The 57,671-nt window shown below is 58.6% G+C and carries 49 protein-coding genes, 2 pseudogenes and 2 riboswitches (2 of these 53 running past the window's edge); of the genes and pseudogenes, 18 read left to right on the forward strand and 33 right to left on the reverse strand.

The window, feature by feature from the left end; genetic code table 11:
* Positions 1 to 1,901 carry the 5' portion of a molecular chaperone HtpG gene (gene htpG / locus AC1RT6_RS12990; protein ID WP_079448074.1) on the reverse strand. It extends 13 nt beyond the left edge of the window, so 1,901 of the gene's 1,914 nt are visible here — the first part of the coding sequence; it begins with the start codon at positions 1,899 to 1,901; its stop codon lies off the left edge, out of view.
* Between the two features lie 495 nt (positions 1,902 to 2,396).
* Here htpG and AC1RT6_RS12995 point away from each other — a divergent pair, with 495 nt between their 5' ends.
* The 4 genes from AC1RT6_RS12995 to AC1RT6_RS13010 all read left to right on the forward strand — a co-directional run bounded on the left by AC1RT6_RS12995 (position 2,397) and on the right by AC1RT6_RS13010 (position 5,580).
* Entirely contained in the window at positions 2,397 to 3,059 is a 663-nt protein-coding gene (locus tag AC1RT6_RS12995; RefSeq protein ID WP_079448075.1) for a PepSY-associated TM helix domain-containing protein, read from the forward strand.
* Positions 3,060 to 3,069: 10 nt separating this feature from the next.
* A complete protein-coding gene (locus AC1RT6_RS13000) occupies positions 3,070 to 3,582 on the forward strand; it encodes a DUF2271 domain-containing protein (protein WP_079448076.1) in 513 nt (170 codons plus the stop codon).
* Between the two features lie 163 nt (positions 3,583 to 3,745).
* Positions 3,746 to 4,555 (forward strand): DUF4198 domain-containing protein, encoded by an 810-nt coding sequence (locus AC1RT6_RS13005; protein WP_079448077.1) that lies wholly within the window; start codon positions 3,746 to 3,748, stop codon positions 4,553 to 4,555.
* Between the two features lie 8 nt (positions 4,556 to 4,563).
* Positions 4,564 to 5,580, forward strand: coding sequence for an FAD:protein FMN transferase (locus AC1RT6_RS13010; RefSeq protein ID WP_079448078.1), 1,017 nt, complete (start codon positions 4,564 to 4,566; stop codon positions 5,578 to 5,580).
* A gap of 168 nt (positions 5,581 to 5,748) precedes the next feature.
* On the opposite strand, the gene dusA is transcribed toward AC1RT6_RS13010, so the two are convergent.
* Positions 5,749 to 6,840 carry a tRNA dihydrouridine(20/20a) synthase DusA gene (dusA, locus tag AC1RT6_RS13015; RefSeq protein WP_079448079.1) on the reverse strand — a complete coding sequence of 364 codons (1,092 nt, stop codon included), beginning with the start codon at positions 6,838 to 6,840 and terminating at the stop codon, positions 5,749 to 5,751.
* 790 nt (positions 6,841 to 7,630) lie between these two features.
* On the opposite strand from dusA, the gene AC1RT6_RS13020 reads away from it, so the two are divergent.
* A complete protein-coding gene (locus AC1RT6_RS13020) occupies positions 7,631 to 7,870 on the forward strand; it encodes a hypothetical protein (RefSeq protein ID WP_079448080.1) in 240 nt (79 codons plus the stop codon).
* A gap of 443 nt (positions 7,871 to 8,313) precedes the next feature.
* Here the strand turns inward: AC1RT6_RS13020 and AC1RT6_RS13025 are convergent, their stop codons facing one another.
* Positions 8,314 to 8,583, reverse strand: coding sequence for a hypothetical protein (locus AC1RT6_RS13025; protein WP_079448081.1), 270 nt, complete (start codon positions 8,581 to 8,583; stop codon positions 8,314 to 8,316).
* Between the two features lie 345 nt (positions 8,584 to 8,928).
* On the opposite strand from AC1RT6_RS13025, the gene AC1RT6_RS13030 reads away from it, so the two are divergent.
* Positions 8,929 to 9,129: a hypothetical protein gene (locus AC1RT6_RS13030; RefSeq protein WP_472790671.1), complete on the forward strand. Its 201-nt coding sequence runs from the start codon at positions 8,929 to 8,931 to the stop codon at positions 9,127 to 9,129.
* Positions 9,130 to 9,324: 195 nt separating this feature from the next.
* Here the strand turns inward: AC1RT6_RS13030 and AC1RT6_RS13035 are convergent.
* The 4 genes and pseudogenes from AC1RT6_RS13035 to AC1RT6_RS13050 all read right to left on the reverse strand — a co-directional run.
* A pseudogene (locus tag AC1RT6_RS13035) lies at positions 9,325 to 10,068 on the reverse strand (autotransporter outer membrane beta-barrel domain-containing protein); the annotation flags it as partial.
* Positions 10,069 to 10,107: 39 nt separating this feature from the next.
* A complete protein-coding gene (locus tag AC1RT6_RS13040; protein ID WP_472790673.1) occupies positions 10,108 to 10,974 on the reverse strand; it encodes an autotransporter-associated beta strand repeat-containing protein in 867 nt (288 codons plus the stop codon).
* 238 nt (positions 10,975 to 11,212) lie between these two features.
* Positions 11,213 to 13,549 carry a 5-methyltetrahydropteroyltriglutamate--homocysteine S-methyltransferase gene (gene metE / locus AC1RT6_RS13045; protein ID WP_079448083.1) on the reverse strand — a complete coding sequence of 779 codons (2,337 nt, stop codon included), beginning with the start codon at positions 13,547 to 13,549 and terminating at the stop codon, positions 11,213 to 11,215.
* Between the two features lie 105 nt (positions 13,550 to 13,654).
* Positions 13,655 to 13,887, reverse strand: a riboswitch (cobalamin riboswitch).
* 37 nt (positions 13,888 to 13,924) lie between these two features.
* Positions 13,925 to 14,593: an epoxyqueuosine reductase QueH gene (locus tag AC1RT6_RS13050; RefSeq protein ID WP_079448140.1), complete on the reverse strand. Its 669-nt coding sequence runs from the start codon at positions 14,591 to 14,593 to the stop codon at positions 13,925 to 13,927.
* Between the two features lie 187 nt (positions 14,594 to 14,780).
* Positions 14,781 to 14,981, forward strand: a riboswitch (cobalamin riboswitch).
* A gap of 117 nt (positions 14,982 to 15,098) precedes the next feature.
* Here AC1RT6_RS13050 and AC1RT6_RS13055 point away from each other — a divergent pair.
* Both AC1RT6_RS13055 and AC1RT6_RS13060 read left to right on the forward strand, forming a co-directional pair.
* Positions 15,099 to 18,008, forward strand: coding sequence for a ribonucleoside-diphosphate reductase subunit alpha (locus AC1RT6_RS13055; RefSeq protein WP_079448084.1), 2,910 nt, complete (start codon positions 15,099 to 15,101; stop codon positions 18,006 to 18,008).
* A gap of 56 nt (positions 18,009 to 18,064) precedes the next feature.
* Positions 18,065 to 19,240, forward strand: coding sequence for a ribonucleotide-diphosphate reductase subunit beta (locus AC1RT6_RS13060; protein ID WP_079448085.1), 1,176 nt, complete (start codon positions 18,065 to 18,067; stop codon positions 19,238 to 19,240).
* A gap of 48 nt (positions 19,241 to 19,288) precedes the next feature.
* Here AC1RT6_RS13060 and AC1RT6_RS13065 read toward each other — a convergent pair whose 3' ends face one another.
* Positions 19,289 to 20,497 carry an MFS transporter gene (locus tag AC1RT6_RS13065; RefSeq protein WP_079448141.1) on the reverse strand — a complete coding sequence of 403 codons (1,209 nt, stop codon included), beginning with the start codon at positions 20,495 to 20,497 and terminating at the stop codon, positions 19,289 to 19,291.
* Positions 20,498 to 20,739: 242 nt separating this feature from the next.
* Positions 20,740 to 21,186 carry a VOC family protein gene (locus AC1RT6_RS13070; RefSeq protein WP_079448086.1) on the reverse strand — a complete coding sequence of 149 codons (447 nt, stop codon included), beginning with the start codon at positions 21,184 to 21,186 and terminating at the stop codon, positions 20,740 to 20,742.
* A 135-nt stretch (positions 21,187 to 21,321) separates the two neighbouring features.
* On the opposite strand from AC1RT6_RS13070, the gene AC1RT6_RS13075 reads away from it, so the two are divergent.
* Together AC1RT6_RS13075 and AC1RT6_RS13080 are read left to right on the forward strand one after the other, a co-directional pair.
* A complete protein-coding gene (locus tag AC1RT6_RS13075) occupies positions 21,322 to 21,792 on the forward strand; it encodes a MarR family winged helix-turn-helix transcriptional regulator (RefSeq protein ID WP_079448087.1) in 471 nt (156 codons plus the stop codon).
* Positions 21,793 to 22,006: 214 nt separating this feature from the next.
* Positions 22,007 to 22,603 carry a hypothetical protein gene (locus AC1RT6_RS13080; protein ID WP_210189130.1) on the forward strand — a complete coding sequence of 199 codons (597 nt, stop codon included), beginning with the start codon at positions 22,007 to 22,009 and terminating at the stop codon, positions 22,601 to 22,603.
* Positions 22,604 to 22,712: 109 nt separating this feature from the next.
* On the opposite strand, the gene AC1RT6_RS13085 is transcribed toward AC1RT6_RS13080, so the two are convergent.
* Together AC1RT6_RS13085 and AC1RT6_RS13090 are read right to left on the reverse strand one after the other, a co-directional pair.
* A complete protein-coding gene (locus tag AC1RT6_RS13085) occupies positions 22,713 to 23,753 on the reverse strand; it encodes an MBL fold metallo-hydrolase (RefSeq protein WP_079448089.1) in 1,041 nt (346 codons plus the stop codon).
* Positions 23,754 to 24,021: 268 nt separating this feature from the next.
* Entirely contained in the window at positions 24,022 to 24,480 is a 459-nt protein-coding gene (locus AC1RT6_RS13090; RefSeq protein ID WP_079448091.1) for a DsrE family protein, read from the reverse strand.
* A 547-nt stretch (positions 24,481 to 25,027) separates the two neighbouring features.
* Here AC1RT6_RS13090 and AC1RT6_RS13095 point away from each other — a divergent pair.
* Positions 25,028 to 25,699, forward strand: coding sequence for a DUF938 domain-containing protein (locus AC1RT6_RS13095; protein WP_079448092.1), 672 nt, complete (start codon positions 25,028 to 25,030; stop codon positions 25,697 to 25,699).
* 30 nt (positions 25,700 to 25,729) lie between these two features.
* On the opposite strand, the gene AC1RT6_RS13100 is transcribed toward AC1RT6_RS13095, so the two are convergent.
* The 5 genes from AC1RT6_RS13100 to AC1RT6_RS13120 all read right to left on the reverse strand — a co-directional run bounded on the left by AC1RT6_RS13100 (position 25,730) and on the right by AC1RT6_RS13120 (position 33,757).
* Positions 25,730 to 26,767, reverse strand: coding sequence for an amino acid ABC transporter substrate-binding protein (locus AC1RT6_RS13100; protein WP_079448093.1), 1,038 nt, complete (start codon positions 26,765 to 26,767; stop codon positions 25,730 to 25,732).
* A 54-nt stretch (positions 26,768 to 26,821) separates the two neighbouring features.
* A complete protein-coding gene (locus AC1RT6_RS13105) occupies positions 26,822 to 27,424 on the reverse strand; it encodes a L,D-transpeptidase (RefSeq protein ID WP_079448094.1) in 603 nt (200 codons plus the stop codon).
* 311 nt (positions 27,425 to 27,735) lie between these two features.
* Positions 27,736 to 29,316 (reverse strand): efflux transporter outer membrane subunit, encoded by a 1,581-nt coding sequence (locus tag AC1RT6_RS13110; RefSeq protein WP_338013180.1) that lies wholly within the window; start codon positions 29,314 to 29,316, stop codon positions 27,736 to 27,738.
* 13 nt (positions 29,317 to 29,329) lie between these two features.
* Complete coding sequence (locus AC1RT6_RS13115; RefSeq protein WP_079448096.1) at positions 29,330 to 32,482, reverse strand: efflux RND transporter permease subunit; 3,153 nt, start codon at positions 32,480 to 32,482, stop codon at positions 29,330 to 29,332.
* Positions 32,483 to 32,500: 18 nt separating this feature from the next.
* On the reverse strand, positions 32,501 to 33,757 hold the full coding sequence (locus AC1RT6_RS13120; protein ID WP_079448097.1) for an efflux RND transporter periplasmic adaptor subunit: 1,257 nt from the start codon (positions 33,755 to 33,757) through the stop codon (positions 32,501 to 32,503).
* 301 nt (positions 33,758 to 34,058) lie between these two features.
* Here AC1RT6_RS13120 and AC1RT6_RS13125 point away from each other — a divergent pair, with 301 nt between their 5' ends.
* Positions 34,059 to 34,733 (forward strand): response regulator, encoded by a 675-nt coding sequence (locus AC1RT6_RS13125; protein ID WP_079448098.1) that lies wholly within the window; start codon positions 34,059 to 34,061, stop codon positions 34,731 to 34,733.
* 162 nt (positions 34,734 to 34,895) lie between these two features.
* Entirely contained in the window at positions 34,896 to 36,266 is a 1,371-nt protein-coding gene (locus tag AC1RT6_RS13130; RefSeq protein WP_079448099.1) for a sensor histidine kinase, read from the forward strand.
* Between the two features lie 55 nt (positions 36,267 to 36,321).
* On the opposite strand, the gene AC1RT6_RS13135 is transcribed toward AC1RT6_RS13130, so the two are convergent.
* The 9 genes from AC1RT6_RS13135 to AC1RT6_RS13175 form a co-directional block, all read right to left on the reverse strand.
* Positions 36,322 to 36,582 (reverse strand): hypothetical protein, encoded by a 261-nt coding sequence (locus AC1RT6_RS13135; protein ID WP_493029497.1) that lies wholly within the window; start codon positions 36,580 to 36,582, stop codon positions 36,322 to 36,324.
* Positions 36,583 to 37,013: 431 nt separating this feature from the next.
* A complete protein-coding gene (locus AC1RT6_RS13140; RefSeq protein ID WP_079448101.1) occupies positions 37,014 to 38,636 on the reverse strand; it encodes an ABC-F family ATP-binding cassette domain-containing protein in 1,623 nt (540 codons plus the stop codon).
* Between the two features lie 342 nt (positions 38,637 to 38,978).
* A complete protein-coding gene (locus AC1RT6_RS13145) occupies positions 38,979 to 40,064 on the reverse strand; it encodes a PepSY-associated TM helix domain-containing protein (protein WP_472791537.1) in 1,086 nt (361 codons plus the stop codon).
* 81 nt (positions 40,065 to 40,145) lie between these two features.
* Positions 40,146 to 40,736 (reverse strand): TonB-dependent siderophore receptor, encoded by a 591-nt coding sequence (locus AC1RT6_RS13150; RefSeq protein WP_274533974.1) that lies wholly within the window; start codon positions 40,734 to 40,736, stop codon positions 40,146 to 40,148.
* Between the two features lie 10 nt (positions 40,737 to 40,746).
* Positions 40,747 to 41,331 (reverse strand): TonB-dependent receptor domain-containing protein, encoded by a 585-nt coding sequence (locus tag AC1RT6_RS13155; RefSeq protein WP_274533975.1) that lies wholly within the window; start codon positions 41,329 to 41,331, stop codon positions 40,747 to 40,749.
* 32 nt (positions 41,332 to 41,363) lie between these two features.
* Positions 41,364 to 41,627: a hypothetical protein gene (locus AC1RT6_RS13160; protein WP_079448103.1), complete on the reverse strand. Its 264-nt coding sequence runs from the start codon at positions 41,625 to 41,627 to the stop codon at positions 41,364 to 41,366.
* 76 nt (positions 41,628 to 41,703) lie between these two features.
* Complete coding sequence (locus tag AC1RT6_RS13165) at positions 41,704 to 42,630, reverse strand: DUF2950 domain-containing protein (protein WP_079448104.1); 927 nt, start codon at positions 42,628 to 42,630, stop codon at positions 41,704 to 41,706.
* Positions 42,627 to 44,186 (reverse strand): DUF3300 domain-containing protein, encoded by a 1,560-nt coding sequence (locus tag AC1RT6_RS13170; protein WP_079448105.1) that lies wholly within the window; start codon positions 44,184 to 44,186, stop codon positions 42,627 to 42,629. The genes AC1RT6_RS13165 and AC1RT6_RS13170 overlap by 4 nt, the downstream gene beginning before the upstream one ends.
* 119 nt (positions 44,187 to 44,305) lie before the next feature.
* Complete coding sequence (locus AC1RT6_RS13175) at positions 44,306 to 46,195, reverse strand: sensor histidine kinase (RefSeq protein WP_493029498.1); 1,890 nt, start codon at positions 46,193 to 46,195, stop codon at positions 44,306 to 44,308.
* Between the two features lie 513 nt (positions 46,196 to 46,708).
* On the opposite strand from AC1RT6_RS13175, the gene AC1RT6_RS13180 reads away from it, so the two are divergent.
* Together AC1RT6_RS13180 and ppk2 are read left to right on the forward strand one after the other, a co-directional pair.
* Positions 46,709 to 47,164: a hypothetical protein gene (locus AC1RT6_RS13180; RefSeq protein WP_079448107.1), complete on the forward strand. Its 456-nt coding sequence runs from the start codon at positions 46,709 to 46,711 to the stop codon at positions 47,162 to 47,164.
* 42 nt (positions 47,165 to 47,206) lie between these two features.
* On the forward strand, positions 47,207 to 48,007 hold the full coding sequence (gene ppk2, locus AC1RT6_RS13185) for a polyphosphate kinase 2 (RefSeq protein ID WP_079448108.1): 801 nt from the start codon (positions 47,207 to 47,209) through the stop codon (positions 48,005 to 48,007).
* 14 nt (positions 48,008 to 48,021) lie between these two features.
* On the opposite strand, the gene AC1RT6_RS13190 is transcribed toward ppk2, so the two are convergent.
* From AC1RT6_RS13190 to AC1RT6_RS13205, 4 genes are all read right to left on the reverse strand, one after another.
* On the reverse strand, positions 48,022 to 48,483 hold the full coding sequence (locus AC1RT6_RS13190) for a DUF1134 domain-containing protein (protein ID WP_079448143.1): 462 nt from the start codon (positions 48,481 to 48,483) through the stop codon (positions 48,022 to 48,024).
* A 309-nt stretch (positions 48,484 to 48,792) separates the two neighbouring features.
* Entirely contained in the window at positions 48,793 to 50,520 is a 1,728-nt protein-coding gene (locus tag AC1RT6_RS13195) for a SulP family inorganic anion transporter (protein WP_079448109.1), read from the reverse strand.
* Positions 50,521 to 50,868: 348 nt separating this feature from the next.
* Positions 50,869 to 51,246 (reverse strand): response regulator, encoded by a 378-nt coding sequence (locus AC1RT6_RS13200; RefSeq protein ID WP_309774258.1) that lies wholly within the window; start codon positions 51,244 to 51,246, stop codon positions 50,869 to 50,871.
* 119 nt (positions 51,247 to 51,365) lie between these two features.
* Positions 51,366 to 51,998, reverse strand: a complete 633-nt coding sequence (locus AC1RT6_RS13205; protein ID WP_079448111.1) for a response regulator transcription factor — start codon at positions 51,996 to 51,998, stop codon at positions 51,366 to 51,368.
* A gap of 256 nt (positions 51,999 to 52,254) precedes the next feature.
* On the opposite strand from AC1RT6_RS13205, the gene AC1RT6_RS13210 reads away from it, so the two are divergent.
* Entirely contained in the window at positions 52,255 to 52,938 is a 684-nt protein-coding gene (locus AC1RT6_RS13210) for a helix-turn-helix domain-containing protein (protein WP_079448112.1), read from the forward strand.
* A 53-nt stretch (positions 52,939 to 52,991) separates the two neighbouring features.
* Positions 52,992 to 53,096: pseudogene (locus AC1RT6_RS13215) on the forward strand (succinyl-CoA--3-ketoacid-CoA transferase); the annotation flags it as partial.
* A gap of 117 nt (positions 53,097 to 53,213) precedes the next feature.
* On the opposite strand, the gene AC1RT6_RS13220 reads toward AC1RT6_RS13215, so the two are convergent.
* From AC1RT6_RS13220 to AC1RT6_RS13235, 4 genes are all read right to left on the reverse strand, one after another.
* Positions 53,214 to 54,428 (reverse strand): acetate/propionate family kinase, encoded by a 1,215-nt coding sequence (locus AC1RT6_RS13220; protein ID WP_079448113.1) that lies wholly within the window; start codon positions 54,426 to 54,428, stop codon positions 53,214 to 53,216.
* Positions 54,429 to 54,464: 36 nt separating this feature from the next.
* Positions 54,465 to 54,686, reverse strand: coding sequence for a DUF3141 domain-containing protein (locus AC1RT6_RS13225; RefSeq protein WP_420799321.1), 222 nt, complete (start codon positions 54,684 to 54,686; stop codon positions 54,465 to 54,467).
* 77 nt (positions 54,687 to 54,763) lie between these two features.
* Positions 54,764 to 55,846 (reverse strand): AI-2E family transporter, encoded by a 1,083-nt coding sequence (locus AC1RT6_RS13230; protein ID WP_079448144.1) that lies wholly within the window; start codon positions 55,844 to 55,846, stop codon positions 54,764 to 54,766.
* A gap of 231 nt (positions 55,847 to 56,077) precedes the next feature.
* Entirely contained in the window at positions 56,078 to 56,629 is a 552-nt protein-coding gene (locus AC1RT6_RS13235) for a glycogen/starch/alpha-glucan phosphorylase (protein ID WP_079448115.1), read from the reverse strand.
* A 102-nt stretch (positions 56,630 to 56,731) separates the two neighbouring features.
* Between AC1RT6_RS13235 and AC1RT6_RS13240 the strand changes: the two genes are divergently transcribed.
* On the forward strand, positions 56,732 to 57,671 hold the 5' portion of the coding sequence (locus AC1RT6_RS13240) for an efflux RND transporter periplasmic adaptor subunit (protein ID WP_472790690.1). The gene runs 173 nt beyond the window's last position; only the first 940 of its 1,113 coding nucleotides appear in the window; it begins with the start codon at positions 56,732 to 56,734; the stop codon falls past the right edge of the window.

Here is a 57,671-nt window from a genome sequence, read left to right on the forward strand (position 1 = left end):
TCCGCGGTCGAACGACGCAGTCCCCGCTCGACAATGCGGGCAAGACGCTTGGAAAACTCAAGTGCATCACTGGGGCGATCGCCGTCGAGAACGCGCGCGTCGTCGAGCAGCATTCGCGCGGTGTCCTCCTTGAACTCGCTATCACTTTCCCCGAGCGCTGCCAGCGAAGCGATCAGCGGATGACGCGGATTCACCTCGAGCACCGGCTTGGATACGCCGGCCAATTGTCCAACACCGACGAGAATTTTTTCCAGTTGCCGATCATAACCTGACTCGGACGCGACAAGGCAGACCGGGCTGTCGGTGAGACGCTCGGACGAGCGAACGTCCGAAACCAGGTCCGCGAGTGTCGTCTTGAGGAAGGCAAGGAACTCCGCGACACCAGCGCTGACGTCCTGCGAAGGCTCGGGGCTCGCGTCGAGGCGCGAAATTGCCGCCAGATCCGCCGCTCCCTGCGTCACGGATTTGAACGGCTTTCCCTCGAAGCTCGGTCCAGACGTGACCCAAAAGCTGTCGACCGGATCGGACAGCAGCAGGACCTCCACGCCGCGGGCGCGAAAGCCCTCCAGATGGGGCGAAGCTTCGAGACGCGCGGCATCCTGCCCGGCGAGATAGTAGATCGAGGTCTGATTTTCCTTCAGCGCGCCGACATAGTCCTTGAGGCTTCGCAACGATCCGGCCGTGGTCTTGAAGCGTGAGAGCCCCAGGATGGTGTCGCGCCGGTCGGCGGCATCGTAGATGCCCTCCTTGAACATCGGACCGAAGGCCTCCCAGATTTTCCCGTAAGCCTCCGCGTCTTTGTCGGCAAGCTTCTCCAGTTCGCTGAGGATACGGCCGGTGATGCTTTTCTTGATTGCGGCCAGGATCGGGCTTTCCTGAATCATTTCGCGCGAGATATTGAGCGGAAGGTCCGCCGAGTCGACGACACCGCGCACGAATCGCAGATAGCGGGGCAGTAGATCGGCATCGTCAGTGATAAAAACGCGCCTCACGTAAAGTTTGAGCTGCTGCTTCTTGTCCGGCTCGAACAGATCGAAAGGCCGGTTTTGCGGTACGAACAGGAGCGCCGTGAACTCCTGTCGTCCCTCGGCGCGGAAATGCACCGTCAGCGCGGGTTCGTCGAATTGGCCTGCGACGCTGCGGTAGAAATCGGCGTATTCGGAAGCGTTAATCTCGCCGCGCGGCTTGGTCCAAAGCGCCGCGCCATCGGCAATCTCGGTCGGAGCGGCGCCGGGCTTCTCGACAAGTGCGATCGGGACCGGCACATGACCCGATTGCTCCCTGATCATTTGTTCAAGCTTCAACCGATCAGTATATCCCGTGGCGTCTTCGGTAAGATGAAGCGTCACACGGGTTCCTCTCGCAGGGGCTTCGCTTTCATCCACAGGCGTAACCGTGAATGTGCCCTTCCCATCCGATGACCAGCGCCATGCCTCTTTGGCGTCCGCACGCCGTGAGATCACATCGACCTGATCCGCCACCATGAAGGCCGAATAGAAGCCGACCCCGAACTGACCGATCAGAGTGACGCCGTCGCCCGACTCTGCGGCCTGAGCCTGCTCAATGAAAGCCTTAGTGCCTGACCGGGCGATCGTTCCGAGGGCGTCGACCATCTCGTCCCGGCTCATGCCGATACCGTTGTCCTCGACCGTCAGTTGCCGCCGTTCCGCATCAATGGTTATGCAAATCTGCGGCCTGGTCTCGTCTGCCAGCAATGTGGGATCGCTGATCGCTTCATAACGCAGACGCTCGCAAGCGTCGGCCGCGTTCGAAATCAACTCCCGCAAGAACACGTCTTTGTCGGAATAAACCGAGTGCACCATCATCTGGAGCAGCTTGGCCACATCCGCTTCAAACACCCGGCTTTCGGCCGCACCATCCTTGTCGATTGTCGAAGTCATATTGTTTACCCTCGATCAACTTGACGCAAAAATCAGCGTGATTCAGAAACTTGAAATTGTTGTTTCCGCGGATCCGGTCAAGCGAAGTTCTGAACCACTCACACGATAAGATGCTGGTGTCTCTTTGAGACTGAAGTTCACATCATAGGTTTGCAAAGAATACGCGAATTCTGGAACCGGAACCGGGGATGATATAGAAAAAATGCGGGCGTCATTCCAGTGCGTCGCGCCTTGCGCTTAGCCTCGGCCTGTCAGCCGGACGGGAAGGGTGAGGGGCTCGATCAAACCCCTCTTCGATGGTCAAACCGCAACAAAACTATGCCAGCCAATGTCCGGGGAAACTCGTGCGCCTCGGAACGGGGCACTCAGTTTAGAACAAACCTAATTTTGTGCTGTAGTAAAGCCAGGTCGGCTTCGCTAAACAATTTTCGCCTACCTGAGGGGTGCCGCCCGCGCCTCTTGAATTTGCGGAATTCTGGCCCGGCGACGAGATAAATGGACAATCCGGATCGATTGACTGTCGAGGGCAACGAACTCTGGCAGCGAAAGAAGCGTCGCGCTTTCTTTATTAATCAGCTCTATCAGTGGCATTGGATCAGCTCAGGCCTCTGTTTGATCGGTATGTTGCTGTTCGCCCTGACCGGAATTACGCTGAACAATGCCGGTCAAATCGAATCCAAGCCCGCGGTTGCGATGCGTCAGGCACAACTGCCACAAGCGCTGATCGCCGACCTGACGTCTGATCCAGGCGAAACCAAGGCGGCTCTGCCGCCGAGTATCAGCGAGTGGTTGCGGCGCGAGGTCAACGTCAACACCGCCGGACGCGACACTGAATGGTCGCCCGATGAGGTTTATGTCGCCCTGCCTCAGCCTGGCGGCGACGCATGGCTCAGCATCCAGCGCGACAGTGGTGCGGTGTCGTATGAGGTCACCAGCCGCGGCTGGATCGCCTATCTCAATGATTTGCACAAGGGTCGCCACACGGGCAAGGCGTGGAGCTGGTTCATCGACGTGTTTGCCGCCGCCGCAATCATTTTCTGCCTCACCGGCCTGTTGCTTCTGCAGCTTCATGCCAAACGACGTCCGGCCACCTGGCCCGTCGTGACCATGGGACTGATTATTCCGACCCTGCTCGTTGTTTTTCTCATTCATGGCTAGAAGGTAAACAATGCGTCTCCTGATTTCCGCCGCACTCTCGACCCTTGCCGCAGGCTCGTCGCTGGCCTCCGAGGCGACGATCAGCATAGATATTCCCCAGCTCGCCGTCGCCGAGTACCATAAGCCTTACATCGCCATGTGGGTGGAACAGGCAGACGGCGGCAAGATCACCAACCTCGCCGTGTGGTACGACGTCAACCACAAGAAAAACGAGGGTACGAAGTGGCTCAAGGACATGCGGCAGTGGTGGCGCCGCTCGGGCCGCGAACTGACGATGCCCGTCGATGGATTGTCCAGTCCAACCCGCGCGCCCGGTACCCATCAGATCAAGTTTGATAGCGCCGGCAAACCGCTCGAAGGACTGACCCCCGGCAAATACCAGCTCGTCATCGAGGCCGCTCGCGAAGTCGGCGGCCGTGAGCTGCTGAAAATCCCATTCGAATGGCCGCCGAAAGCCCCGGCAACCAGCGAAGCCAAGGGTGAACGTGAGCTTGGCACGGTCACATTGAAATTGAATCCATAGAGCTTTCGCTTCTGATGAAATCAGAAGCGAAATTTCTCAATTCGATCTGACGCGTTTTCTTCACGAGAGCCGGTATTCACGTCGTTCGAAAACGCTCTGATCCGCGCCTACGAAGACGCCGTGCATTTATCGCTTTCACAGCTTTCATGGAAAGGATTTCGCCATGACCAACCACCTCAAGTTCGCATTGATCGCTGCGGCGGTCTCGCTGCTTGCCCTGCCCGCGCAGGCTCACCGCCCCTGGCTGCTGCCATCGGCAACCGTGCTGTCCGGCCCTGACCTCTGGGTCACGGTCGATGGCGCCATCTCCAACGACCTCTTCTATTTTGAGCATAACCCGTTGCCGCTCGACAACCTGACGATCGAGGGCCCCGACGGCAAAGCCGTCGCGCCGGAGAATCTGACTAAAGGCCACTTCCGCAACACCTTCGATTTCAAACTGGCGCAACCCGGCACCTACAAATTGATGTTGACCCAGCAGGGTCTGTTCGCCAGCTATAAACTGGACGGAGAGAACAAGCGCTGGCGCGGCAAGCCTGACGAACTAGCCAAGGCCATTCCCGCCAAGGCGACCGACGTAAAGGTCACGGAAAACCGCAGCCGAATCGAATCCTTCGTTACATCGGGGAAGCCCTCAGTTGACACACTGAAACCAACCGGCGTCGGACTCGAGATGATCCCGGTGACGCATCCGAACAGTCTGATGGTTGGAGAGAAGGCGACGTTCCGTCTCGTAATGGACGGCCAGCCCGCCACTGGTGTAGCGGTGGAAATTGTTCCCGGCGGAATCCGCTATCGCGATACACTGAACGAGAGCAAGGCAACGACCGACGAGACCGGCACCTTCAGCATCACCTTCCCGGATCCCGGTTTCTACTGGATGAAAGCATCAGTGCAAGACGACAAGAGCAAGATCAAGGACGCCCAGCGCCGCAGCACTTACATCACCACGGTCGAAGTGCTGCCGCAGTAACCACGCCAATGACGGTGTCGATCACGCGGCGTGTGGCTATCCCGACAATCCCGGAGATGCCGCACGCTGCACCTGCGGGCGAGCGCATCCGAGAGCTGGCCGGCTCGACCATGGGCACCACCTGGTCGGTCAAGTTTGTTGGCTCGTCGACCAGCGTGCAAACGGTGCATCGGATGATTCCGCTGGCCCTCGAGCGCGTGATCGCGCAGATGAGCCCGTGGGAAAGCCAGTCCGACATCAGCCGGTTTAACCGCTTGGCGCTGAACCAATGGCAGAATCTGCCACTGGAGTTCGGCCGCGTCATGGCGAGCGCGCTGCGCATCGCGGCGGAATCCGGCGGCGCCTACGATCCCACCATGGGAGCGCTGGTCGATCTCTGGGGTTTTGGCCCGAGCGGCTCGCGCGTCTCGCCACCACCGCCGGATGAGGTTGCTCGACGCCACCGAGAATGCGGATGGCAACAGCTTGACCTCGATACCAGCGCCCGACGCCTGCGGCGATCCAATTGCGGACCGCTTGATCTCTGTGGCATCGCCAAAGGATTTGCGGTCGATCTGGTGGCGGAAACGTTGGGCGAGCTTGGGATTCACAACGCATTGGTAGAGATCGGCGGCGAATTGCGGGGCAACGGCGTCAAACCGGACGGCAGCCCGTGGTGGGTCGAGATCGACCGACCGGAGCGGTCGACGACCGATGTCGCCGCCGAACCGATTCTGGTCGCATTGCACCAGCTTGCGATCGCGACGTCCGGATGCGAACGCGGTTTCACACGCGGCGCGGACCACTTCTCCCACACCCTGGATCCGCGAACCGGATGGCCGATCGCTAACGGCATGATGACTGCGACGGTCCTGCATCGCTCGTGCATGGAAGCGGATGGCTACGCCACGGCGCTGATGGTGCTGGGACCGGACGCCGGTGTCGATTTCGCCGTCAAGCACGAGCTTGCGGCGCTTGTCCTCTTTAGGCACGGCGATGCCGTCACTGAACTGACCACACCGGCTCTCGATGCCATGCTGGCGTAATCGTCAGATCGCCGCCTTTGTTGACGAACCTGGAATATAAACGTGGTCATACTTCTCGAACGCGACGTAGCGGCATGTCGCGCGGATAAAGATTCCGATTTTTCGTTCGGCAGGCCGAGAGCCTCGCAGTCGCCCGAAGAGTATTCCTTCCGCTTTATGTCGGACCAGCTATGCCGACGTGGCGAGCTTCGGCGTGCTGGTGATGGTCCTGATCGTGCGCGCGCTCTGAGCAGCGCGTTCCGGCCCCGAGCTATCCACGTTTACGGAATACGCCGGAAGCTCATCCACCAGCGCAATCGCCTCCCGCAGAATATCGACACCGGCATCGGCCTTCACAGCGTTCTCGGCAAGATAGCGTCGAAACGCTCGCCCCCCTGGCACGCCATGAAACGCGCCGACAAGATGCCGGGTGATGGAATGCAACCGCGCGCCGCCTGCCAGTTGATCTTCGATGTAGGGTATCATGGCCTCCAGCGCACGCTTCATCGTCGCGTACAGAGCTGCCTCGCCGAAGAGCTCGGTATCGACTTTCAGCAGAAGCCGCGGCTCGTGATAGGCGGCGCGACCCAGCATGACGCCATCGGCATGCGCCAGATGTTGTTTCGCTTCCGAGATCCCGCCGATGCCACCGTTGACAATGATAGGCAGGTCGGGAAGCGAGGCCTTCAACCGGTAAACCCTGTCATAATCGAGCGGCGGGATATCACGGTTTTCCTTCGGAGATAATCCCTGGAGCCAGGCTTTCCGCGCGTGGACGATCAGCGCATCGACGCCGGCGTCGTTGACCTTGCGCGCGAATGTGTCAAGGCCTGTTTCCGGATCCTGGTTGTCGATTCCGATTCTGCACTTCACGGTGACCGGAATAGACACTGCGCGTTTCATGGCGTTGACAGTCTCGGCAACGACGTCCGGCTCAGCCATCAAACAAGCCCCGAACCGGCCGTCCTTCACCCGGTCTGACGGGCAGCCGACATTCAGATTGATTTCGTCGTAACCGAAATCCTCGCCGATCTTTGCTGAAGTAGTGAGATCAACCGGATTCGATCCGCCAAGCTGGAGCGCGACCGGGTGTTCGACGTCGCTGAACCCAAGCAACCGATCGCGCGCGCCATGAATCACCGCGCCGGTCGTGAGCATTTCGGTATAGAGCCGCGCCTTGCGCGCGAGCAGGCGATGGAACACGCGGCAATGCCGATCGGTCCACTCCATCATCGGGGCGACACTAAATATGGATTCGTATCTTTTTGCGGGTTTTTTCATTCTAACCAATATCTTACAGGCGCGGATGAAGAAGCGCTGTGGACTTGAACGCATTCCACGCTGGGCGATGCAATCGACAAGTACATCGCCATGTCGCGGAAGGAAATCGGTAAAACGAAAACTCAGGTGCTGCGGTCGATCAGACCTGCCGCATTGCGAACATGGATTGCACCGACATCATCACAACATCCCTACGGATGTTGTATCGCGGGGCCATCGTGACACTGACAGGTCGCCGCAGACATCGCCTTGAAGTATGCAGCGCCGCGCAGTTGCGCGGCCGTCATCACGAACCATCGCCGCCAAGATGACGGATCGTCGCATGGATTCTCTGGTGATCTTTCGAATATGATCGGAGAGCCGGGAGGCGTCCGGCTAGGGGCTGCCGGTCCATCCCCCCAGTGTTGGTACCGGGCCGGCAGTCCCGATCAGGCAGGTTCTCTCTCTCAGAGCAACGATCCAACAGGCGCCAAACGCCATCTGAACGACGAAGGCGGCAAAACGAGCGCTCACCGCCACAACGTTCCCGGCACAGGTTTTCTATTTCTTCGTCGGCTTGCGCTGAACAGGAGGAAGCGCATAGTTCGCGACTAGGAGCATTGTGTTTGAAACGCTAAAGAGATTCCAGATCCAGATGGAACGAGCACTTAACCAAATCGTTGCACAACTCTGCTACATAGAAAGGATACTCGGGTAATATTTCGTGAGTCATTCATCGACTTCATCGCTATTGTTCTGCCACGTTTGCCTTTTGAAGTAACAATCGAGTCGACCCAAAAGGAAGAATGCTATGCGGAACTCAGATATCGTTTGGAACTCAGAGATCGTTGAAGATCAAACGAAGCTATTTCTGAGCAAGTTGCAGAGCTTCGAGAAGTTCTCGGACCACGAAGTTTCATTCGGTGTGATGTGCGCCGTTGAAGATTGGTTGACCACTTTGCAAGGTGTGGAACGTAGCCACGCGGTGGAATGCCTGCACGAACTTGCCGAACGCATCCATAGCCCGAGTCAGTCATCTGAGATCGGATGAAGCGGACCGCGAACATGTTCGCGGGTTGCCAGCACGGACGAACCAGGGCACCAAAGAGTGAATGGGTTAACTGCCGTATCGGCCCCACCGTGTTCACGGGAATCGCCCTTCAACGAAGTTGGGACGCTTGCAAGCAGATTACGTTGTGAGGCACTGCGATATAGGTAGGGTGATTCACGGCGTCTATCCTGATAGCACGCGAACGCGAGCAGAGCAGCACGTCGCGCGCCGTTTAAAGTGCCGATGATCCCTTGGCGGTTCACCATACTTTTAGCAAGACCGCACTCGCGAACTCACCGCTGTCAGCGTCGTCGGTACTGCTTCCACTGCATCGATATGCCCCTTAGCTCACGCCATTGCTCGGCATCTCGTCTCGTAGCATTTGCGCCGGCGCAATCGACCGCTTCGCGCGAAATGGCGCACTTTCGAATTTGTCCCGAGACTTATTTGTACACGGGAACTTCTCCCTTGATCGCCTCTTCCATGTGCGCGACCGCTTCGCGCCAATACGATACAACAGCGCTCCAATCCACATCCCTGCGAAGTTCTGCAAAATCCTTCTCGTCATAGGTCACGTATTTATCGACGATTTCGCGAAGTCTGTTACGGCTAATGGACGTTCCACCGCCGTTTGCGTAGGCATGCAGGTCATGAATTGCAGCGAGTATGTCGTCAGTGAGCAATGCGGCTGCGAAAACCATTTCAAAGTCCATTTCTCAATCTCCACGGGAAAATGCCAACGAATGACGCTACCAAAAATTCACGAGCTGCAATATTTGTATCAGAACCTAAGTTTTTCATGCAATTGGCAGGCGAGCACAAGGCGACGGATCGTGGCGCGTCTGTGGACTCGCACCGCCAGACACGATTCAGTTTTTGGGACCGTTTCGACGGGCGGTGGCTCGCAGCGAAAGTCTATCTATCAAGAATCGGCCGAAGGCTTGCCGGCGCTTCGTGGGCCGATTGATATAGATCGGTTTGGACGACGCCTGATGAAGAGATAAGTTAGTTTGTGAATGAGCGAACGATTACGCCAGTGTCGTGATTTTCTTGTAGGCATGATTGCTGGCATCGCAATGGGGATCCAGCAGAACTTCGTCCTTGCGCCGGCTCATGCCCACCTCAACCTAGTCGGCGGCGTCCTGCTGTTTCTGTTCGGCCTCTGCTACAGGATGATCCGGCCGCAGACAGAACAACGCTGGCCCGGATTCAGGGCTGGCTTCACATTTTCGGCGGCATTCTGCTTCCAGCCGGAATAGCCCTCGTGATTGTGGGGGGCACAGCCTATCAAGCGGCGCCCATCGTTGGTTCGCTTATCATGGTTGCCTGATCGATCATCGTTCCCATGAGCCGATTGCTTCTGGCCACCCTGGCCTTGGCGCGATCGAAAGCCGAGTTCGAGGGTGTTTAGAAAGCGCCCCCCTCTTCAGATACGGCTTCTGAAACGATGCCGCTTACCAAGAGTACCTTAGCACCGCTTTTCCGGCATAACTCTCGACCGTGTTGGCGAACTCGCCTTCAAAGGTGCCGGCGACCGCGAAGCCGTTGGCCCAGCTCATTTCAGCGGCAGCCGTTACCAGTGCAACGTTGGCGGGTTGCGCCGCGCCGTTGACGACAAACGACGCGCCGGGCAGCGACTGGAACGTCGCTGAGATCGAGGGATTGGTGCCGAAATTATGAGCCCAGGCCGCGCGGCCACGCAATGTGAAGATAGCATCGGTGAGCGCGAACAGATTGCCGCCGCCGCCCTGCTCGGCATAGGCCGGCAGATCGTAGCTGGTGAACTGCCCCGCGGCATAGGGCGTGATGCCCGCCAATGGGGTGGCAATGCGGTAGCCGCCTTCGAGGCGCCCTGAGAAAGCATTGGCGTTAAAATTCGCACGCAGCCGCTCGATGCCATTCGCCATCACGATGCGATCCGTGGTGACGTTCTGCCAACCATAGGCCAGCGCGCCGCTGAAATAGGCATTTCCGATACGGTGACGCGCATCGACACCGACCTGGAATAGATCGGAGCGCCCCGTGCCGAACCCGTTGTCGACGCGGAATTGGGTTCCGCCGCCGGCCATTGCAAAGCCAAACATCGTATCCGGCGATACTCGGTAATCGGCGCCGACGACGCCACCATAAACACTGCTGGTCGCGGTGTTAGAGCCGACAACGCTGTTGCCGTCGGTGGTCTGCGAACCTCCAAAGCCCGCCGCCCAAACGCTCCAGCGTTGACCGAAGGTCGGCGCCTACGGAGGCGCCTTGCGGTAAATCGCGGCATAGGCATCGCGCTCCGAAGCGCTGCGCGTCTTCCCGTTGGCGGCATAGCCGAGTGCGGTGGTATCGTCCGCATAGGCCGTCGGAATGAATGATGCGCCATCGCCGCCACGTCCGGCCATGAACGGGTCGGTCATCACGCCCATGAACAGGTTCATCGCGTTGAATGTCGCCTGCTGAGTGCCGGTACCCAGTTCGCCGGAAACCTGCGTCAACCCCTGCGGCGACAGCGCGCCGAACGCCAACGGAGTCTCGCCGGTGCTGTTGAAGAAGTTGGTCAGCATGGTCGCAACCGCTTGTTGATTGCGATTGAGACCGCTGGGCAGGACAAAATCCAAAGTCAGATCGAGATAGGCATTGTTGCCGTCATGAGCCAGCGAGCTCTTGAAGTTGGTCGGCAGGTTGGTGTTCACCGGGCCTGAAAACGTGCCGCTGACGCCGCCATCGGCGGTGAGAATGGTGTAGCGTTTCGCGACGTATGCGCCGGGAGCGAACTGCGCCGCCACGGTCGCTCCACCCAGCGTCGCCGAACCGGTCACATGAGTGAAGTCTGACGCGGTTGGCGACACTTCGACCATGTAGGTCGACGCCGCAGTCAGCACGAGATTACCAGCTACCGTCAGCGTGCCGATCGAATTGCCCGGCGACAGCGTGCCGCCATTGATTGTGGTGTTGCCGACGATGCCGTTGCCGCCCAGCGTGCCGCCTGCATTCACCGTCGTCAGCGACGACGATACGATCGAACCGTTCACCGAGAGTGTGCCGGCGTTCACTGTCGTCGTGCCGGTATAGGTGTTACTCCCCGACAGGGTTAGCGTATCGGCGTTGTTTTGGATCAATCCGCCATTACTCGTGATAGCATTCGCGACCGTTGTGCCTGCATTGTCTTGTGCATTCAGATCGTCAGGTCTCGCCGAGTACGCTCAATTCTTCGTCTTCATACGAGGTTTCCCGCATTTTCGATCGCTCACTGCACACGGAGCGCACACGTCGTAACCGCCGGGAGAGAGACGGCCGGGCACATCTCTCTCCCTATATATGCGCGTTCGGCGCAGCCGATCGTCCGCGGCCCGCGCGTTAACGCATCAGCCTCGCCGCCTCCACCATGTTGACAAGCGCCGGCCTGACCTCTTCCCACTTGCGGGTCTTCAACCCGCAATCCGGATTGATCCAGATCTGCCTGTCGGAAAGGCGCTGGCGTGCAAGTTTGAGCAGGCCGGTCATCTCATCAACCGCAGGCACCCGCGGTGAGTGAATGTCGTAGACGCCGGGACCGATCTCGTTCGGGTATTTGTAGGTCTTGAAGGCGTCGAGCAGCTCCATCTTGGAGCGCGACGTCTCGATCGAGATGACATCAGCATCCATCGCCGCGATCGCGTCGATGATGTCGTTGAACTCCGAGTAGCACATGTGCGTGTGAACCTGCGTTGCGTCGGCGACGCCGCTCGCACACAGACGGAAACATTCGACAGCCCAGTCGAGATATATCTTCCATTCGGACCGGCGCAGCGGCAGCCCTTCGCGCAGCGCGGCCTCGTCGATCTGGATCATCGACGCTCCGGCTGCCTCCAGGTCCGCGACCTCGTCGCGGATAGCAAGTGCAATCTGCCGGCAGGCGAGACGACGCGGCACGTCATCGCGTACGAACGACCAGTTGAGAATAGTGACGGGACCGGTGAGCATGCCCTTCATCGGCTTCGGCGTCAGGGATTGCGCGTATTTCCACCAGCCGACGGTCATCGGTTTGGGCCGGGACACGTCGCCGAACAGGATCGGCGGACGAACGCAGCGCGAGCCGTAGCTCTGCACCCAGCCATACCTGGTGAAAGCGAATCCGGACAGCTGCTCGCCGAAATACTGCACCATGTCGTTGCGTTCGAACTCGCCGTGCACGAGCACGTCGAGGCCGATGTCTTCCTGCCAGCGGATGGTTCGTGCCGTCTCCTCCCGCAGGAACGTCTCGTAGTCGGCGTCGCTCAATGCCCCCTTGGCGTGCGCCGAACGCGCCTTTCGAACCTCGGCGGTCTGCGGGAACGAACCGATCGTGGTGGTCGGGAACGACGGCAGGCCGAAGCGTTCGCGCTGCAATTTCGCGCGATCTGCAAACACGCGCTTGCGCCGTGCCATGTCCGAGGTGACGGCTGCGATCCGCGCCGCAACTTTCGCGTCGTGAACCTTCGGCGACATTTTGCGGGCCATCGCGGCCTTCGCGGATGCATCCACCGCATCGGCAACCGACGCGCGGCCGCTGGCCAGGGCTTCACCCAGCGTCGCCAGTTCAGCCATCTTTTGCACCGAAAACGCGAGCCAGCTCTTCAACTCGGCATCGAGATCGGCTTCCAGCGCCACGTCGATCGGCACATGCAGGAGCGAGCAGGACGGCGCGATCTGCACGCAATCGATGCCACGTTTGGCGACCATGAATTCCAGACGATCGAGCAATACGGGGAGATTAGCGCGCCAGATATTGCGGCCGTCGATCACGCCGAGGGACAAGACCAGATCCTGCCTCGCCTTTGCCACCACAATGTCGAGTTGTTCCGGAGCGCGAACGAGGTCGAGGTGGAGGCCCGCGACCGGCAGCGACAACGCAGTATCGAGATTATCGCCCAGACCGCCGAAATAGGTCGTCAGCATGATCTTCAGCTTCGGCAGAGCGCTCGCGAGCTGTTCGTATGTCACGCGCAACGCCTTGCGGGTCGCATCGTCGAGATCGAGAACAAGACAGGGTTCGTCGAGTTGCACCCATGCGGCGCCCTCTGCGGCAAGGCGCTTGAGCAGATCGATATAGACCGGCAGCAGGCCGGAGAGCAGCGACAGCGGATCGAAATTCGCGTCCTTGCTCTTGCCGAGCTTCAGATAAGTGACGGGACCGAGCAGCACCGGCCTTGTCTGATAGCCGAGTGCCTTGGCCTCGCGATATTCGTCGACGGCCTTGAGCGACGAGAGTTCAAACCGTTGGCCGCTGGTGAATTCAGGGACCATGTAGTGGTAATTGGTGTCGAACCACTTGGTCATCTCCTGCGCCGGCGCACCATGCGCGTGACCGTCGCCATGATGACCATGCGTGCAGCTCGAATCGTGATCTTCGCCTTGCGCGCCCCGCGCCATCGCGAAGTAGGTTGCAAGCGGCACCGGCCCGCTTTTCCATCCGTAGATGTCCGGGATCGCGCCAACCATCACGCTGGTGTCGAGCACATGATCGTAGAGCGTGAAATCGTTCGACGGGATGACAGTGACGCCGAGCGACTTCTGTCGCGCCCAGTTCGCGGCCCGCAATCCGGCTGCCGCTTCAAGTAACGCGGATTCGTCGGACTTGCCCGACCAGTAGCTTTCAAGCGCGATCTTCAGTTCACGGCGCGGACCGATGCGCGGCGTGCCGAGCGTAGCAACAGGAAGAGAGGAAACTGACACGGCTTACCCCATATGTTGGGGGCTGGGCCTTAGCGACGCGGCATGGGATTCATGGGGTGCTCGCCATGAAAACCGCAAGCGCACCACCGGGACACCCCGCCCGAGGACGACTATGTTGTCGGGGCAGGTCTCCTGGCTCGCGGGTCTCAGCTTTGGTCCGGCCTTCCCGGGATTGCTCCCAGTGACACTGATGGACCACGGCTCACCGCTTACAGTTGCGGGGGCAGCGCCGGCATTACCCAGATCCATGGACGAAGACCCATGGACCAGAGCGCACCGGCTTCCCTCTTAGCTCCGGGCTTGAATTGTCCCGGAGAACCTCGACGCCAACCCTATGGGCCACCGTCCACGGGCCGTCAACCGGCACCGCGCATCTTATGTCGGGTCCGAATCCTCGCCGTGCCGGTAGAATTGCGTCCCGATCACGATCGGCGGACGACCCTGATCCCGGCGGTGCTGATTGGTATCGCGCAGCGAATAGACGCAGCCGCAATACTCCTGTTGATAGAATTGCTCGCGCTTGCTGATATCGATCATTCGCTGCGAGCCGCCGCCCTTGCGCCAGTTGAAATCCCAATACGAGAGACCGTCATAACGTCCGGCCGCGCGATGGCCGCAGTCGTTGATCTGCGCCATGTTCTTCCAGCGGGAGATACCGAGCGACGAGGTCATCACCGGGAAACCATGCTCATGCGCATGGAGCGCGGTGCGCTCGAAGCGCATGTCGAAGCACATGGTGCAGCGCGCCCCGCGTTCAGGTTCCCACTCCATCCCCTTGGCACGGGCAAACCAATTGTCCTTATCGTAATCGGCATCGACGAACGGCACGCCGTGCTTCTCCGCGAAGCGGACGTTTTCGTCCTTGCGCAGCAGGTATTCCTTCAGGGGATGGATGTTCGGATTGTAAAAAAAGATCGTGTAATCGATCCCCGATGCGAGCATCGCTTCCATCACTTCGCCCGAGCAGGGCGCGCAACAGGAATGCAGCAACACCTTTTTTTGCCCGTTCGGGGGCGTCAGGTTCGGTCGGACGAATTCGGTCACGGCGGACTCGGCGGTTGAGCGGCGAAACAAACGCCGCGGCAAATCTGCGCAGATAATGGTCTGTATGATCGAAGCGTCAAGAGTTGGACAGAGCGAGGGTTGCACAGCGTTTTTCGCCGAACTGTGAATTACGAGAATTGTGAAGCCGGAGTCGAAACGATCTGTTGACTCGGAATTTGGTGCGGCTACTAGATATGGTGGTCACGGTCTCTCGAGTCGCAACACCGAGAGCTAAAGAGGGAAGCCGGTAGTGCCGGCGCTGCCCCCGCAACTGTTAAGCGGCGAGCCGAAGTCCATTGAGTGTCACTGGGATCGCAAGGCCCTGGGAAGACCGGACGGACGCTGAGACCCCGCAAGCCAGGAAACCTGCCGTGACAGCCGAAACGTTCCCTGGGCGGGGTGTCCCAGCGGGCCGCTTGACGGGAATCGCGGCGTCCGCCGTGGGATTTCCTGCGCGCGTCTCCCGCCTGACCCCGGCTCGCAACAAAACTGGGGTCTTGAGCCGATGTCTCTCGCAACCGAAGCTGCGCGTGCTGTGCGTCCGTCTTTGCCTGCTGCGGCTGCGATGCCGCCCAGCGAACCCGCGTATCAGGTCATTCGGCGCAACGGTTCGGTCTCGCCGTTCGATTCATCGAAGATCGCCGTCGCGCTGACCAAGGCGTTTCTTGCGGTCGAGGGAACCAGCGCCGCCGCCTCGCGCAGGGTCCATGACACCGTCACTGAGTTGACCGGCCAGATCGTCGCCAGCCTGTCGCGGCGGTCCGACGCCGGCCGCACCTTCCACATCGAGGACATCCAGGATCAGGTCGAACTCGCGCTGATGCGGAGCGAGCATCACAAGGTCGCGCGCGCCTATGTGCTCTATCGCGAGGAGCGCGCTCGCGAACGGGCGAAGGCGCAAGGGTCGAAGGCAAAGAAGGGCATCCAGGCAGTGGTGACGCCAGTGCTGCGGATGAAGTTGGCTGACGGATCGATGGTACCTATCGATACCAAACGCCTCGCCGCCGTGGTGGAGGAGGCCTGCGCGGGGCTCGCGGATGTCTCTTCCTCCGCGATTCTGACTGAAACCCATCGCAACCTTTATGACGGCATCAGCGTGGACGAACTGGCGCTGGCGACGATCCTTGCCGCCCGCACGCTGGTCGAAACCGATCCCGATTACGCCAAGGCCAGCGCCCGGCTGCTGCTCGACAAGCTACGCCGCGAGGCTTTGAGCTTTGTCTCGGGACGGTCCGAGCAAGCCACGCAAGCCGAGATGGCAGAGCGCCACGCGGATTACTTCCGCGCTTATGTGCGAACGGGCATCGACAACGAACTGCTCGATCCGGAGATCGGCCGTTTCGACCTCGACCGGCTTGCGGCTGCGATGAAGCCGGAACGCGACCTGCGATTCGACTATCTCGGACTCCAGACGCTCTACGATCGCTACTTCCTGCACGTCCGCGGTGTGCGTTTCGAGCTGCCGCAAGCATTTTTCATGCGCGTCGCCTGCGGCCTCGCGCTGCGCGAGATCGATCGTGAGGAGAAGGCGATCGCGTTCTACGACCTGCTCTCATCGTTCGACTTCATGGCCTCGACGCCGACGCTGTTCAACGCCGGCACGCTGCGCCCGCAGCTCTCGTCCTGCTTTCTCACGACTGTCGCCGACGACCTCGACGGCATCTTCAAGGCGATCAAGGACAATGCGTTGCTTTCCAAGTATGCGGGCGGGCTCGGCAACGACTGGACGCGCGTGCGTGGGCTCGGCGCACATATCAAGGGCACCAACGGCGAAAGCCAGGGCGTGGTGCCGTTCCTGAAAGTCGCGAACGATACCGCGATCGCCGTCAACCAGGGCGGCAAGCGCAAGGGCGCGGTGTGCGCATATCTCGAAACCTGGCACATCGACATCGAGGAATTTCTCGACCTGCGAAAGAACACCGGCGACGACCGTCGCCGCACCCATGACATGAATACGGCGAACTGGGTGCCGGACCTCTTCATGCAGCGCGTCGAAGAAGATGGCGTCTGGACGCTGTTCTCACCCGACGAGACGCCGGACCTGCACGATCTCGCCGGCAAGGCCTTCGCTGAACGCTACGCTCACTATGAAAAGAAGGCTGCGGGCGGCGAGCTACGGGTGACGAAGCAGGTCCGAGCTGTCGACCTGTGGCGGCGTATGCTGACCATGCTGTTCGAGACCGGGCATCCCTGGATCACCTTCAAAGACCCCTGCAACCTGCGCTCACCTCAGCAGCATTGCGGCGTCGTGCATTCCTCAAATCTCTGCACCGAGATCACGCTCAACACCTCAAAAACGGAGATCGCGGTCTGCAATCTCGGCTCCGTCAACCTGATGAACCACCTCAAGGACGGTAAGCTCGACCACGAGCACCTCGCGCGCACGGTCAAGATTGCGATGCGCATGCTCGACAACGTGCTAGACGTGAATTTCTACACCATTCCGGAGGCGCGGACCTCGAACCTGCGGCACAGGCCGGTTGGGCTCGGCGTCATGGGCTTTCAGGATACGCTCAACATCCTGCGCCTGCCTTATGCGTCGGACGACGCCGTGGCCTTCGCAGACGAGAGCATGGAAGCGATCGCCTATTACGCGATTTCCGGGTCGGTCGATCTCGCGGCCGAGCGCGGCCGCTATCCCTCCTATCAAGGATCGCTGTGGTCGAAGGGTATCCTGCCGCTCGATTCCCTCACGCTGGTCGATGAGGCGCGCGGCGTAGCAGTCGAGATCGACCGTTCCAGCCGTCTCGACTGGGCCTCGCTGCGCGAGAGCGTCATGACCATCGGGATGCGCAATTCGAACTGCATGGCGATCGCGCCGACCGCGACGATCTCCAACATCTGCGGGGTGTCGCAGTCGATCGAGCCCGCCTATCAGAACCTCTACGTCAAATCCAACATGTCCGGCGACTTCACGGTAGTGAACGCGCATCTCGTGCGCGATCTCAAGGCACGCGGCCTATGGGACGAGGTGATGATCTCGGATCTCAAGTATTTCGACGGCAGCGTCGGTCAGATCGACCGCGTTCCCGATGATCTCAAGGCACTCTATGCCACCGCCTTCGAGATTGACTCAGGCTGGCTGATCGACGCCGCGTCGCGCCGGCAGAAGTGGATCGACCAGGCGCAGTCGCTCAATCTCTACATTGCCAATCCGAGCGGCAAAAAGCTCGACGCGCTCTATCGCCATGCCTGGAAACGCGGCCTGAAGACGACCTATTACCTGCGCTCGCGGTCGGCGACGCATGTCGAGAAATCCACGCTCAAAGGCACCGACGGCAAGCTCAACGCTGTGTCCGCGGCCGTTTCCGCCGCAGCGCAGGACGGCCATGCGAATGGACACAATCGCTCCGACAACACTGAAGGCTGGAAAGCCTGCCGCATCGAGGATCCCACCTGCGAGGCGTGTCAGTAGCCTCATTTCGTGCTCGCGCGTCGCTTGCACAAAGAAGAAACAATCAGGAACACCCCATGCTCGATTGGTCCGACACCTCTTCTCCCGCACTGGCACGATCCGCTCCGCCGCAGACGCTCGCGCATAACGACGTGACGTCTGATCCATCGCCTTGCGTGACAATGACCGACACCTCTGTCGATGCCACCGGCCTCGGCGAAATCGATCGCGGCGCTGCGCGGGTGCGCGTCGACGACAAGCGGATGATCAACGCCCGCGCCGACGTCAACCAGCTCCTGCCGCTCAAGTACCGATGGGCCTGGGAGAAGTATCTCTCCGGCTGCAATAATCACTGGATGCCGACCGAAGTGTCGATGCAGGCCGACATCGCATTGTGGAAATCGAAGGACGGCCTCACCGATGACGAGCGGCGCATGATCAAGCGCAATCTCGGCTTCTTCGCGGCGTCTGAGTCGCTGGTCGCCAATAACATCGTTCTGGCGATCTACCGCCACCTCACCAATCCCGAATGCCGGCAATATCTGCTTCGCCAGGCCTTCGAGGAAGCCGTCCACACCCACACCTTCCAGTACATCGTCGAAAGTCTTGGTCTCGACGAGGGCGAATTGTTCAACATGTATCGCGAGGTGCCCTCTATCACCGACAAGGCGGCCTGGGCGCTCAAACACACGCAGCATCTCGACGACCCCGGCTTCAAGACCGGCACGCCGGAAGCGGATCAGGCGTTCCTGCGCGACCTCGTCGCGTTCTACGTCGTGTTCGAAGGGATGTGGTTCTATACGGGCTTCGTGCAGATCCTCTCGCTCGGCCGGCGCAACAAGATGGTGGGCATCGCCGAGCAGTATCAATACATCCTGCGCGACGAGTCGATCCACCTGAACTTCGGCATCGACATCATCAACCAGATCAAAATCGAGAACCCGCATCTCTGGAGCAAGCATTTCCAGGAAGAGGTGCGCGCCATGCTGAAGAATGCCGCCGAGCTCGAAGCCGCGTATGGGCGGGACACCATGCCACGCGGGTTCCTTGGCCTGAATGCCGCGCTGTGCGAGACCTACATGCACGTCATCGCCAACCGGCGATGCGCTCAGCTCGGGCTCGCGCCGGTGTTTCCCGAGGCCGACAATCCCTTTCCGTGGATGAGCGAGGCGATGGATCTCAAGAAGGAGAAAAACTTTTTTGAGACCCGCGTCATCGAATACCAGAATGGCGGCGCACTTGCGTGGGATTAACAGGACCGCAGAATGCCGACCGAATAAATCGGAAGCACCACACCTAACTTAAGCCGCCGCCATAGCCTCCCTCCTAGGGAAGAACGGCCGAAAGCTCATCAGGATCAGCATAGCCATCAGGCCCATGCCCCACGAACCGACATACATCAGCGCGTAGCTGCCGAAATGGTCGTAGATCAGCCCGCCCAGCAGCGGGCCGGTCGACATGCCAAGGCTGCCGGCCATCGCGGTGCCGCCGATGATCGTGCCCATCATCTTCAACGGGAAATTCTCCCGGATGATCACGGCATAGAGCGGCATCGTTCCGGCGTAAAGGAAGCCGACCACCACCGCCACGGCGTAGAAACCGCCGAGCTGGTTGACGAAAGCATAGGCGAGTACGCCGAAGGCCTGCGCCATCAGTCCGATCACCAGAACGCGTTGCGCACCGAACCGATCTCCCGCAAGGCCGAACCCGATGCGACCGAACATGCCGGCCAACCCCTCGATGCTGTAGATCGACACCGCAGCAATCATCGGTATGCCGCACGTCACCGCATAGCTCACCGTATGAAAGATCGGGCCTGAGTGAGTGGCGCAGCAGAAGAAGTTCGCCAGCATCAAAATGATGAACTGCGGTGAACTCACCGCTTGCCGGACGGTCATGTTCGATTGCGTCTCACTCATTGTCATCCCGGCCGGTCCGCCCTCCAACGCCGGCGGCCGACGCACGAGCAGTGCGGCGGGAATCATCAGAACCGCGGTGAGAGCAGCGATGATCAGCATCGATGTCCGCCAGTCATGGATCGTGACCAGCCAGGCTGCAAGCGGCGCCATGGTCATCGGCGCCATGCCCATGCCTGCGGAGACCAGCGAGACGGCAAGACCGCGCTGCGTATCGAACCAACCGGTCACGCAAGCCATCATCGGCGCAAGGATGGCGGCGGTTGACGCACCGATCAAAAGACCAAATTGAAATTGAAACGCGATTAGCGATTCCGCCCGGCTGGCGAGCGCCAAGCTCGCCGCCAGCGCGACCGACCCCGTGAGCACCACCGGGCGTGGGCCGAACCTGTCGGAGAGGTTGCCCCACACCATGCTGGCCGCCGCCATGGCGAGGAAACCGATCGTCATCGCCGTGGATATGCCGGTGACGGACCAGCCGGTGTCCTGCGACATCGGCCGCAGGAAGATAGGCAACGAAAACATGGCGCCGATCGCGACGCAGCCCAAGAGGCCGCCCGCCGCAACGATCACCCAGCGATAGTAATGATTCATGGTCCTTGCCCGACGCTCCTGCTCCATCGGGCGGCCTGCCCGCCCGATGTCCCAAGGACGCATCAGCACGGTCGGTGCCGACAGCCGCCTGCTTTTTATTCCTGGTGTTTAGAACCCCGCGCCTGATGGAATCAGACGCGAGGTTCTATAATTTGTTTGACGCGTTTCTTTACGCGAACCGTTATCTGTCCTCGGGGTCAAGCCCGAGAGCATGCTTCGCTCGAAACGCTATAGACATGCGATCAGCCTTGCGGCGGTTTCCAGTCAGCCGATGGAATGACGTTGATCATCCAGGGGATGCCGAACTTGTCGGTCAGCGTGCCGAAGCCGGGCGACCAGAAGGTTTCGGCGAACGGCATGCCTGCTTTGCCGCCTTCGGAGAGCTGATCGAACCAGCGCCGGGCCTCGGCCATGTCATTCGTGTGCAGGGTAACGTCGAAGCCATTCTTGGGTTTGTCGATGTTAGATGCCCATCCGACGTCCATGTCGGCGCCCATCAGCGCCTGATCGCCAACATCGAGCCAGCAATGCATCAGCCAGGTTTTGTACTTCTCGTCCGTGATCGGCATGCCCGGAGGCGCATCGCCGTAGGGCATGGCTGCCTTGATCGTCCCGCCGAGGACTTTGGCGTAGAACTCGAATGCCTCGCGGCACTGGCCCCGGAAGCTAAGGCTGGTCACGATCTTCATGTTGGCTCCTTTCTCACAGGGGTGTTGACTCGCATTATGAAAGATTGAGCTGCCAGGACACGCCGCCGACGCCGATTGACGACCTCCTACATAAGTTGATATCAACGTAATGTAGCCGCGGAGTCAAGCTCCCTGATGCGTACGCTTTCGGATCCTGCTTTTGAAACCACGATTCTGGTGCGCGACACCTGCTTGTGCCTCCATGCCCAGAGGGCAGCGCGAGCGATCGCACGCCGCTTCGATATCGTGTTGAAGCCGGTTGGCCTCACCAGCGGACAGTTCTCCCTGCTCATGTCGCTCAACCGGCCGCAGCCACCGAACCTCAGCAGCGTAGCGGCGCTGCTGGCGATGGACAGGACAACCTTGACTGCCAATCTCAAGCCGCTGGAGCGTCGGCGTCTTGTCAAAACAATGGCCGACCCAAAGGACGGGCGCGCCCGACTGTTGCAGCTGACGCCTCATGGCCGGGCCGTTCTGGCCGTGGCGGTGCCGATCTGGCGACATCTTCATGCGGAAATCGAAAAAGAGCTCTCAGACCCGGATCGTCTGCGCACCGAACTCAACACTTTGTCGACATTTGACAATCGCGGCAGTGTCGCCGGCTGACGCAAAAGACATTCTAGCTAGAACCACTTTCTATTAGGGCTTTCGCTCTGACGGAATCAGAAGCGGGACTCATGATTTTGATCTGACATGTTTTCTTCACGCGAAACGGTCTTCGCTCGAAGCGCTATAAATAACGGCTGCCCCGCTAACTTCTCTTCGTTATATTCCGTCCCCTGAATGGAGTTGGTAAGCAGGGATGACAATGCAGACGAGCATGGAGAAACAAGCACTTTTCGTTTTAATCGCCATTTTGGTTGCGGCCCCTGACGTCCACGCCGCGCCCGATCTTATTGACGACGCAGCCGGCTCTCAGGCCTGCTTCACCCGCAGTTACGATGCTGCTCATCTGGCAAAAAACCCGACTCAGAAGACGACTTCCATGCGGTTCGCGCTGCGGCGCGAAACTTATCCCGATAGTGTTGACACTCCGCTCCAAACATTCGCCCGGCTGGAAATCATGCGGCGTAACGACGCCCGTCCGTGGCGGGCTATCGGGCAATGCGCGTTTGACCAGCAAGCGAACCGCGCCGATGAGCACGCCATCGTCTCAGGCTATCCGCATGCGGACGGCATCGCTTGCCACATGACTGGCGAGAATCTCGATGCGGAAGGCGGCATCTTCATGATTGAAACCACCGATAACGGACTAAAGGTCTACATCGATGATGACATCAACATGCGAACAGAGGCGCGGGTAACGGAGGGGCCGGGCGAGTACATTGCTTTCGGACCGGCAGACAGCCTCTTCATTCTCAATCGCGCTGCGGACGACGCCTGCTCGGACCTTCAGAAAGCAATAAAGGCCGAATGAACGCTGTGACAGTCGTCGACTGTTCGACACGGGCGGTGACCTTCCTTTCTGAGGAATTTTGACGGTTAACGGCCGTCATGGCCCCGGTGCACACGCCCACCGTGACCCGTCAGCCCGCGACCACTGGTCCGCCGGCTTTCTTCCAGGCATCGATCCCGCCCTCGATATGCACCGCGTTGGTCAGGCCAGCGTCCTTCGCCGCGGTAACAGCCATGGCCGAACGCTCGCCGAAGGCGCAGAAGAACACGATGCGGCGCCCGGTCGCGGCGGCTACCTCGCGCAACATTCCGCCTGGTTTCAGACTGTCGGCGATATCAGGATAGGGCGCATGCAGCGCGCCGGTCAGTGTGCCGTGTTTGGCGCGCTCATGGGCTTCGCGAAGATCGACCAGCAGGATATCGGGCTGACCGAGCCGGGCGATCGCCTCGCGCGGCGTCAGCGCCAGTCCCCGCTTCGCCAGATCGTCCTGCCTGAGACCGACATGCATGTTGGCAGGAATCACCACATCCATCAGCTTCGGATTCGGCAATTTCAGATTGTTCATCAGTTCAATGTATTCGTCTATCGAGCGCACCTGAAGCCGCGGATTGTAGCGCCTCTCTTCTCCGATAGTGGAGACCGTATCGCCCTTGTAGTCGTGCGCGGGAAACACCATGGTTTCGTCGGGCAGCTTCAGGAGCCGGTTGAAAATCGAATCGTACTGCGCACGCGCACTGCCGTTCTGGAAATCGGTGCGGCCGGTGCCGCGGATCAGCAACGTGTCGCCGGTGAAGACACGATCGCCCATCAGGTAACTGTAGGAATCGTCGGTGTGGCCCGGCGTGTACATCACGTCGAGGCCGATGCCCTCGATCTTGATCTTATCGCCGTCGCTGACTCGCATCGAAACCACGTCGGCTTTGGTCTGCTCGCCCATCACGGTGACGCATTGGGTGCGATCACGCAGCTCACCTAGTCCGGTGACATGATCGGCATGAAGATGTGTGTCGATGGCCTTCACAAGCTTGAGATCGAGCTCACGCAGCAACTGGCAGTAACGGTCGACCTTTTCCAGCACCGGATCGAGAATCAACGCCTCACCGCCAGCACGGCTCGCCATCAGGTAGCTGTAGGTGCCGGAAACGCTGTCGAACAACTGGCGAAAGATCATAATCGTACGACCCTCCTCCTGTGCAGATTTTCTTACCGTGAGGTATTCCAGCAAATTTATGCTGCTGGCGGGCGATTGCAACCGGTCACAAGTCCAGATCGCTGATCACTCGACCGCCGCTCTGGCGGCTGGCCTCTATCGCCACGGAGTCAACTGGTCTCGATCACAGCGCGGCGGCGAGCATAACGGTTACGCAGCAACCCCAGCAGGCCGAAGCGATCAACAACAGCCGCGAATGCGGTGCTTCAGAGCGTTGGTCAACCGTTGATCACGGCCGCACATAGCTCCAACCCTGTTCCTGCAACTCCAATAGCCGCACCACGCCCAAGGGCACAATCGTTGTTCCGGGCAGCATCTCAAGCAGATGGCCTTCCTTCTTCTCCATACTCTGCTTGGTGTTGTTGCAGGCCGAGAACTGGATCTTACTGGGGGATGCCGTTTCCCGTATCTGCTTGATGCGCTCCTTCACAGGCGACGAATCTATGCGCAGCATGTGGATACCCGGGCCGCACGCCATGATTTCGACGGCCACCGTCTGGTCCAGTCCGCGATAGTGCTCGATCACGTCTGTGGCGTTGTTCAGCGCGAAGTCCATGGTGCGCCGATCGTTCTGGTCGACCTGGATCACAAGGCGATGCTGCGGCTGCGGCTCGGCGGCGAAACCATGCGAGGTGAATGCGATCAACAGCCCTGCTGCGGCGATGATAGGACGCATAAATCGGCGCATAGATACCTCCTGTAGCCGTCGCGATCTTCTGGGCACGGTCGCTGTGTCGGCGCCTGCGTGTTCTCGAACAAATCCTCTCGCGGGATCAGGCTCGGGCAGCACGGAGAACACCGGTAACAGTAGCGTACGTCGCGCACATTGCCTTTGGCAAGCTCAAGGTTGAACACCCGAGCAATTTATCCAATCGACCCGGCATCGATGACGGCGTCGCGCCACTCTGAGCCAGCCCCAAGCTTGAGAGCGGCATCTATGCCGCCGCGCGCGAGTGATGGCATCGGCCCTGCCGGCATCTCGCGCAGTCATCGACCAGCCTTAAAACCAGCTTGCGCGAACCGCCGTGCAGAACCCTGCCAAATTACAGCGGAACGGGGCCGAGTAGCTTCGGCATAATCCCCGACTTGATCTCCGTCTTCACGGCCCGCATGTTAGATCGGATCGCTCAGTACATCCACGATTCCGTCGGCGTTATACTGGATGTCTGGCAAGCTGGAATGATGCCCGGACCAGCGATCCTGCAGGATTCCCTCGGAATGAAAGGTATCCGCCCATGCCCGACTACGGTGAATTTCGCAACGACAGCCGGCGTGGAGCTTCCGATGAACGGCTCGACGCGGCTGCGTTTCACCGCAACCATGTCGCGATCTGGACGGTTCTCGAAAAATTCCTGCGCGGCAAGACAGGTAACGTGCTCGAGGCCGGCAGCGGCACCGGACAGCATGTCGTTTTCTTCGCGCGGCAGTCGCCCGGCATTACCTGGTGGCCGACCGATCTTAACGACCATCATCTCCGGAGCATCGCAGCGTGGACCGCTCACGAGAACCTAGCCAACGTCCGGCAGCCCCAGCGGATCGACCTATCGAATCCATGCCAATTGGCGGAAATGAACGATGGCCACGGCGCGTTGCTCGCGGTGTTCTGCGCCAATGTGATCCATATCGCGCCGTGGCGCGTCGCCGAGGGCCTGATCGCGGGCGCCTCACACTGTCTGCGTCCTGATGGGCGGCTGTTTCTCTATGGACCGTTCAAGCGAAACGGGCGACACACCGCGCCAAGCAACGAGGCGTTCGATGCCAGCCTTCGCAATAACAATCCAGAGTGGGGCGTACGCGACGTTGACGAGGTGGCGACGCTGGCGCAGCAAAACGGCCTGACGCTGACGGACATCACTGAAATGCCCGCCAATAATCTGATCCTTGCGTTCGAACGAAATCAGGGATGAGCGTCGCAGCCGCCTCCCCAGCCTGCGGGATTACCGCAGCGGCGGAGCATACATGATGCCGCCCGCGCTCCAGAGTTGGTTCAAGCCGCGTGGAATCTTCAGCTTTGAATCACTGCCGATATTGCGGTCGTAGATTTCGCCGTAGTTGCCGACGCGGCGGATGATGCGTGCCGCCCAGTCCTTCGTCAATCCGAGACCCTCACCATACTGACCATCGGTACCGACCAGCCGCATCACATCTGGCTTCTTCGACTTCATCGCCTCGTCGATGTTCTTCGAAGTGATGCCGAGTTCTTCGGCATTGATCATCGCATAGAGCGTCCATTTGATGATCATCATCCAGTCGTCGTCACGCTGGCGAACAACAGGCGCCAACGGCTCCTTCGAGATCACATCGGGCAGGATGAAGCTCTCGTTCGGCTTGGTCAGCCGCAGCCGCAACGCATAGAGATGAGAAACATCGGCGGTCAGAACATCGCACTTGGCCTCGTCATAGGCCCTTAGCATGTCCTCCAGCTTACCAAACTTGATCTCCTCGTACTTCAGGTTGTTGCTCTTGAAAAAGTCCGCGAGGTTGAGCTGCGTCGTTGTGCCATCCTGTACACAAATTTTGGTACTATCGAGATCGAGCGCCGAGTCCGCCTTGCGCGAGGTACGGACCATGAAACCCTCGCCGTCATAATATGCGACCGCCGGGAAGTAGAGGTTGTAATTGGTTTCCCGCGACATGCTCCAGGTCGAGTTGCGCGCGAGGATGTCGACCTTGCGGCTTTGCAATTCCTTGAAACGTTCGTCGGCCTCAAGCGCAACCAACTTCACCTTCGCCGGATCGTCGAAGATAGCGGCTGCCACGGCGCGGCAAAAATCAACGTCGAAGCCTGACCAGTTGCCCTTCTCGTCCGAATTCGAAAACCCGGGCAGGCCAGTGTTGACGCCGCACAGCACGGCGTCGCGCCGGAGCGTTCGTTTCAGGGTCTTGGTATCGTAGCGCTCATAGGTGATCGCCATCACCGCGATAGCGGTGGCGATGGCGAGGCCTATCAGGAGGCCGCCTCGAAATGTTCGCATGGATAGCCCCTTTCGCAATATCGAAAAGTATCGGCGCAAATAACGTAATGATGATTAGAGACTGGGTTTCTGCCGCACGATCACACGCGTGCCGACCGGAATGCGACCATAGAGATCGACAACGTCGGCGTTGACCAGACGGAAGCAGCCCGAGGAAATCGCAGTTCCGATGGTATCGGGCCGGTTGGTACCATGGATGCGATATACTGTCGTGCCGAGATACATCGCGCGTGCTCCGAGCGGATTGCCGGGGCCGCCCGCCATGAAGCGCGGCAGGTAAGGCTGGCGCGCGATCATTTCCGGAGGCGGGGTCCAATCCGGCCATTCCGCCTTTCGCGAAATATTGAGAATCCCCTGCCACTGAAAACCCGCGCGGCCAACGCCGATGCCGTAGCGAATCGCGCGGCCGTTGCCCTGAATGAGATAAAGGTGACGCTCTGCGGTCTGGATAATGATGGTGCCAGGCGGCTCGGTCGTGCGATAGAGCACCACCTGCTTGCGAAATTCCGGGTCGAGTTGGAACGAATCATCGGCAACGAGACCGGGCTGATCGCCGTCGACCTGCTGCGTAACCTGCTGCGCAAAACCGAGCGTGGCCGAGAGCATCAGGCTGCCCATAGCAGCAACCGCCAGGGTCAGGTGCCGAAACGCGGTCATCGCTTGTCTCCTTTATTGCACGGCAATAATTTCCGCCTGCGTTCCCGTCAATCACATATGGCATAAAATCCGAGCGGCGGCGCGATGGCAAGCGATCGCGCGGCGCCCCACCGGAAAGCGTAAGATTTTACAGGAAACGCCCCGGCATCGGCTTCAATTTTCGAACCACCTCGGACCCAGTCAGATTCGAATCGACAAGGCGCGGCAAACTGCCCGCTTGGTATGCGCAGGACGTGCGGCTTCGTCCGGATAAAATCGTGTCCGCACGGGATGGTAGGGCGTTTACGAGCGTATAGCCCCCTACAATGACTTCAAACGGAATCCCGTTTTACAGGTCCATGACCCAGGTCTGCCTGCTTATGACCGTCTCGGTTCCACCACCCACCGCCAAGCGCCTGAAACAGCGCGACCGTATTTGCCAGTTGCGCGGCCTGCGCATCGAGACGCGCGAGGGAGGTCTGCAGATACGCCTGCTGCGTGGCTAGTAGGAGCGGCACGCTGATTTGCCCTTGATCGACCTGTTTACGCACTAACGTGATGCTCTCTGTCGCCGATCGTTCCGCGTCCGTCGCCGCACTGATCGCACGCGTGCCCGCCTGAAGGGCTCGCAAGACATCCGCAACGTTCTGAAAAGCCGCGAGAACAACGCTGCGATATTGAGCGAGTGACTGATTCGTTTCCTCTTCCGCCGCACGCTGCTTGTTTGCCAACGTCCCTGCGTCAAAAATGGTCTGCGCAGCATTGCCAGCGATCATCCCGAGGGCCGCTCCTGGAGTGGCCAATTGCGAAAATTTGGCAGCCGCGGCACCGCCACTTGCCATCAAGGTTATCTGCGGAAGGCGATTGGCGATCGCCACTCCGACCATTGCATTGGTCGAATGAAGGTTCGCTTCGGCAGCCTGAATATCAGGGCGCTGTCTTACGAGATCGGCCGGAAGACTGAGTGGCAGACGGCGGGGCATTCGAAATGACCCGAGATCGAATGTTTCCTTTGGAGCGTCACTCGCCAAACGACCGGTCAGGAATGACAACAAATGACGCTGTTGCGCGAGCTGTTTCTCGAGATTCGGCAACAACAGCCGGGTCTGCGCAACCGAGGTCTCTTGCGCCGCGACATCAGTCTGGGCAATCTGCCCCTGCTCCTGTTGCCGTCGCAGCAACTTCAAAACCTCGGTCTGCAAACCAAGGACGCGACGGGTCGCCGCGATCTGTCCCCGTACCCGGCCTTCCTCGATCGCCGCAAGTGCGATGTTGCTGGCCAATGTCAGGTAGACTCCTTCGCGCTGGAATGCGCGCATCTCGGCCTGCGAATCCGTGGACTCGACCAAACGCCGCGTCCCCCCCCACACATCGGCAAGGTACGACACGGTCACTTGGCCAGTGTGCAGACTCAAAAGGTGGGCGTTGGACTCAAGGGGAGACTGCAGATCGACCGGCACCTGCTGGCGCGACGAATTGAAGCCTCCCGTCACATTGGGAAACAGCAAACCGCGCTGGGCGAGCGCGTTGGCTTCCGCCATCCTGACCGCAGCCTCCGCAGCGGCGAGGTCCGCATTGTGCGTGATACCATCCTCCACCAGTTGGTTCAGCGCAGGCGAACGAAACAACTCCCACCATTGGGGAGGAACCTCTGCGGTGCGCACGATCGGATGTCCAGGCACACGATCTCCGGCGGGATCGGACAAGTACCTGGAAGTTTCCGGAGGCGCCTGAGGTTTGTAGTCAGGTCCAACCGCACAGCCTGAAAGCGCAGGCGACGCGGCAGTCAAAAACGCCACGATGCAACATCGCACACGGGAAAACGCCAACCCCCATCCTGTTTTCGGTGAATGAACCACCGATCCATTCTGTTGGCTTGACCGCACGAGATGCCCCTTCAACCACGGTTTCACACGAACCGACTTTCTATTCTGCCGGATCGAACGCCGATTCGGGAGCAGCCGCCACCGTTTTTCGTTGGGAAAACAGCGCGATGAGAGCTGGCAGCGCGACGAGGATCACAAGTGGAGCCACCATCATTCCACCGACCACGACGACAGCCAGCGGCTTCTGCACCTGCGATCCGATTCCGGTCGACATGGCGGCGGGCAACAAGCCGATTCCCGCAATGACGCACGTCATCAGGACAGGGCGCATTTGAGCCTCTCCGGCTCTTATGATCGCATCGATCCGCTGCAGGCCCGACTCGATGAGCTGATTGTATTGCGACAGGATCAGAATCCCGTTCATCACCGAGATGCCGAACAGCGCGATAAAGCCGATGGCGGCCGAGACGCTGAAAGGAATGCCCGTCGCGAACAACGCAAAGACACCACCGATCACCGCCATCGGAATGACGCTCAACGCCAGCAACGTGTCCCGTATAGATGTGAAATTGATCCATAGCAGCAGCCCAATAACGGCAAGGCTGAGCGGCACGACAATCTCCAGACGCGCGATCGCTTCCTGCAGATTGCGGAATTCGCCGACCCATTGAAGCTGGTTTCCGGCAGGCAATTGCACGTCCTGCGCAATTCGCTGTTCGGCTTCCTTGATGGTGCTACCGAGATCGCGATCACGAACACTGAACTTAATCGGCAGGTAACGCTGCTGTTGTTCCCGGTAAATATATGAAGCTCCGGTGACGAGTCGGATGTGCGCGACCTCGCCCAACGGGATCTGCGTTATTCCTTTAGCCCCTGATACGCCGATCGTCAGCTTGCTGATAGCTTCCGCGCTCTGACGATACTCGGGAGCCAGCCGCACGACGATCGGAAAATGGCGATCACTTCCGTGCTCGTAAACGTCGCCCGCTGACTCTCCGCCGACAGCCGTCCGGATCATCGAATTGATATCACCCGGCGAGAGTCCATAGCGTGCGGCACGCTCACGATCGATATCGATCTGTATCGTCGGCTGGCCAAGCGACGTGAAAACGCCAAGGTCTGTCACACCCGGAACCTTCTCGAGCACGGCCTTGATCTTGTCGGCTGTGTCCGTCAGCTCCTGCAAATCATTGCCGAACATTTTGATCGAGTTCTCGCCCTTAACACCCGATACCTGCTCGGCCACATTGTCCTGCAGATACTGCGAGAAATTGAACTCGACTCCCGGAAATTCTATCTTAAGCCGTCCCTGGATTTCTTCGGTCAGCTTTTCCTTATCCACGCCATGGCGCCACTGACTGATCGGCTTTAGCGGAGTGAAGAACTCGACATTGAAAAAACCGGCGGCGTCCGTGCCGTCGTCGGGACGGCCATGCTGCGTCACGACTGTCTCTACCTCGGGAAAGCTGCGGATCAGCTTGCGCATCCGGTTGGCATAGCCGTTCCCCTCCTGAAGGGAAATCGTTGCCGGCATGGTGGCGCGTATCCACAGATTGCCCTCCTCCAGCTTGGGAAGAAATTCCAACCCCAGAAATCGTATCGCGATCCCCGCCAGGATGAACACCGCCAACGTCACGGCGACCGTCAACCTTCTGTTCGCGACAGTGACTCGCAAAGCCGGACTGTAGAAGCGGTGAAGGGTGCGCACCAGCCATGTTTCCGTCTCCCGAACATGCTCCGGCAGCAGAAGTGCGCTGAGCGCCGGTGTCACCGTAAAGGTTGCGAGCAGGCCTCCCGCAATGGCGTAGGCGTAAGTCTTGGCCATGGGGCCAAAGATGTGCCCTTCAACGCCGCTCATGGTGAAAAGCGGAATGAACCCCGCAATGATAATGCCGGTCGCAAACAGGATTGAGCGGTTGACGCTGATGCCCGCAATATAAATCGCGAGAAGCTTTCCGCGCAATCCGGACGCGTTGTCGTCCTCAGGCAAAGTCTTTTCGCCGCTATGCCCAAGTTCCCGGAATATTCGTTCGACCATGATTACAGTGGCATCGACGATCAAACCGAAATCGATTGCACCGACCGATAGCAGGTTGGCGGATTCGCCGCGCAGAATCATGATCCCGATGGCGAAGCACAACGCGAAGGGAATCGTCGCGCCCACGATCAACGCGCTGCGAAGATTCCCGAGAAACACCCACTGCAATACAAAGATCAGCAGAATGCCGACTGTCATGTTGTGCAAGACAGTGTGCGTCGTGGTGTCGATCAGATCCTGACGATCATAAATGCGCTCAATTCGTACGCCGGGCGGCAAAATCCCGGAAATATTGATACGCTCGACTTCGGCCTTCAACCGCTCGATGGTCGGAGTGCTCTGCTGGCCGCGGCGCATCAGGACGATGCCTTCGACGATATCGTCGTCGTTGTCCTGGCCGGCAATGCCGAGGCGGGGCTGATGCCCGATGATAACCGTCGCAACGTCTCGAACCAGAACAGGATTGCCTTCGGCTTGCGTCAACATGGTATTGTTGATGTCATCGCTCGACCGTATCAGCCCGACACCCCGCACGACTGCCGACTGCGTGCCCAGATTGACGATATTTCCGCCGACATTCAGGTTGCTTCCGCGCAGCGTCTGCAGCAATTGCGGCAGGGTCAGCCTGTAGGCGACGAGCTTATCGAGGTCGACCTGCAGTTCAAATGTCTTGGTTTTCCCACCCCAGCCAATGACGTCCACGATCCCGGGCACGGCGCGAAAGCGGCGTTGCAGAACCCAATCCTGAAGAGTCTTCAGATCGAGCACGCTATAGCCGGGCGGGCCGACTAGTCTGTAACGATAAATTTCGCCGACGGGACTGACGGGACTGATGGTGGGCTGAGCGCCATCCGGCAATCCGTTGAGCTGCGCCAAACGGTTGAGAACCTGCTGGAGCGCCTCATCGTAGGTATAGGCATAGGTGAACTGCAGTTTGACGTCCGACAGTCCGTAAAGAGAAATGGTTCTCATTACCCGGAGGTTCGGCACGCCGGACAGCTGCGTCTCGATCGGAATCGTGATGTAACGTTCGATCTCTTCGGCCGAAAGTCCGGCGCTCTGAGTGATGACGTCCACCATAGGCGGAACGGGATCGGGATAGGCTTCGATATTCAGGACCCTGAACGCGGCGATCCCACCGGCCAGGGTCATAATGAAGAGGACCAGGATCAGAACGCGCTGCTTCAATGCAAACGCGATGATCGGATTGATCATGACGAGCTACCGTGTTCGTCAGGTCTGTTTGGCGACTGCCATCCGGTCGATGAACAGACTGCCGCGGGTGACGATTTTTTCGCCCGGACGGAGCCCATCCAGCACCTGGATCAGCCGAGCGCTTGATTGACCTAACTTGATCTGACGCAATTCGACGCCTTGATCGTCACCAACGACCCAGACATGCGCATTGCTTCCTTCATAGATCACTGACTCAAGAGGCACCGCCGGCATTAGCTCTCCGTCGCTGTCAACGATCGTAACGCTCGCAAACATCTCGGGTTTGAGCAGTCCGTCCGCGTTATCGACGGTGGCGCGGACCAGAAGCCGCCTATTGTCCGGGTCGATTCCCGGTGCGACGTAGTCGATCCGGGTCTCAAACATACGGTCGGGCTGCGTCAGGACCTTGAACATCAGGCGTTCGCCGATCTGCACCTTGGCAACATCGGTCTCGCGAACATAGGCCACGATCCAGACTTTCGACGTGTCTCCGATCAGGAACACCGGATCGCTCTCGCTTGCCCCGGCATTGACATACTGTCCCATCCCGACCTTGCGTTGCAGAACGGTTCCGGCCAGCGGCGCGTAGACGGGAGCGTCGGGCGTGAGCGCGCCCGTCTTCTCGAACGCTTCAATCTCCGCGTCGGTTTTCCCAACGAGCCGCAACCGGTTGCGCGCGGCCTCAAGCGCAACTTCTGCTGATCGGGAATCGTTCTCCGAAGAAGTGAGATTGGCCTGAGCTTCCTGCCATTCTCTCTGCGACGCGGCCCTATCCTTCGCCAGGCTCGACATTCTTCGCTCGACGATCTGCGCGAGGTTGACCTGGGAAACCGCCTTGTTCCGGGTGGTCAGGGCGACGACGAAATCTTTCTGGGCATCCACGGAATCGGCCGCCGCGATCACAAAAAGAAGCTGGCCTTTCTCGACGTGATCGCCGGACGCGACCATCAATTCTGTCACCCGGCCCGCATAGGGTGCGAAGATGCGGGTCGACAGGTTCTGATCGAGCGCGATCTTCCCCTCGGTACGGAATTCGGAACGGAACACGTGTTCCTCGACCGGCTGCACCGACACGGTGTCCCATTGCGATGCCGTCAAACGCAGCTTTCCGTCAGACCCTTTGATTTCGCTGTCCAGCACTGAATTGCGGGCGGCGCTGCCGCGATCGACTCTCAGGACGGTTGCAGCCGTCCCGACAAGGGCCAATGCGATCGTGAGACCGATGACAATCCGAGGGATTGTCATCGCACGCCAGAGTGACGTCAGATTACGCATGATCCCGTATCCCCTTGCCCCGCCGATTGGTGAGGCAAGCCTGTCCCCTCAAAAACCAATGATTTTTATGCTGGCTCAAGGCCTTGCCTGTCCCAGCGCTTGTCGCCGATGAGGGCGATGAATCCTCATCACGCGACCGTATATAATATAGATTTAACATCTTACGGCAGCCTTACAACGGCAATATGATGACGCTTACACAGAGCTTACAGTCGGGCTTCGGCGCGGCCGGAAAGACACCAGTACCCGCTCGCCCCCTGCAAGTCACGGCCGCAGAAGGGGGAAGGGAGCGTTCGCGCCCATGAGAATCTTGGTCGTCGAGGACAGCGAAGAACTGGCCGACCTTCTGGCGAAGGGAATGCAAGCGGCCGGGTACGGGGTCGATCTTCTCACCAATGTCGCCGATGCCTCCAGCGCACTGGAAACCAATCGTTACGCGGCATTGATCCTGGATCTCGGCCTGCCCGATGGCGATGGACTTTCGATCCTGCGTGAACTGCGGCGCCGCAAGGATCCGATCCCTGTCCTTATACTCACGGCACGTGGGGGCGTGGAGGATCGAGTCAGCGGGCTCCGAAGCGGAGCAGACGACTATCTTGTCAAACCTTTTTCCTTTGACGAGCTGGTAGCGCGGCTCGAAGCGCTGCTCAGGCGGCCGGGGCAGTTGCTCGGCAGCTCATTGCGGCTTGCTAACGTGACCTTCGACAGCGAAGGCCGGCAAGCTTTTGTCGACATGAAGCCTCAGAGCCTATCCGCCCGAGAGATCGCGGTGCTTGAGTTGCTTTTGCGCCGCAAGGGCAACGTCGTTTCCAAGAAGCTTCTCGAAGATCAGATCTTCGGCCTGACCGGAGATGTCGCCTCCAATGCCGTCGAGGTTTATGTCCATCGTCTGCGCAAACAGCTCCTGGACATTGGTGCAAAGGTCAAGATCAGCACCATTCGCGGCGTCGGCTATGTGATGATGGAGAGCGACTAGTGTGGTGGTTCAGAAGTTCGCTTTCAGCGTCCAACGAGTCTGCCAGGCGAACTTCTGAGCCTAAACCACACTAGAATTATAAGGTTGCTAGTGTCCCTTTGATTCCGAAGTTCGCATCAAAGGTTGCTGCAAGGGTATGCGAACTTCGGAATCGGGACCTAGATGCCGCGGCGAAGATCAATTCTGTCCCGCATTGTCGTCCTTCATGTTGTCGCGATCATCATTGCGGCGCTTGTATTGCGGTCCATCTTGCACTGGTCGCTGGCAACGGACGTCGCCAAATTCCAGCTGAACAAGATGACGGCCCAAATCGAGATGTTTGCCCGAAATCTAAAGCCTTCGTCGGCGGGAGGATGGTCGCTTAGCCTGCCTGATGGCGCACGCGATCAGTATTCGGAAACCTATGGCCGCTACAAATATGCAATCATTGACGATACGGGTTCGGTGATCTTCTCATCGAGTCCCAGCAAGAATCCGTTGTTTACCATCGATTTGAACGCGAACGGCATTATTCCGCACAACGCCTTGACCCGGGGCGAAGCCAAAACGATCGCCGGTGCCAGCGCGCGCAAGGATATTGGCGACCATCCCGTCTGGATACAAGTTGCAGAAGAGCTGTCGCATAGCGACGTGGTCGTCGACGATATCCTGGTCAACTTCCTCCGGCAGGTTGTCTGGATCATCGTTCCAGTTCTTCTTCTCCTGCTTGCTGCTGACATCATCATCTTCCGTCTGGCGATTAGACCGCTACATCGCGCGTCCAGCCGAGCGAGGCATATCAGTCCCACACGTCTTGACGTCCGTTTACCGACCGACGACATGCCTCCCGAAATTCTGCCGCTCGTGGAAGCCGTCAATCAGGCCCTCGATCGGCTTGAGCATGGCTTCCTCGCTCAGCGCGAGTTTGCCGCCAATGCAGCACATGAGATACGAACGCCACTTGCCATCCTTCGCACGAGGATCGAGACCCTACCGCATGGAGAGGCAAGCCATGCCTTAGGACGGGACGTTGACAACATGAGCCGTGTTGTTGGCCAGTTGCTCGACGCGACGGAGCTCGAGACAGCCGTGGTCGATCCGGATGCGGTCGCGGATATTCACGAGGTTTGCGTCGAAGTTGCGGAATTCATCGCGCCATTGGCTCTGAAGCAAGGAAAGAGCATTGAATTGATGTGCGCCGATGAGCCCGTTCTCGTCAAAGGAAACGCGGAGATGATCCGGCGCGCAACACGAAATCTCGTTGAGAACGCTCTTCATCACACTCCCCAGGGTACGATCATCGAGATCATCGTTACCGCGGATGGCTCGATCAGCGTGATCGACAATGGCGATGGCGTGCCGTTGGCGGACCGCGAATCGATTTTCCAGCGATTCTGGCGGCGATCCCCGCGCACTGCCGGAGGCGCGGGTCTGGGACTATCGATCGTCGAAAAAATTGTAAAAGCGCACCAGGGGAGTGTCTCTGTCGAGGACGCGCCCGGCGGTGGCGCCAAATTCACGATGCACTTCCGGCCGGATGGAAGGACGCTGTGACGGCACTATGCGACCCTCGATTGCCTTTTCAAAAGTCATGGCTGCGCTCCCGTAGCTATTGTCCAATGACAAATTTCCCGAAACCCGCGACTGGGGTGTCAAAATTCCGGTTTTCGCCGCCGGCGCCGGTACTGCTATCATTGCCAAATGATACCATAGGCATATGCTCGCCGGATTGGAGGCAGTGCTCGGCAAGGAGATCGAGGATGAAGATACTGACCGTCGCGTTCGCTCTCGTATCGGCTTTGTTGCTGTGTTGCTCGGGGGCATTCATTACCGCAGCCGATGCGAAGCCCAGGCGGGTTATCATCGTCACGCCTCCAACTCCGCAACCCTATTGGGACTCCTATATCGTTCCGCGATATCGCTATCGACCCGAGGACGATCGAGTAGATCCGTGTGGCGGACCGGTCGTGCCGGTCATGCGATATGGGGCTCAGGAGACAACGATTCCCGTGTGGCTGGCGAATGATTTGGGTCTTGGCCGTGTGCATGGTCGAGACTGGCCGTGCCGGGGTCGAGGCTACCGTTAGGCAAAAGCAAGCCCGAGAATGAAGCGTGTCTCTCCGCTCCAGGGTGAAGAAACCAAGCCGCGTGGCCTTTTGTCGGATCGCGACCGTCCGGCACTTGCCCGACGCCGCAGGAAATGTAGGCCGCTGCAAAGCACTTTTCGGTGTTGGATGAAGGAGAGTCCGGTGCACCATGCTGTTGAGCGGCAGGTTCGCGTCAAGAAACGGGCCGCCGCGTTTAGCTGCGCAGCCCCGGCGCTTCCTGGCCCGTGCGTGCGACGTACTCGGTGTAGCCACCGCCATACTGGTGGATGCCATCGGGCGTCAGTTCCAGCACGCGATTGGAGAGGACGCTGAGGAAATGTCGGTCGTGCGAGACGAACAGCATAGTGCCCTCGAAATCCGACAGTGCTGAGATCAGCATCTCCTTGGTCGCAAGATCGAGATGGTTGGTCGGCTCATCTAGAACCAGAAAATTCGGCGGATCGAACAGCATCTTCGCCATCCCCAGCCGTGCTTTCTCTCCGCCCGACAAAACCCGGCACCGTTTCTCAACGTCGTCGCCGGAAAAGCCGAAGCATCCGGCGAGTGCGCGCAGGCTACCCTGCCCCGCAGTCGGAAACGCATCTTCCAGTGACTGGAATACCGTGCGGTCGCCATTGAGCAGATCCATGGCGTGCTGGGCAAAATAGCCCATCTTGACGCTTCCCCCCACGGCTACCGTGCCGGCGTCGGGCTCGCTCGCGCCGGCTACCAACTTGAGCAGCGTCGACTTGCCGGCTCCGTTGACGCCCATCACGCACCAGCGCTCGCGCCGGCGGATCATGAAATCGAACCCGCCATAGATCCGCTTGCCACCATACCCCTTGTGGATATTCTTCAAGGCGACAACATCCTCGCCGGAGCGCGGCGCTGGCGGAAAATCGAATGCGATCGTCTGACGGCGCCGGGGCGGCTCCACCCGCTCGATCTTGTCGAGCTTCTTCACCCGGCTTTGGACCTGCGCAGCGTGCGAGGCACGCGCCTTAAAGCGCTCGATGAACTTAATCTCCTTGGCGAGCATGGCCTGCTGGCGCTCGAACTGAGCCTGCTGCTGCTTCTGGTTCAGTGCACGCTGCTGCTCATAGAACTCGTAGTTGCCGGAATAAGTCGTCAGCGAACCAGAGTCGATCTCGACGACCTTGGCGATCACGCGGTTGAGAAACTCGCGATCGTGCGAAGTCATCAACAGCGTGCCTTCATAATCTCGGAGGAAGCGTTCGAGCCAGATCAGGCTTTCGAGATCGAGATGGTTGCTCGGCTCGTCCAGCAGCATGACATCGGGGCGCATCAGAAGGATACGCGCCAGCGCCACGCGCATTTTCCAGCCTCCAGAGAGCGCGCCGACATCGCCCTCCATCATCTCCTGGCTAAACCCCAGGCCTGAGAGCGCCTCGCGCGCTCGGCCATCAAGTGCATAGCCGTCGAGCTCCTCGAAACGATGCTGCACCTCTCCATAGCGCGCAATGATCGTCTCCATCTCGTCGGCGCTATCCGGGGCGGCCATCGCGGCCTCGAGTTTGCGGAGTTCGGCGGCGACCACGCTGACGGGTCCCGCTCCATCCATCACCTCCGTTACGGCACTGCGGCCGGACATTTCGCCGACATCCTGGCTGAAATAACCGATGCTGATGCCGCGATCGATCGAGACCTGCCCTTCGTCGGGCAGTTCCTGGCCTGTGATCATCCGGAACAGCGTGGTCTTACCGGCCCCGTTCGGACCGACGAGGCCGATTTTCTCGCCCTTGTTGAGCGCCGCCGAGGCTTCGATGAAAAGGATCTGGTGGCCAGCTTGCTTGCTGACGTTGTCGAGACGGATCATGCGATCTTTTTTGCGCGAAAGAAGTATCGCGGTCTCTTAGTCCATGTGGGCAGTAAGTGGAAGCCCGGCCGCAGTCGAGGCGTGAAGCCGAGCGCCAAGCGCGGCCGGCCGAAGATGCGCCTGGGCCGTCCTCCTATTACACACGCCGCGCGACCGTTTACGTTCCGCGCTGGAAGAAGCCGCAATACAACGCCACAGGAACGGCCAGAACGATCCACGAAACGCCGTCCCAGATGCCATCGCCGAGTAACGCTGACATCAATCCAACCGTACTCAGGACAGCAATGATGGCCGGCCATGCAAAAATCTCGCGAAGGGTCCGATGTCGGGTACGTGCTGGCATCATGGCGACAGCATCGGCCGCTTGAAGGCGGCGCCTGCGGGTTCGCGCACGCTGCTCTCGCCAGGCTTGCGCCGCCTCATCCAGAGATAGACGCCCGTTCCGAGGACGATAATGGTCATGACATCCAGCAGCGCCCAGATGATCTTTAGCGGCATCCCGCCATAGTCGCCGAAATGCAGCGGCTGCGAGATGAACAGTGCAGTGACGTACCAGGGCATATCGCGGCTGTCGGTGAGCTTGCCGGTCTCTGCATCGATCAGCGCCGGCTTAAGCAGCCGTGAGGTCAGCGGCGTATCGCGGCGCATGAAGACCGTATAGTGGCTCTTGCTTGAGAAAATCGTGCCGGGAAACGCGATGAACGACGGCGTCATGCCGGGCACGGCCTTCGCAGCCACATCCGTCGCCGCCTGAACCGGGGTCGGGTGCGCGGGCAAAGTGCGGTCGCTATATTGTGCCGTCATCTCGGCGAGCTGGCCGTACTGCCACATCTTGAGCACGAGGTCGGCCCAGGTGTTGATGACGCCGGTGAATCCCACAACCAGCGTCCACATCACCAGCAGGATGCCGGCGAGGTTATGCAGATCGAGCCAGCGCACCACGCGCGGACGCTCAGAACGATAGACCCCGAAGCTCTGCTTGCGCATCGACGGCGCGTAGACGACGACACCTGATATGATTGCAACGCAGAACAGAATGCCCATTAGCCCGAGAAACAGCTTCCCGGGCAGGCCGGCGAACATATCGGTGTGCAGCTTGAGCATGATGAACGTAAAGCGCCCGGTGACGTCAGGCGCGTCGAGATAGGCGCCGGTGTGGGCATCGACCCGGACGATGCGGTTGTCGGCCGGATCGGCATCGATGCTCTTGCCGACACTGACCAGCATCGCGTTCGGGTCGTCGTGATCCCAGATCAGGAAATGCGGCACCTGCCCGGGCATCGCCGCCACGGCGCTCGCCACCACGCGATCGAGACTCGCCGGCGGCGTGCCTTGGGGGACGACGGCCGCCTCGACCTGGCCGTGCAGCAGCTCGTCAATCTGTTCGTGGAAGATCAACGGCAGGCCGGTGATGCACAGCATCAGCATGAACAAGGTGCAGATGATGCTGGACCACTTGTGGGTCCAGCTCCATTTGCGCAACGCTTTTGGTGTCATCCTTTAGCTCACTCACTTCGAGATCAGCGCGGGATGCGGGTCATCCGCATTCCAGCTATACCTCAGGGTGCCAAGCACGGTGCGGCTCGTGCCCATCGCGCAGTATGCCAATCCAGTCAGGCAGGACTGGACATAGAAACGATCCGCGAGATTGGTTGCGTTGACCTGCATTTTCCAGCCCCTCATATCCGGTCGCAGATAAGCGAGATCGTAGCTCACGGTTGCATCGAACAGGGTGTAGGGCGGAATGACGAAGGTGTTCCTGGCATCGCCATAGCTGTCGCCAACATAGCGCACACCCGCGCCGACGCCAAATCCGGCCAGCGGCCCGTTGTACCAAGTGTATTTGGCCCAGAGCGATGCCTGATCGAGCGCCGTGCCCTGCAAGTACTTGCCGGTATTGCCCGCAAGGCTTTTGGTCACCCGAGGATCGATGTGGCTGTACCCCGCGATCACCTCAAACTCCCGGGTTACGTTGCCCCGCGCCTCGAACTCGAACCCGCGCACCCGCGCCGCATCGGTCTGGATGCTGAAAAAGGGATTGACCGGGTCGCCGGTGAGGATGTTGTTCTCGTTGATATCGAACAGGGCAGCTGTCAGCATGAGGTTCATATCATTCGGCTTGAACTTGACGCCGATCTCTTTGCCCCTCGCCCGTGGTTGGCCTGAATACATTGCCGAAGCGATCCGCGCCGAGGTTCGGCGTGAACGAGGTCGAATAGCTGACGTAGGGGGCCAGCCCGAAATCGAACAGATAGTTCAGGCCGACGCGGCCGGTCTGCGCGGAATTGAAAGACGTATAGGTACCCGCCGGCGGAAAGAACGCTTTGCTGGTGAAGCCGGTACTAACCCAGTCCTGACGACCGCTGAGCGCGAGGGTCCAGCGATCCCACTTGATCTGGTCCTGCAAATAGAGACCGGCCTGACTCTGGCTGTCCGAGCGCAGGATGAATGGCGATAGTGAGGCAAACGACGGAACTGCCGCACCATAGACCGGGGCATAGGCGTCGATCGGCGCGATCCCAGCGCTACGGTAGTCGGTGTTTGCCGACAGATTGAAGTCGTCGAACCCGGCCAGAACCTTGTGTACCAGGTCGCCGGTTCTGAAATCCGCCTGCAACTGGTTGTCGAGTGTGTAATTGCTCGTACTAGCTAAGACGTAGTTATAGGTGCGCGCGACAAGTCGATCGCTCAGCATTCCTTCGCTGCGAGTCGAGGTCTATTTTCTGATCAAATTTTAAAGATGGAGACATTCGTGACTTCATCGATCAGAGCCTGTCTCAAATTGGCTGTTGTTGGATTTTCAATCTCAACATCAATTCCGGGGCGTCTCCTGCAATCGCATCGTGATCCAGCGCCCTCGATCTTCGTCACAGGATTATCCAGTATCCGCTCGACTTTGCGCGGCAGGAAAGCGGCAGGGGACCAACTTTTAAGGAGCCCGATGGAAGCGGCAGCATCGAACCGGCAATCAAACTCATTGCCGAGATTCATGCCGCTGGAATGAAGCGGCACCAATTGCCAAGACCGCCAAGGCCTGTGTTGCGCTGGGTATCGTTGTTACCCACCTTCAAGGCTTCGCCGAATCCACCCTCTTCCAGGTCTGATCGGGATCGAACAAACTGATGCGACTGGCGAGTACTTCCGTGTTTTTACCAAGATCCTTTTGATAGACAGTGCCGGCATGATTGACCATGAAGGTCATGACACCAGAGTTTCCGTATTCGGCAGGATAGGCAATCAGCGCGAAACCACCGATCATCTTGCGCTTGACGACGTAGTCAAGTGCGCCTCCCGGTGCATCTGGCCCCTGCCCCCTCAATATTCGAAAGACGTAACCGTGATACGGGGCGCCTTGCCCATCAACCTTATAGCCCTCTGATGATGCTCGCGCCGCCAACTCACCAAGCGGGCTTGGATCGCCATCGTCGCGCCAGAAAAGGCCATCCTTCTTGCCCGGGGTACTGACAATGCGTTGCGCGTAAACGCCAGCACCTTCGCCTGTACGATCCTTCTCGGCATATTCGTTCTGGGCATCCACAAAGGCGAGAGAGGCCTGAATCGCATCCAACTCATTGCGCCCAATGCGGCGATAAAGAATCTCAAGACGTCCAGCGGAGGTGTCGAATTCCCAGCCGCTCTTGCTGTTGACAAGTGGAATTGGGAACGGAAATTCATCGGCGCCCAAAATGAGCGTGGCTTTCTTGTTTCCCTCAGCCTTGATCGAGTGCTTGGCATCGTAAGCGGAAAGAAAACGCTCACGAGTCTCTTTGTCAGCAACGCTATCACCGGATTCGACCACGTCTTCGGCACGACTGCCAAGGACTTTCAGAATGGCGCTTGTCGTGCCGGTCTTGACCGCCGCCGCCAATCCCGCCGCCGCATCTTCCGGCGAAGAAAAAGCCTGCTGAGCCTGACTCACGCCGATCGACAGCGCGACAACGATTGCTATCGCGCCGGTCGAAGCGGCGCGGGACATCCACATTGATGCGATCATGGCGACACCTCCCGCAGCGCAGGAATTTTTGCGCCTCCAGCAAGCCAGTCGCTGTAGGTTCGCAGCTTCAATCCAAGCTTCTCATAGTAGACTCTGAGGTAACCGTCGCTACCACGGGTCACGGCTTGCGGCATCAGATTCTGCACTTCCTGCGCGATCACACCAACATATGACTTGCTGCTACCGAGATAGCTGAAGCGGTAGTAACCAAGGCCGTTGGTAAGATAACCCAGCAGTACGAGGTGGTGTTTCAGTTGGACATCGGACCGCCGTCCACCGCCGCCACGGAAGCCGCCGCCGCCACGTCCGGCGAAGCTGGCAGCACCTCCTCCTCGCCCGCCCAGGCTTGCATGACCGCGAGCCGAAGCCGCGGAAGCAGCCCTGCCCGACGATATGTTCATGGCACCGCCACGATTGCCGCCACCGCGCGCCGCGCCGCCAGCACGGTTAGCAGCCCTGTTACCTGCTTTGGCACGGTCGCCACCGCCCCTGGCGCGATCGGCTGTGCCCGGTCGATTTCCACGATCGCCGCCCGGCCGGTCGCGTGAGGCCGCACGGTCGCCTGCGCGATCTCCGCCGCCAGGTCGATCCTGCCCTGGACGAAGCACCTGCTGCCCACCGCGGCCCCGAAAATCCATGCGGTTCGATGCGCCGGCCCTCAGATTGTTGTTGCCGAAGCGCTGCTGAACATTCGCGTTATTGTACCGCACACCCTGACGATGCGCCGAATTGTGCTGCCAGCTGTTTCCAACGTTATTTATCCGATTGTAGTGGTTGACGTAGAGATTGCGGTTACCCCAATTGAATCCGCCACCCCAGTAGTTACCCCAGCGTCCGATAGCCCAGCCCGCACCGAACGCGAGCCCCGTCGCGATCACTCCCGCACCGATGTAGGACGGATACCCGAAGTAATAGGGTGGATACGCTGCATAGGGCCAGGTTCCGTAAACCGCGGCGGGATCGTAGTACGGCACGTACATCGTATCGGGGCTGGTCGACTCGATGACAATCGCCTGCTTGCTTTCCTGCGCTTGAACGCTCACCTTTTGCTGCTTGGTGGTAACCAGCTTCTTGTTGTCGTAGGCTTTGGAACGAAGGCGCTGGATTGCATCCATGACATCGGCTTGCTGCGCGAGAATGGCATCGCCGAGACTCTTGGTCCAGTCGATCTTGTCGCTCATCATTGAAATGACATCTGGAGTGCTTGAAAGCGCTTTGACGCTGTTGTCCCACGATTGCTTTTCAACCTCCTTCTTCAACGCATCACCTTTCAGGGTTTTGCGTTCCTTGAGCCAGCGATCGGCCTGCACGACCTCCAGCGGATAGGTTGATGCCGCCAGTACATTCGCCAGCAGTTCATCGGGATAGAGCGCAATCGGGGCAGTCAGCGCCTCGAGTTGCTCGGGTTTCAACAGCTCTGCATCGGGCACAGATTTGGTGGCTTGCTGTGGCGTACCGTTTGGATCCGGCGGATTATCGGCCGTTTGTGCCACGATGGCGATAGGATCCGCCATTAGCAATGCGAGCGCGATCAGGGCCTTGCCGCAGCGAAACATCACACCTCTCCTCGGGTTCATCGCTACAAAAATGGAGCAAAGCCGAGCTCGTTCTTTGATAAAGATCAACGAAACGAACGGCACCGTTCTTCTGCGGGGCGAGGGTCTGACTGCAAGTCTCAGACCGAAGTAGCTTGATCCCGAAGAATCGGAAGCCTGAGCGTGAAAAGTGCACCGCCGGGTGACTGATTTGCCGCAGAAATCTGTCCGTGGTGCGCTTCGACAATGGAACGGACGATTGCAAGTCCCATACCCATGCCCTGCGGTTTCGTCGTGAAAAACGGATCGAAAACCTTCGCAAGATCGGCGATCGCGATACCGGGGCCGGTGTCGCTGATACTGACTTCCGCCCAGGCGCCCGAGCGCCTTGTGGTTACGCTGACTTCTCGCTCTATTGCCTCCGCTTCGGATATTGCATCCATCGCGTTGATCATCAAGTTCAGAAAGACTTGTTGTAAGTGAACAACGTCTCCCATGATCTTCAGGTCGATCGATTCCGTACTACATTTCAATGCGATATTCCGCTCGCTGCCGACGGTCGCGATAAACCCCATCACTTGCCGTACCGTCTCGTTCAAGTCGATACAGGTAATCTCAAATGGTGTTTTCTTCAGCACGCTGCGTAGCCGACGTATCACCTCGCTGGCGCGCTGATCGTCACGCCTGATGTCAGCAAGAATTTCCTTCACCTCATCGAGATTCGGTGAGGGACTCTTCAGCATGAGCTCGGCTGTCTCGGTGTTGGTGAGAATCGAACCAAGCGGCTGGTTCAACTCATGCGCGATAGAAATCGTCAGTTCTCCGACAGTCGAACTGCGGTTGATATGGGCAAGATCAGTCAAGCGTTGGCGCGATTCGACTTCGGCAAGACGGCGGCGACGACGCTCATGCAGCAGTCCGCTGATCAACGCTCCCTGAATCAGGATTACGGTCGCAATCAACAACAACTGCCAATGATTGACCTCCCATATGCGGGGCTCGCGAAACAAGACTTCGCTTCCTGGAGGCAGGTTTCTCTCGCTGATATCCCAGCGCTGCATTTCGCGCCAATCGAACTTCGGATTGGAATATTTGATCGCAACCAGCCTTATATCGCGAGTTTTTTCTCCGTTCAGAATACGGATCGCCACAGCGGCTGTGAGCCTGCTAATTTCGAGAACGGAATACATCGGCCCGCCGACAGTCTCATTGCCAAAAAAGCCATCGTCGTAAGAAAAAAGCGGAGCATTGGACACTGCGTGAAGTTGCTGAAGCGCGGTATTCCCCTCGTAGGAGACTCCAATTGCGTCGACGTTCATCAGATGCCAGAAAATAGCTGTTTTCGGCGGCAACGTTTCGCTTTTCTTCAGAAAATCCTGGAACGAAATATCATTGGGCCGGATGAACTCAACCTTCTTCTGGACAGATGCAGCGTCCTTGCGGAGTTCGCCGAGCCAGAATTTCTCGTTGGGCGACGTTCCGTTCAAAACGACAATTCGCTCCGTGCCGGGAAGAACACGAAGGATCGTCTCGAAAGAAAGGCGAAAATCGTGAGAAACAGCAATGACGGTGTCACTATCCGGCAAATCCGAGAACTGGATACGACGCTGCTCGACCGCTGTCAGTATCAGGGGAATTTGAGTGAACAAATGTCGGCGGTGTTGCTGAACAAAATTCGAGGCAGGAGCGCCGATGGCAATGACAATATCCGGAGGGCGTTCGGAATAGAGCGCATTCAGGTAGGCAATAAACGGTGGCCCAGGATTTTCATCGCCAGAGCGTGCGGAAACCATCGAGTGGTCCTGAATATCAATCTGCCACGGCGACAACTGCTCCAAATTCTCCCGAATGGCTTTTGCATACGTCCCCCATGGTCTGAAATCTCGTCCAAAGGAATGCAGGATCAATACCCGTTTGATCTCGCGAGTCTGACCGCTGCGCGCAAACTCGGACGGGATGATCGTCCAAACCAGCAGACAGACACATAGACGGGTAACAAGACCCAGCCAGGATGGGTTAGTCGCTGCCATCGGGGCGCGTCCATTCATCCTCGTACCCGGCGGCCCGAACGACTGTCTTGCAGCACGTTTCAGTGCGGGCGCACGACCTTCAACGGTCTCAGCCGAGCCGGACGAGACCGTCAACCAAGCGTCGCGACCCGACCGTGGGCTTCCACGACCTTTACGCAAGTGGCATCATAATATGCGCCTGTAGCACTGACCGCAACGGTCCAGGGACATTGCCATTGTTGCAGAGTAGCTTTGCAGCGAACGCTACGGTGACGGCCGGCTCATTCTTTGCCTGATACAATTGCCCATCACCGCTAACAAACACCGGTTGCGCTCGCGGTGGCAAGATAGAAAAGCACATGGTGCGGCGCCATGGAATGTATCGCCTCGTTCAACTCTCCTCTCCCCGACTTTGGCCTCAGACTTTAGCGTGCCCGGTAACCATGGATGCGAATTTGTTGATTTGAATCAAGGTAACGACGTCGACCCGACCTAGCCTCGTCATGACAATACATTCGTCAGGAGTTTCTCGTCATGCCAGGCAGCATTGATGACCTCATCCCGAGCGCGCAACAGATCCGGAAAGAAGCGGCCCTCAAGGAAGCCGAAAAGGCGGATCAATATGCCCGCCTGGCAGCGGCCGCCCAAGCCGAGAAACATGCACTGATCGAGCGGCTCAGTCGTTCATCCGGCAAGTCCGAGGAGGAAAAAATCCAGCTCGCCTCGACCGTCATCCAGCGAGCAGTCCGAAACGGGCTAACCGAAGTGCAGGTGTATCGGTTCCCCAACTCGCTATGCACGGATAAAGGCCGAGCCATCAATCAGCAGGAGGCCGGCTGGGAGAACACACTGACGGGGATTCCGAAAGAAATATTCGAGCTCTGGCGCGACTATCTGAAACCGCGGGGTTATCGCATCAGTTACCAGATTATTGATTACCCCGGAGGTGTCCCTGGCGACATCGCCGTCACTATCTCCTGGGGAGATTAGGAACGGTTGGTGGAGTCTGGTCTGAAGCAGCGGAAGGTAGACATGTCAGCCGACGCGGACACGCCACGGATGAAGCGCAAGGTCTATGAGAAAGAGCTGGAAAAGCTCCAGGTCGAGCTTTGCTATCTTCAGGAATGGGTGAAGGCGAACAAGATTCGAGTCATCGTCCTGTTCGAGGGCCGGGATGCCGCCGGGAAGGGCGGCACGATCAAGGCGATTACGGAGAAGGTCAGTCCGCGCGTGTTTCGCGTTGCCGCCTTGCCAGCTCCGTCCGACCGGGAGAAGACGCAATTATTTCTTCAACGTTACATGCAGAATTTTCCGGCTGCAGGTGAAATTGTGATCTTCGACCGGAGTTGGTACAATCGCGCCGGCGTGGAATATGTGATGGGCTTTTGTACGCCCGCCGAGCACAAACGATTCCTTTCTCTCTGCCCCCAGATGGAGAAATATATCATCGAAGGGGGCATCATCCTGATCAAACTCTGGCTTGAGGTCGGGATGGACGAGCAGGAGCGTCGCTTCAAGGCGAGAATCGACGATCCGCTGCGGCAGTGGAAGTTGAGTCCGATGGATACTGCATCTTACCAACGATGGTACGACTACTCAGAAGCTCGGGACCTGATGCTGAAGGCAACCAGCACGAAGCAATCGCCATGGTACATCGTTCGCTCCGACGACAAGCGTCGAGCTCGACTGAACTGCATCGCGCATCTGCTGGAGTTGATTCCGTATAAACGGATACATAAAAACAAGGTCAAGCTGCCAAAGCGCTCCGCGAAGGAGCGCTTTGACGACCAGGCGGGCCTGCGTGGGATGACGTTCGTGGCTGAACGTTACTGAGTGGACCAGGTCGCCTACTGCGTGGTCCGACTGGTTCGCATCTGTTTCAAGCTTATCGATACCCCACCGACAGCGACCGACATTTCGGCGCCTACCCTCGGGCCACTCAGTTGCAAGATCACGCCGTTGGCGTTTTGCAGTTGAACTCCGCCGGCTCCAGCCACGACAGCGCCGCCGGCTCCGACAGCGGTGTACCTGCCTTCGATCGAAGCCGGCCCTTTTAGATTAAGGGCTCGTCCAACAAGCTTGGTCGTCGAGGCTCCGATCGTGAAGCCGACACTCATGCCCGAGACAGTGAATGGATAGTGAGTGCCCCGGAGCGTCAGTACGCCCTCGCCGCCACCGACTCCTACAACAAACCCGCCTTTGGTGAAGATCACCGCGACGCGCCCTGTTTCAGCGCGAGCGGGCGTACTGATGGCAGCCGCTCCCACGAGGAAGACTAACAAGGCAGAGCTCACGCTAAATTTCTTCATGATATCTTTTTCCTTTTCCCTCTGATGACTCACACTCTGATGAACCAGCAGCTTCGAACCAAACCGGGAGAAAATTGATCGACACATTTTGTGCGGGCTGGTGTCGTTGGAGATTTTACTTTTTGCCTTCCGCCACCTTGATCCAAGTCAATATCTTAATCTCGTGACACGACTGGCCAAGCTGCGGCAAATGCCAAACTGCATCATGCAACTTGGTGTCAGACACATCCAGCCGGAGATCCTTGGCTGCAGGAGTCACCCGGTGCTGGAGTCATCGGGTTCGATCACCGTCAAACTCGGGAGAGCTTACTATCCAGGCGGCCGTTCGTCCCGGAGACCGGATCGTTCGCTAACATTGTCCTCGCTCAACACGCTGTCGAGCGTACGGAGCCATTCGCTACTGTCCGTCTTCTCCGCCAACCCTTCTGCTCGCAGCAACTCACGCAACTGCGCGTGAGCGCCGACAATGCAGAACGTTATTTGACGCGACGCCAGCTCATCATAAAGATCAAGTAACATCCGCGCACCCGCCAGATCGATGTAGGGAGATGCGGATAGATCGCAGGCAACCAGCCTGACGTCAGAGACCATTCGCAGTTTTTCCAAAACGGCCTCCAGAATCGTCTCGGCATTGATGTAGAGCAACGAGGCTTCAGGGCGGAACGCAACAACGCCAACCAGCGGCGTCACGCCCTCATGCCTGATGCTGTCGGAATAGCGGCCCGATTCAGGAAGCCGTCCGAGAAACGCTATGTTGGGCCGTGACGCCCGGATAAGCAGCAGGAGGATGGATGCGAGAGCTGCAAGCAGGACACCTTGGAGAATCCCAAGCAGCAACACGGATACGAGGGCAATGGCCGCGGCATAAAAGTCGATACGACTCACTTCCCACATGCGAAGCAGCGCGCGGACGTCGACCAGTCTGTAAACTGCAGTAATGACAACTCCAGCCAATACTGCCCGCGGAAGGTTGGTCAGCAACTCCGTAAAGAAAAGCAGGCAGAGCGCGAGGGTTAGCGAGCAAAATAACAATGCCAGGGGCGTTCGCGCACCAGCCGTGTCATTGACGGCGGACTGCGATAATCCGCCTGCGACGGGATAGCCGTGACCGAATGCAACTGCGAGGTTGGCAGCCCCAAATCCCAGAAATTCTTGTCGGACGTCAATACTATATCCATGCTTCGCCGCAAAACTCCGCGCCGCCGAAACGCCTTCTATATAGGCCAGCAGCAGACACCCGGCTGCTATTGGAAATAAGTCCTGGAAATCCAGCATTCCGAAAGTTGGCACCTCGAAGGCAGGCAATCCGGGCGGTATCTTCCCGGTGACAGGGACACCCATTGCCGGAAGCCCTAACAAAGTTGCCATAAGAATCGACAATGCCAACACCATGAGTCCGACGGGCCTGCCCGTCAGGAATCGCTCGCCAAGGAGCAGGAGCACGACCGCCGCAATTCCTATTGCCAATACAAGTGGATTGATGTTGCCGATCTGACCTGCAAGCCGAATTGCACGGTCAACGAAGTTGTGCCCGCCACCAGCTACGCCGAACAGGTTCGGTAACTGACTCATTATAATTGTAAGCCCCGCCCCCGCCTTGAAGCCGACAAGAATGCTGTCGCTAACCAGCCGCACAAGAACGCTCAGCTTGAAAAGCCAGGCAATCAGGCAAAGCAACGCCACAGCGAATGCCGCAAGACTCGCGATCTGAGCGAAACGCATCGCGTCTCCCCCTGCCAGGGCCCCGACACTGCTGGCGATCATGAGCGAGATTGCGGAGGTCGGGCCGACAGCAAGCTGGCGGGATGACCCCATGAGAGCATAACCTAAACCGCCAAGCAGATAGCCATAGATGCCCACCTGCGGCGGCAACCCGGCAAGGCCCGCATAGGCCAGTGACACCGGGATCGCGTAGGCGGCGAGGGTCACTCCGGCGATGGCATCATAACGCAACCAGGACAATCTGTATTCGGCAAGCCACGTCAACGGCGGGAAAACCCCTATCCAACCCGCTCGCTGAAACGCGCGCAACGTCATAGGTGTTCCTTGTTGGGATGTATCTCGCAGCGAAACAAGACGATCAGCAAGGCACCCGCCGGGAGACCAGGAACGAGATTGGGTACGCCCTTCGTTGCACAGACGTCCACGGCCGCCCTACACGAGTTGCAGCAGATCCTGACGGCATAGGCGGCGCGTCGAGCCCGACGCGGATTGATCTGGATCAAGCTCTCGACGAATTTCCTGAATACCCGCGATGATCAAGGAAATGGCTCCTGGAAGGAGCTGTGGCTGGAATTACGACGTCGCTGCCACTCGATCGTTTCGCTTCCATCGATAAGGGCGCGGCGAGCAGGCATTCGAGCAGGACGCCAACAACCGATCGCGCTAGAATGACGCTTCTCGCACTTTTTCGACCGGCTCGGTTAGCGATCTTGCCGAAAATGGCTTGGTTGGGTACGCGATACATCCCGATTCGATTGCGGCTGAGCGTTTTGCGTCACTGTCGTTTCCGGTAATGAAGATCACTGGCAGCTCGACACCTCTGCCGGCGAGTTGGCGACGCAAGTCTATGCCTGATTCTTTGTACAGATCGATGTCAAGGATCACGCAAAAGGCGTCGTCGAAATCCGCATGACGCAGCAGCGCAGCGCCGGATCCGAACAGTGTTACGTTAAAACCATGCTCTCTCAACAACCGCTTCATGCCTTTGAGCATTGACGGATTATCGTCGACGACAAGAATTGACTTGGATTTCGGTATCATCGGCCTCCCAGAAACCTGATGAAGGCCCATCGCGCGTTCATTCAGATGCCTTGTCTGCTAATATTTATATTGTCCTTTCGTACATGGTACGCGACGTAAATGTTTTCTGCGAACAAAGGCTATCTGCCTGAATTTTCGTTCGGATCGATCAACCCAAGCCGCTCCGCGATCAAAACCAGTTCTGCGAGCGAGTGCACTCGCATCTTTTCCATCACTTCATGGCGATGCGCTTTCACGGTGCGTTCAGTTGTTCCAAGTTCTCTGGCAACTTGCTTGTTGATCTTTCCGCGCACGATCAAATCGAAGACCTGTCGTTCGCGGGGCGTCAATCTCGCAAGAAGTGCGAGACTCGCATCAAGCTTGCTTCGTTGGCTGCGGACCGACTCATGGCGCGCCAAGGCGCGCTCGATCGCCCCTATCAGCTGCTCTGATGATACCGGCTTGATCAGGAGATCTTCGGCACCTGCCCTGATCGCTCGTACGGTCGTCGGAATGTCCGCATAGCCGGTGACGAAGATGACAGGCAACATCGAATGAAGCTCGATGAGGCGGCTTTGCAATTCCAGCCCGTTCAGTCCGGGCATTCGAACGTCGAGCAAGACGCAACCAGGTCCTTCAGAGCCCTGCAGACGATCCAGCAGTGTCTGAGCCGACGAATGCTTCTCAACTTCATAGCCAGCAAGCTTCAGGCGGCGTTCGACTGCTGTACGAAACGAAGCATCGTCGTCCACAATGTAAACAAGGCTAGACAAGTCCGCCTCCCAGCCGCCACCCTGGCCGATATCGGGCTTCCAGAATCACCCAGGGCATTTGCGGCCAAGGGGTCCGGTTTTCATTTTTTCGGACATCCTATTGCAGACCTGTCCCTAGGTACAATGTCCCTTCAGACAATGGTCAAGAAACATGTCTTAGCGGAAGCTCCACGGCCACGGCAAAGAGCCTTCCTCCCACGGAAACATATTCTTAGAGGCAGACCATATCCAACAACCAGTTACACAGGAGTTGGCCATGTTTGTCCGCATCACCAACGATTTGGCGTATCGTGCCATCTCTTTCGGCGAGCTCGGAATAGCGGGTGATTCAAATCAAAAAGTAAGTTTAAACGAATTTACCTACAAGAAAGGCTCTGAAATCTATGGGGAAAAGGAGCCTGCGGACTATGTCTATCAGGTCAAGGCGGGCTCGGTGCGAAGCTACAAATTGCTTCCAGACGGTCGCCGCCAGATCGGTGCGTTTCACCTCGTCGGCGACATCTTCGGACTGGAAAACGGAAGCGAGCATCGGTTTACGGCAGAGGCGATCGTGAACACCACGGTTCGCTTGATCAAACGGCGGAGCCTTGAGATGATGGCAGAGAGCGATGCCATGGTCTCGCGGAATCTGCTCGGCATGACCACGGAAAATCTGGAGCATGCCGAAAATCACATGCTCCTGCTCGGCCGAAAGACCTCTCTGGAGCGGGTCGCGGCCTTCCTGGTCGAGATGGATCGGCGACTTGCAGCAGCCGGCGTCATGCCACTGCCGATGTCGCGGCGCGACATTGCCGACTACCTCGGGCTGACGCTGGAAACGGTATCGCGTGCCCTATCGCGACTACATGAACTCGGTATCATCGGTTTCATAGGCACCAATCGACGTCAGATCACCCTTCTGAATCGAAGGCAGCTCGCTACCCTCGATCTGCAAAACTGACTCCTTGAGCGCCGATCGACGCGAGGTAGTCGAGGATCTTGCGATATACGGAAATGGGCGGGACGATGGACCTCATGAGTGGCGCGAAGCGCGTTATCGTCGCCATGCAGCACGCCGCGAAGGTCATTCGACGATCGTCAACGGATGCATCCTGCCGCGACTTCACCCCGTGAGTTGGCACCGTCGGGTTCCAGAAATGCTTGCGTTCCGACGTCCCCGATGCTGACGAGATTGCGCGCGGTACTTCGATTGCCTGGCATCCGAAAAAACAGAAATCATGATGCTCTCTCATGCCTAACACCCGGCGACGGCCTCTCCAGCAACAGCGACAACGTGTGCTGCGCAATCATCAACTCTTCGTCGGTCGGTATGACGTAAACCGGGATGCAGCTGTCGGAACCGGATATCAGACGCATGTGACGGGAATTCCCGATGGGATTAAGCGTAGCGCCAAGCCACCTCAATTGATCGACGATGCGCGCCCGTATCCGGATCGAGTTTTCGCCGATACCGGCGGTAAAGACAAAGGCGTCGAGACCCTGCAGCGCGGCTGCGAGCATGCCAGCATGGAGGCCGACCCGATAAACGAAATAATCAATCGCGAGTTTCACCTTAGGGTCTTCGCTCGCCTCCAGTTCGCGCATGTCGTTGCTGACGCCCGAGAGTCCTTTCAATCCGCTATCCCGGTAAAGGAAGTCTTGTACTTTAGCAGGCGACATTCCCTTCTCCGAGATCAGATAGAGCACGACACCGGGATCGATTTGGCCTGGACGCGTTCCCATAGGTAGCCCGTCGAGCGCCGTGAATCCCATCGTGCTCTCGATGCTGCGTCCCCCCTTCAACGCGCACATCGAGGCTCCGCTACCGAGATGCGCGACAATCACCCGCCCCTTGGCGATTTCGGGCGCGACGTGCGGCAAAGTCTTCGCGACATATTCATATGAGAGACCGTGGAATCCGTAACGCCGCACACCCTCGGCATATAATTGGTGAGGAATTGCATAGTGGTCAGAGACAGCGTCACGCGTGCGGTGAAACGCAGTATCGAAACAAGCCACCTGTGGGAGTGTTGGAAAATTAGCGAGAAGTGACCGGACGAGAGCCAAATTATGCGGCTGATGAAGCGGGGCCAGCGCTACAAACCGCTCCAGCTGGGCTACGATGCCATGATCGATCAGCACCGGCCCGACGAAGTCCGGACCGCCGTGGACCACGCGATGGCCGACTGCCATCGGGCTAATGCGGAGTTCATCCCGCAGCCATCCGCTGGCAACGCCCATCGCGGCTGAGACGTCCGAAACCGATTCGATCGGATAGGCGCGGTGGGCCAGTGGTACGCCACGCACGCCGCTCGCCCGCAGGCGAGGACGACTGCCAATGCCATCGATCTGGCCCTTGATCTGGCGTCGCAGATCTCCCTCACCCTCGACCGAAAAGATCTGGAACTTGACGCTTGAGGAGCCTGCATTGACGACGAGGATAGTATCCATAGCGATCACGCGGCAACTGTTGAGGTTTTCTAACGTCTAGCACTCGCACCGAGAGCCGCAGCGAGTCGGCCTGGTAGCTTCGATCACACATGGCTTGCCGGCGGCTTGCGGGTAACGGCTGATGACACTCTCGATCAACATGCTTCGGCGCGCGATACGCCTGATCGTTTGTCCAAGTATCAGCTCGGGCAGGAAGCCGATCAGATAGCCGAGATGACCTACTTTCATCGCAACGCCAATTTCGTTGTCTGCCCTGATGTCTCGACCTCGCTATCGTGCAATTCATTCAAGGAGCATCGAGGTATCGAGCGTTGATTTAGGTCAACGTTCGATATTCAGCCCGACAATGGCGCTGTGTCGGCGCGATCGCTACGTATCCAGGCCACCGTCAATTCCCAGGCCAGAGAAAGAATGATCGGTCCGACAAAGAGGCCGACAATTCCATGCGCGAGCGTTCCTCCGATCACCCCGACAAAGATGACGAGTGTCGGGGTGGTCAGGCCACGCTTCATTACCAGCGGTTTCAAGATGTTGTCGATTACGCCGACGAGACCCAGGAATACCGTCAGCAGAAGCGCTGTGGTGAAATCCTTGTCCGTCCATATCCAAATGACTACCGGAACCAGGACGATTGCCGCGCCGACTTGAATGATCGACAGGATCATAACTGCGAAGGCCAACAAACCGGCGCTTGGAATACCTGCCAGCTTGAAGCCAATGCCGGCCAATAAGGACTGGATGACTGCGACACCGATGACACCCTGGGATACCGCGCGGATGGTCGCACCCGCTAGTTCGAGGAAATGTTCGCTCTGCTCAGGCACGATGCGATAGAGGAAGCTCTTGCCTGCCTCTACAAGCTGCGAGCCATAAGGGAAGAGAAACCCGGCCAGCGCTACAGACAGAATAAATTTCAGCAAGCCCACGCCGGCATTGCCGGCAAGAGCTAATAAAACGCCTGCCAGTGGCTTCAGATAAGGAGCCACCTCACGCAAAGCAGCTCGAATGTTGCTGGATGCCTGATTCCAGAACTCGTAAAGACTCGGGCCGATGAGCGGCCAGTTATTAATGCTTTCCGGCGGTGATGGAATCACGAGGTTACCAGCACCCAGATTTCCAGCGAACTCCTTCACTCCGTCCAAGGCACTCAAGCCAAGCCAGGTTGCTGGTCCGATGACAATTCCGAGATTGATGAGGGTGAGAATTGCCGCTGCGAGCTTTGGACGACCGCCAAGAAGCTTGGAAAGAAAATTGAAGACAGGATAGAGCGCAACAGCAAGCACGATGCTCCAGGCCAAGACAGGCACAAAAGGCCGGATCAGAAGGATCGTCCAGTAGATCAGGAAAGCAAGCAACCCGAGGCGGATCACAAGCTGAATGACGTCGTCTCCGGGCAAGTACTGGCGAAAGGTTTTCAAGGACAACCTCTTTTTGAGGGCAGACATACCGTCGCCAAGCTATCGGCCGCAGGCTAGCCTGACGTCAGCAATCGCGACCTTGCAGGTCAAGCCGCGCAGCACGCTTGTCTGGTTTGCATCTGTCCCCGCCTGCAAGCGGGCCGCGATGGGCGCGGTGGCCGGCTGCGCCGTTGTCGCAACGGCACATGTTAGGGAAGGAATCGCATCGCCGGCTTTGATCTAGATCAACTGTCAGTCGACGGCCGTTCTCAAGCGTACCCACCGCCCTGCTACACTCTGGATTGGCCTAACGTTCCAGATGTCGCGGCAGTACTCCCGGATCGAGCGGTCGGATGAGAAGCGACCGACTCGCGCGCAGTTCAGAATGGACATGCGCGTCCATGCGCTCTGATCGGAGTACGCTCGACTGACGCTTTGTTGGCATTCCACGTAGGCCTGATAGTCGGCTAGCAGCATGTAGTCGTCGCGGGTGATCAGCGATTCGACGAGGGGCTGGAAGAGTGCGCGATCACCGTTCGAAAAGAACCCCGAACTGATGAGATCGATCGCTTCGCGCAACTCCGGATTTGACTCGTAGAATTCGCGCGGCGCGTAGCCCCCAGCCTTCAATCGCTCGACCTCTGCGGCCGTCAGACCGAACAGGAAGAAATTCTCGGCAGCCCCGACTGGACTGCCCAACCTTATGACGGCAGCCGACGTGTGCTTTTCGATTTCCTTCGCGCGCTCGGGCGCCGAGACTTCTTTGGTTTCTACCTGAGGTTTGAAAGCTGCCCCACTTGCCAACCTGAGTCAGTTGGCAGATTGTGGATATCTGGTCAGCCGTAGATCAAGGTCTGTCGGATTCGAATAAAAAGACGCTATCCGATCGGCAGCCGGGGGGTTCATATGGCGGCTCGCGCGAAGATCTGGTTTTCCTGCCTGTTTCTCATTTCATCCGCCGCTCTGGCGCAGCAGCCACCCACTATTCAAGTAAGCGTCGTGCCGGCGGAAAAGACCGCATTGGCCGACACAACCCGCTTCGTGGGCAGGATTGAAGCCATTGAGCGCGTCGACGTGCGTGCGCGCATCACCGGCTTTCTAGAGAAGGTCGAGTTCAAGGACGGCGACCGGGTGAAACAGGGCGCACCTCTCTATCAAATCGAGAAGGGGCCGTTCGAGGCCGCGGTCCAACAGGCAAGGGCGGCCGTCGAGAAAATGCGGGCTCTTCTGGAAAATGCAAACATCCAGAAGCGACGTGCTGATGAATTGATAAAGACCAGCGCGATTTCCCAGGCCACGCGCGACGACCGCACTGCATCCGCGCGGGAGGCCGAAGGGAATTTTGCTGCCGCCGAAGCTGATCTCAAGACGGCAGAGATCAACCTCGCCTACACCGACATTACGTCGCCGATCGATGGGCGGATCGGTCGAACTGCTGTCACGCGCGGCAATGTCGTCGGGCCAAATTCGGGCGTGCTGACCACAATCGTCAGCTCTGATCCGATGTATGTCGTCTTTCCGGTCAGCCAGCGCGAATTTCTGCGGCTAAAAGAGGAAGGTCGCGGCACCAGGAAGCAATCGGCGAAGGACTTCAACGTCAACATTCAGTTTTCAAACGGCGCGGCCTATGGCGAGAAAGGGCAGATCGACTTCGTCGACGTCAAGGTCGACCGGGCGACCGACGCGGTGACGGTGCGCGCCAAGATCGCTAACCCGAATGACGAACTTGTCGATGGCCAACTCGTTCACGTCGCCGTCGAGAGCGGCAAACCCGAGGAGCGTGTTGTTGTCCCACAGGCCGCCCTGATCGCCGATCAGCTTGGCACCTATGTATTCGTCATCGAGG

This window comes from Nitrobacter sp. MLSD-S21 (genome assembly GCF_058809865.1).

Coding starts and splice junctions, on each gene's coding strand:
- AC1RT6_RS13105 (WP_079448094.1), bottom strand. CDS start 27,424: ATGACCGCGTTTCGGCACCTGACCCTGGCGGTTGCTGCTATGGGCAGC.
- AC1RT6_RS13155 (WP_274533975.1), bottom strand. CDS start 41,331: ATGCTGAGCGATCGACTTGTCGCGCGCACCTATAACTACGTCTTAGCT.
- AC1RT6_RS13120 (WP_079448097.1), bottom strand. CDS start 33,757: ATGCGTAATCTGACGTCACTCTGGCGTGCGATGACAATCCCTCGGATT.
- AC1RT6_RS13175 (WP_493029498.1), bottom strand. CDS start 46,195: ATGGCAGCGACTAACCCATCCTGGCTGGGTCTTGTTACCCGTCTATGT.
- AC1RT6_RS13000 (WP_079448076.1), top strand. CDS start 3,070: ATGCGTCTCCTGATTTCCGCCGCACTCTCGACCCTTGCCGCAGGCTCG.
- AC1RT6_RS13190 (WP_079448143.1), bottom strand. CDS start 48,483: ATGAAGAAATTTAGCGTGAGCTCTGCCTTGTTAGTCTTCCTCGTGGGA.
- AC1RT6_RS13140 (WP_079448101.1), bottom strand. CDS start 38,636: ATGATCCGTCTCGACAACGTCAGCAAGCAAGCTGGCCACCAGATCCTT.
- AC1RT6_RS13095 (WP_079448092.1), top strand. CDS start 25,028: ATGCCCGACTACGGTGAATTTCGCAACGACAGCCGGCGTGGAGCTTCC.
- AC1RT6_RS13165 (WP_079448104.1), bottom strand. CDS start 42,630: ATGATCGCATCAATGTGGATGTCCCGCGCCGCTTCGACCGGCGCGATA.
- dusA (WP_079448079.1), bottom strand. CDS start 6,840: ATGAAAAAACCCGCAAAAAGATACGAATCCATATTTAGTGTCGCCCCG.
- AC1RT6_RS13070 (WP_079448086.1), bottom strand. CDS start 21,186: ATGAAGATCGTGACCAGCCTTAGCTTCCGGGGCCAGTGCCGCGAGGCA.
- AC1RT6_RS13145 (WP_472791537.1), bottom strand. CDS start 40,064: ATGCTGATGCTGTGCATCACCGGCCTGCCGTTGATCTTCCACGAACAG.
- AC1RT6_RS13080 (WP_210189130.1), top strand. CDS start 22,007: ATGGAGAAACAAGCACTTTTCGTTTTAATCGCCATTTTGGTTGCGGCC.
- AC1RT6_RS13010 (WP_079448078.1), top strand. CDS start 4,564: ATGACGGTGTCGATCACGCGGCGTGTGGCTATCCCGACAATCCCGGAG.
- AC1RT6_RS13060 (WP_079448085.1), top strand. CDS start 18,065: ATGCTCGATTGGTCCGACACCTCTTCTCCCGCACTGGCACGATCCGCT.
- AC1RT6_RS13090 (WP_079448091.1), bottom strand. CDS start 24,480: ATGCGCCGATTTATGCGTCCTATCATCGCCGCAGCAGGGCTGTTGATC.
- AC1RT6_RS13085 (WP_079448089.1), bottom strand. CDS start 23,753: ATGATCTTTCGCCAGTTGTTCGACAGCGTTTCCGGCACCTACAGCTAC.
- AC1RT6_RS13025 (WP_079448081.1), bottom strand. CDS start 8,583: ATGGACTTTGAAATGGTTTTCGCAGCCGCATTGCTCACTGACGACATA.
- AC1RT6_RS13075 (WP_079448087.1), top strand. CDS start 21,322: ATGCGTACGCTTTCGGATCCTGCTTTTGAAACCACGATTCTGGTGCGC.
- ppk2 (WP_079448108.1), top strand. CDS start 47,207: ATGTCAGCCGACGCGGACACGCCACGGATGAAGCGCAAGGTCTATGAG.
- AC1RT6_RS12995 (WP_079448075.1), top strand. CDS start 2,397: ATGGACAATCCGGATCGATTGACTGTCGAGGGCAACGAACTCTGGCAG.
- AC1RT6_RS13150 (WP_274533974.1), bottom strand. CDS start 40,736: ATGCTGACAGCTGCCCTGTTCGATATCAACGAGAACAACATCCTCACC.
- AC1RT6_RS13160 (WP_079448103.1), bottom strand. CDS start 41,627: ATGAATCTCGGCAATGAGTTTGATTGCCGGTTCGATGCTGCCGCTTCC.
- AC1RT6_RS13065 (WP_079448141.1), bottom strand. CDS start 20,497: ATGAATCATTACTATCGCTGGGTGATCGTTGCGGCGGGCGGCCTCTTG.
- AC1RT6_RS13220 (WP_079448113.1), bottom strand. CDS start 54,428: ATGGATACTATCCTCGTCGTCAATGCAGGCTCCTCAAGCGTCAAGTTC.
- AC1RT6_RS13020 (WP_079448080.1), top strand. CDS start 7,631: ATGCGGAACTCAGATATCGTTTGGAACTCAGAGATCGTTGAAGATCAA.
- AC1RT6_RS13200 (WP_309774258.1), bottom strand. CDS start 51,246: ATGATACCGAAATCCAAGTCAATTCTTGTCGTCGACGATAATCCGTCA.
- AC1RT6_RS13130 (WP_079448099.1), top strand. CDS start 34,896: ATGCCGCGGCGAAGATCAATTCTGTCCCGCATTGTCGTCCTTCATGTT.
- AC1RT6_RS13170 (WP_079448105.1), bottom strand. CDS start 44,186: ATGTTTCGCTGCGGCAAGGCCCTGATCGCGCTCGCATTGCTAATGGCG.
- AC1RT6_RS13125 (WP_079448098.1), top strand. CDS start 34,059: ATGAGAATCTTGGTCGTCGAGGACAGCGAAGAACTGGCCGACCTTCTG.
- AC1RT6_RS13210 (WP_079448112.1), top strand. CDS start 52,255: ATGTTTGTCCGCATCACCAACGATTTGGCGTATCGTGCCATCTCTTTC.
- AC1RT6_RS13115 (WP_079448096.1), bottom strand. CDS start 32,482: ATGATCAATCCGATCATCGCGTTTGCATTGAAGCAGCGCGTTCTGATC.
- AC1RT6_RS13030 (WP_472790671.1), top strand. CDS start 8,929: ATGATTGCTGGCATCGCAATGGGGATCCAGCAGAACTTCGTCCTTGCG.
- AC1RT6_RS13195 (WP_079448109.1), bottom strand. CDS start 50,520: ATGACGTTGCGCGCGTTTCAGCGAGCGGGTTGGATAGGGGTTTTCCCG.
- AC1RT6_RS13055 (WP_079448084.1), top strand. CDS start 15,099: ATGTCTCTCGCAACCGAAGCTGCGCGTGCTGTGCGTCCGTCTTTGCCT.
- AC1RT6_RS13100 (WP_079448093.1), bottom strand. CDS start 26,767: ATGCGAACATTTCGAGGCGGCCTCCTGATAGGCCTCGCCATCGCCACC.
- AC1RT6_RS13180 (WP_079448107.1), top strand. CDS start 46,709: ATGCCAGGCAGCATTGATGACCTCATCCCGAGCGCGCAACAGATCCGG.
- AC1RT6_RS13005 (WP_079448077.1), top strand. CDS start 3,746: ATGACCAACCACCTCAAGTTCGCATTGATCGCTGCGGCGGTCTCGCTG.